Annotated in this window: 51 protein-coding genes (1 of these 51 only partly in view); 32 read left to right on the top strand and 19 right to left on the bottom strand. The window is 68.7% G+C overall.

Annotation, left to right across the window (positions count from 1 at the left end):
* Nucleotides 1–702, top strand: the 3' portion of a protein-coding gene (locus A5694_RS05805) for an alpha/beta hydrolase (protein ID WP_185746561.1). The gene continues 84 nt to the left of window position 1, outside the view; only the last 702 of its 786 coding nucleotides appear in the window; its start codon lies beyond the left edge, outside the window; its stop codon occupies nt 700–702.
* Nucleotides 703–743: 41 nt separating this feature from the next.
* Here the strand turns inward: A5694_RS05805 and A5694_RS05800 are convergent, their stop codons facing one another.
* From A5694_RS05800 to A5694_RS05780, 5 genes are all read right to left on the bottom strand, one after another.
* Nucleotides 744–1,556, bottom strand: a complete 813-nt coding sequence (locus A5694_RS05800) for a phthiotriol/phenolphthiotriol dimycocerosates methyltransferase (RefSeq protein ID WP_064920946.1) — start codon at nt 1,554–1,556, stop codon at nt 744–746.
* A 70-nt stretch (nt 1,557–1,626) separates the two neighbouring features.
* On the bottom strand, nt 1,627–2,433 hold the full coding sequence (locus A5694_RS05795; RefSeq protein WP_234786323.1) for an SDR family NAD(P)-dependent oxidoreductase: 807 nt from the start codon (nt 2,431–2,433) through the stop codon (nt 1,627–1,629).
* Between the two features lie 26 nt (nt 2,434–2,459).
* Nucleotides 2,460–3,827 (bottom strand): cytochrome P450, encoded by a 1,368-nt coding sequence (locus A5694_RS05790; RefSeq protein ID WP_234786322.1) that lies wholly within the window; start codon nt 3,825–3,827, stop codon nt 2,460–2,462.
* A 154-nt stretch (nt 3,828–3,981) separates the two neighbouring features.
* A complete protein-coding gene (locus A5694_RS05785) occupies nt 3,982–4,749 on the bottom strand; it encodes a phthiotriol/phenolphthiotriol dimycocerosates methyltransferase (protein WP_064920945.1) in 768 nt (255 codons plus the stop codon).
* Nucleotides 4,750–4,846: 97 nt separating this feature from the next.
* Complete coding sequence (locus tag A5694_RS05780; protein WP_082952534.1) at nt 4,847–5,932, bottom strand: AurF N-oxygenase family protein; 1,086 nt, start codon at nt 5,930–5,932, stop codon at nt 4,847–4,849.
* A 227-nt stretch (nt 5,933–6,159) separates the two neighbouring features.
* Here A5694_RS05780 and A5694_RS05775 point away from each other — a divergent pair, with 227 nt between their 5' ends.
* From A5694_RS05775 to A5694_RS05760, 4 genes are all read left to right on the top strand, one after another.
* Nucleotides 6,160–7,656: a flavin-containing monooxygenase gene (locus A5694_RS05775; protein ID WP_064920885.1), complete on the top strand. Its 1,497-nt coding sequence runs from the start codon at nt 6,160–6,162 to the stop codon at nt 7,654–7,656.
* 95 nt (nt 7,657–7,751) lie between these two features.
* Complete coding sequence (locus A5694_RS05770; protein WP_419179701.1) at nt 7,752–10,826, top strand: RND family transporter; 3,075 nt, start codon at nt 7,752–7,754, stop codon at nt 10,824–10,826.
* Nucleotides 10,827–10,953: 127 nt separating this feature from the next.
* Nucleotides 10,954–11,436, top strand: coding sequence for a hemerythrin domain-containing protein (locus A5694_RS05765; RefSeq protein ID WP_064920883.1), 483 nt, complete (start codon nt 10,954–10,956; stop codon nt 11,434–11,436).
* A gap of 41 nt (nt 11,437–11,477) precedes the next feature.
* A complete protein-coding gene (locus A5694_RS05760; RefSeq protein WP_064920882.1) occupies nt 11,478–11,936 on the top strand; it encodes a hemerythrin domain-containing protein in 459 nt (152 codons plus the stop codon).
* Nucleotides 11,937–11,944: 8 nt separating this feature from the next.
* Here A5694_RS05760 and A5694_RS05755 read toward each other — a convergent pair whose 3' ends face one another.
* Nucleotides 11,945–13,387: a PE-PPE domain-containing protein gene (locus A5694_RS05755; protein WP_064920881.1), complete on the bottom strand. Its 1,443-nt coding sequence runs from the start codon at nt 13,385–13,387 to the stop codon at nt 11,945–11,947.
* Complete coding sequence (locus tag A5694_RS05750) at nt 13,384–14,154, bottom strand: lipase family protein (RefSeq protein ID WP_064920943.1); 771 nt, start codon at nt 14,152–14,154, stop codon at nt 13,384–13,386. Before A5694_RS05750 ends, A5694_RS05755 begins: the two co-directional genes overlap by 4 nt.
* A gap of 281 nt (nt 14,155–14,435) precedes the next feature.
* On the opposite strand from A5694_RS05750, the gene ileS reads away from it, so the two are divergent.
* From ileS to A5694_RS05725, 5 genes are all read left to right on the top strand, one after another.
* Nucleotides 14,436–17,570 carry an isoleucine--tRNA ligase gene (gene ileS / locus A5694_RS05745; RefSeq protein WP_064920880.1) on the top strand — a complete coding sequence of 1,045 codons (3,135 nt, stop codon included), beginning with the start codon at nt 14,436–14,438 and terminating at the stop codon, nt 17,568–17,570.
* Between the two features lie 339 nt (nt 17,571–17,909).
* Nucleotides 17,910–19,211, top strand: coding sequence for a PPE family protein (locus A5694_RS05740; protein ID WP_064920879.1), 1,302 nt, complete (start codon nt 17,910–17,912; stop codon nt 19,209–19,211).
* 18 nt (nt 19,212–19,229) lie between these two features.
* Entirely contained in the window at nt 19,230–20,609 is a 1,380-nt protein-coding gene (locus A5694_RS05735; protein ID WP_064920878.1) for a PPE family protein, read from the top strand.
* A gap of 34 nt (nt 20,610–20,643) precedes the next feature.
* The gene (locus tag A5694_RS05730; protein ID WP_064920877.1) at nt 20,644–20,985 is read left to right on the top strand and encodes a DUF732 domain-containing protein; all 342 of its coding nucleotides are present in this window, start codon (nt 20,644–20,646) and stop codon (nt 20,983–20,985) included.
* A gap of 84 nt (nt 20,986–21,069) precedes the next feature.
* Nucleotides 21,070–22,428, top strand: coding sequence for a DNA polymerase IV (locus A5694_RS05725; RefSeq protein ID WP_064920876.1), 1,359 nt, complete (start codon nt 21,070–21,072; stop codon nt 22,426–22,428).
* Nucleotides 22,429–22,436: 8 nt separating this feature from the next.
* Here A5694_RS05725 and A5694_RS05720 read toward each other — a convergent pair whose 3' ends face one another.
* Complete coding sequence (locus A5694_RS05720) at nt 22,437–23,375, bottom strand: asparaginase (protein ID WP_082952519.1); 939 nt, start codon at nt 23,373–23,375, stop codon at nt 22,437–22,439.
* Nucleotides 23,376–23,405: 30 nt separating this feature from the next.
* Between A5694_RS05720 and lspA the strand changes: the two genes are divergently transcribed.
* The 3 genes from lspA (at nt 23,406) to A5694_RS05705 (ending at nt 26,526) form a co-directional block, all read left to right on the top strand.
* The gene (lspA, locus tag A5694_RS05715; protein ID WP_064920874.1) at nt 23,406–23,981 is read left to right on the top strand and encodes a signal peptidase II; all 576 of its coding nucleotides are present in this window, start codon (nt 23,406–23,408) and stop codon (nt 23,979–23,981) included.
* 7 nt (nt 23,982–23,988) lie between these two features.
* Complete coding sequence (locus tag A5694_RS05710; RefSeq protein WP_082952532.1) at nt 23,989–24,927, top strand: RluA family pseudouridine synthase; 939 nt, start codon at nt 23,989–23,991, stop codon at nt 24,925–24,927.
* A gap of 108 nt (nt 24,928–25,035) precedes the next feature.
* A complete protein-coding gene (locus A5694_RS05705; protein ID WP_064920873.1) occupies nt 25,036–26,526 on the top strand; it encodes a hypothetical protein in 1,491 nt (496 codons plus the stop codon).
* Nucleotides 26,527–26,551: 25 nt separating this feature from the next.
* On the opposite strand, the gene A5694_RS05700 is transcribed toward A5694_RS05705, so the two are convergent.
* Together A5694_RS05700 and A5694_RS05695 are read right to left on the bottom strand one after the other, a co-directional pair.
* The gene (locus A5694_RS05700) at nt 26,552–27,349 is read right to left on the bottom strand and encodes a hypothetical protein (protein ID WP_064920872.1); all 798 of its coding nucleotides are present in this window, start codon (nt 27,347–27,349) and stop codon (nt 26,552–26,554) included.
* Nucleotides 27,350–27,356: 7 nt separating this feature from the next.
* Nucleotides 27,357–27,584, bottom strand: coding sequence for a dodecin family protein (locus A5694_RS05695; protein ID WP_064920871.1), 228 nt, complete (start codon nt 27,582–27,584; stop codon nt 27,357–27,359).
* A gap of 137 nt (nt 27,585–27,721) precedes the next feature.
* Between A5694_RS05695 and dnaE the strand changes: the two genes are divergently transcribed.
* Nucleotides 27,722–31,261, top strand: coding sequence for a DNA polymerase III subunit alpha (dnaE, locus tag A5694_RS05690; protein ID WP_064920870.1), 3,540 nt, complete (start codon nt 27,722–27,724; stop codon nt 31,259–31,261).
* 146 nt (nt 31,262–31,407) lie between these two features.
* On the opposite strand, the gene A5694_RS05685 is transcribed toward dnaE, so the two are convergent.
* Nucleotides 31,408–31,857 carry a PPOX class F420-dependent oxidoreductase gene (locus A5694_RS05685; protein WP_064920869.1) on the bottom strand — a complete coding sequence of 150 codons (450 nt, stop codon included), beginning with the start codon at nt 31,855–31,857 and terminating at the stop codon, nt 31,408–31,410.
* Between the two features lie 53 nt (nt 31,858–31,910).
* On the opposite strand from A5694_RS05685, the gene A5694_RS05680 reads away from it, so the two are divergent.
* From A5694_RS05680 to A5694_RS05670, 3 genes are all read left to right on the top strand, one after another.
* Nucleotides 31,911–32,321 (top strand): helix-turn-helix domain-containing protein, encoded by a 411-nt coding sequence (locus A5694_RS05680; protein ID WP_064920868.1) that lies wholly within the window; start codon nt 31,911–31,913, stop codon nt 32,319–32,321.
* 202 nt (nt 32,322–32,523) lie between these two features.
* Complete coding sequence (locus tag A5694_RS05675) at nt 32,524–33,144, top strand: hypothetical protein (protein WP_065018868.1); 621 nt, start codon at nt 32,524–32,526, stop codon at nt 33,142–33,144.
* Nucleotides 33,145–33,300: 156 nt separating this feature from the next.
* Nucleotides 33,301–34,044 carry a hypothetical protein gene (locus tag A5694_RS05670; RefSeq protein ID WP_131809519.1) on the top strand — a complete coding sequence of 248 codons (744 nt, stop codon included), beginning with the start codon at nt 33,301–33,303 and terminating at the stop codon, nt 34,042–34,044.
* Nucleotides 34,045–34,052: 8 nt separating this feature from the next.
* Here the strand turns inward: A5694_RS05670 and A5694_RS05665 are convergent, their stop codons facing one another.
* On the bottom strand, nt 34,053–34,886 hold the full coding sequence (locus A5694_RS05665; RefSeq protein WP_064920865.1) for a class I SAM-dependent methyltransferase: 834 nt from the start codon (nt 34,884–34,886) through the stop codon (nt 34,053–34,055).
* A gap of 81 nt (nt 34,887–34,967) precedes the next feature.
* Here A5694_RS05665 and A5694_RS05660 point away from each other — a divergent pair, with 81 nt between their 5' ends.
* Genes A5694_RS05660 through A5694_RS05650 form a run of 3 tightly spaced genes read left to right on the top strand, consistent with a single transcriptional unit; the run spans nt 34,968 to nt 38,165 of the window.
* The gene (locus A5694_RS05660; protein ID WP_064920864.1) at nt 34,968–35,753 is read left to right on the top strand and encodes an enoyl-CoA hydratase/isomerase family protein; all 786 of its coding nucleotides are present in this window, start codon (nt 34,968–34,970) and stop codon (nt 35,751–35,753) included.
* Between the two features lie 23 nt (nt 35,754–35,776).
* A complete protein-coding gene (gene fadD11, locus A5694_RS05655) occupies nt 35,777–37,612 on the top strand; it encodes a fatty acid--CoA ligase FadD11 (protein WP_064920863.1) in 1,836 nt (611 codons plus the stop codon).
* The gene (locus A5694_RS05650) at nt 37,587–38,165 is read left to right on the top strand and encodes a DUF488 family protein (protein ID WP_064920941.1); all 579 of its coding nucleotides are present in this window, start codon (nt 37,587–37,589) and stop codon (nt 38,163–38,165) included. Before fadD11 ends, A5694_RS05650 begins: the two co-directional genes overlap by 26 nt.
* Nucleotides 38,166–38,171: 6 nt before the next feature.
* Here the strand turns inward: A5694_RS05650 and A5694_RS05645 are convergent, their stop codons facing one another.
* Nucleotides 38,172–38,384 (bottom strand): hypothetical protein, encoded by a 213-nt coding sequence (locus A5694_RS05645; protein WP_064920862.1) that lies wholly within the window; start codon nt 38,382–38,384, stop codon nt 38,172–38,174.
* 90 nt (nt 38,385–38,474) lie between these two features.
* Between A5694_RS05645 and A5694_RS05640 the strand changes: the two genes are divergently transcribed.
* The 3 genes from A5694_RS05640 (at nt 38,475) to A5694_RS05630 (ending at nt 41,676) form a co-directional block, all read left to right on the top strand.
* Nucleotides 38,475–38,912: a nitroreductase family deazaflavin-dependent oxidoreductase gene (locus A5694_RS05640; RefSeq protein WP_064920861.1), complete on the top strand. Its 438-nt coding sequence runs from the start codon at nt 38,475–38,477 to the stop codon at nt 38,910–38,912.
* Nucleotides 38,913–38,940: 28 nt separating this feature from the next.
* Nucleotides 38,941–40,242, top strand: coding sequence for a threonine ammonia-lyase IlvA (ilvA, locus tag A5694_RS05635; RefSeq protein WP_064920860.1), 1,302 nt, complete (start codon nt 38,941–38,943; stop codon nt 40,240–40,242).
* An 84-nt stretch (nt 40,243–40,326) separates the two neighbouring features.
* A complete protein-coding gene (locus A5694_RS05630) occupies nt 40,327–41,676 on the top strand; it encodes a threonine/serine ThrE exporter family protein (protein WP_064920859.1) in 1,350 nt (449 codons plus the stop codon).
* A 308-nt stretch (nt 41,677–41,984) separates the two neighbouring features.
* On the opposite strand, the gene glgX is transcribed toward A5694_RS05630, so the two are convergent.
* The 3 genes from glgX to ripD form a co-directional block, all read right to left on the bottom strand.
* Nucleotides 41,985–44,126: a glycogen debranching protein GlgX gene (gene glgX, locus A5694_RS05625; RefSeq protein WP_064920858.1), complete on the bottom strand. Its 2,142-nt coding sequence runs from the start codon at nt 44,124–44,126 to the stop codon at nt 41,985–41,987.
* Entirely contained in the window at nt 44,117–46,327 is a 2,211-nt protein-coding gene (locus tag A5694_RS05620) for an acyltransferase family protein (protein WP_109535605.1), read from the bottom strand. The genes glgX and A5694_RS05620 overlap by 10 nt, the downstream gene beginning before the upstream one ends.
* A gap of 70 nt (nt 46,328–46,397) precedes the next feature.
* The gene (ripD, locus tag A5694_RS05615) at nt 46,398–47,024 is read right to left on the bottom strand and encodes an NlpC/P60 family peptidoglycan-binding protein RipD (RefSeq protein WP_064920856.1); all 627 of its coding nucleotides are present in this window, start codon (nt 47,022–47,024) and stop codon (nt 46,398–46,400) included.
* A 161-nt stretch (nt 47,025–47,185) separates the two neighbouring features.
* Between ripD and A5694_RS05610 the strand changes: the two genes are divergently transcribed.
* From A5694_RS05610 to A5694_RS05595, 4 genes are read left to right on the top strand one after another with little or no spacing between them, the layout of a single operon-like run.
* The gene (locus tag A5694_RS05610; protein WP_109535604.1) at nt 47,186–48,478 is read left to right on the top strand and encodes an adenosylmethionine--8-amino-7-oxononanoate transaminase; all 1,293 of its coding nucleotides are present in this window, start codon (nt 47,186–47,188) and stop codon (nt 48,476–48,478) included.
* Nucleotides 48,479–48,519: 41 nt separating this feature from the next.
* The gene (locus A5694_RS05605) at nt 48,520–49,677 is read left to right on the top strand and encodes an 8-amino-7-oxononanoate synthase (RefSeq protein WP_064920854.1); all 1,158 of its coding nucleotides are present in this window, start codon (nt 48,520–48,522) and stop codon (nt 49,675–49,677) included.
* The gene (bioD, locus tag A5694_RS05600) at nt 49,674–50,354 is read left to right on the top strand and encodes a dethiobiotin synthase (RefSeq protein WP_064920853.1); all 681 of its coding nucleotides are present in this window, start codon (nt 49,674–49,676) and stop codon (nt 50,352–50,354) included. Before A5694_RS05605 ends, bioD begins: the two co-directional genes overlap by 4 nt.
* A 3-nt stretch (nt 50,355–50,357) precedes the next feature.
* Nucleotides 50,358–50,861, top strand: coding sequence for a 2'-5' RNA ligase family protein (locus A5694_RS05595; protein ID WP_064920852.1), 504 nt, complete (start codon nt 50,358–50,360; stop codon nt 50,859–50,861).
* On the opposite strand, the gene A5694_RS05590 is transcribed toward A5694_RS05595, so the two are convergent.
* Entirely contained in the window at nt 50,858–51,442 is a 585-nt protein-coding gene (locus A5694_RS05590) for a TetR/AcrR family transcriptional regulator C-terminal domain-containing protein (RefSeq protein ID WP_064920851.1), read from the bottom strand. The genes A5694_RS05595 and A5694_RS05590 overlap by 4 nt on opposite strands.
* 100 nt (nt 51,443–51,542) lie before the next feature.
* Between A5694_RS05590 and bioB the strand changes: the two genes are divergently transcribed.
* The 3 genes from bioB to A5694_RS05575 are packed head-to-tail and all read left to right on the top strand — an operon-like array spanning nt 51,543 to nt 53,466.
* Nucleotides 51,543–52,541: a biotin synthase BioB gene (gene bioB, locus A5694_RS05585; RefSeq protein ID WP_064920850.1), complete on the top strand. Its 999-nt coding sequence runs from the start codon at nt 51,543–51,545 to the stop codon at nt 52,539–52,541.
* Nucleotides 52,541–52,777 (top strand): hypothetical protein, encoded by a 237-nt coding sequence (locus tag A5694_RS05580; RefSeq protein ID WP_064920849.1) that lies wholly within the window; start codon nt 52,541–52,543, stop codon nt 52,775–52,777. Before bioB ends, A5694_RS05580 begins: the two co-directional genes overlap by 1 nt.
* On the top strand, nt 52,774–53,466 hold the full coding sequence (locus A5694_RS05575; protein WP_082952518.1) for a DUF2567 domain-containing protein: 693 nt from the start codon (nt 52,774–52,776) through the stop codon (nt 53,464–53,466). Before A5694_RS05580 ends, A5694_RS05575 begins: the two co-directional genes overlap by 4 nt.
* On the opposite strand, the gene A5694_RS05570 is transcribed toward A5694_RS05575, so the two are convergent.
* Both A5694_RS05570 and A5694_RS05565 read right to left on the bottom strand, forming a co-directional pair.
* Entirely contained in the window at nt 53,432–54,769 is a 1,338-nt protein-coding gene (locus tag A5694_RS05570) for a lipase family protein (RefSeq protein ID WP_064920848.1), read from the bottom strand. The two genes, A5694_RS05575 and A5694_RS05570, sit on opposite strands and share 35 nt — an antisense overlap.
* 43 nt (nt 54,770–54,812) lie before the next feature.
* A complete protein-coding gene (locus tag A5694_RS05565) occupies nt 54,813–55,505 on the bottom strand; it encodes an NUDIX hydrolase (RefSeq protein ID WP_064920847.1) in 693 nt (230 codons plus the stop codon).
* A 46-nt stretch (nt 55,506–55,551) separates the two neighbouring features.
* Between A5694_RS05565 and nadA the strand changes: the two genes are divergently transcribed.
* The gene (nadA, locus tag A5694_RS05560; protein ID WP_064920846.1) at nt 55,552–56,604 is read left to right on the top strand and encodes a quinolinate synthase NadA; all 1,053 of its coding nucleotides are present in this window, start codon (nt 55,552–55,554) and stop codon (nt 56,602–56,604) included.
* The coding region (locus A5694_RS05555; RefSeq protein WP_131809517.1) for an FAD-dependent oxidoreductase at nt 56,601–57,252 on the top strand (652 nt) is incomplete at its 3' end. The genes nadA and A5694_RS05555, both read left to right, overlap by 4 nt.

The raw sequence follows: 57,252 nt of genomic DNA, 5'->3' as shown, positions 1-57,252 counted from the left end.
TGGTGTTGGAACGAGCATTTCCTCGGGTACTTCGCCGACCACGGTTACCGCGCCCTGGCGGTCAGTTTCCGAGGTCATGGCGCCAGTGGCATCGACAAGCCGCTGCGCGACTGCACCGTCGACGACTACGTCGCCGACATCGCCTCGGTCGCCGACAGCCTGCCGGTCCCGCCGGTGGTGATCGGCCACTCGATGGGCGGGCTGATCGTGCAGAAGTACTTGGAGACCAACACCGCGCCGGCCGGTGTCCTGATGGCGTCTATCCCCCCGCAGGGCAACGTTGGATCCAGCCTGCGCTGGCTGCGGCGCCGGCCGGGACAGGCCGTGAAGATGGCGATCACCGGAAAATCCTTGCGCTACATCAACACCCCGGAGCAGGCGCGGGAGAAGTTCTTCTCCGCGAACACTCCCGAAGACGTCGTCGCCGACTGCGCAGCCCGGCTGCAGGAGGACAGTTCCCGAGTCAGCATTGACTGCCTGGTCCTCAGGCTGCCGCGCCCGGAGCGGGTGACGACGCCGCTGTTGGTGCTGGGCGCAGATCAGGACGGCGCGCACACCCGCAAAGAGGTGGAGGCGACGGCGCGCGCCTACCGCACCGAGGCGGAATTCTTCCCCGACATGGGGCACAACATGATGCTTGAGCCCGGCTGGGAGGCCGTGGCCGAACGCATCCACGGTTGGCTCGGCGACCAAGGTCTGTAAGGGCGGTAGGGGCCCGTGGCGCCGTCGCCGACCGAGGCTGGTCAGTCCTTGGTGAAGCAGTACAGCCGGTAGACGAACTCGCCGTTCTTCAGTGCGCCGTTGAAGGTCCAGTCGGTCGCGGCGCTGGCGAAGCGGGCGAGCCCGCCGTGGTGGGCGATCATGTCCTGCTTGCGGGCCAGGTTCTTCTCGTTGCCGCGCAACACCTCCATGCTGATGTCCTCCTGGGACACCAGCCGCAGTCCGCTGTCGGCCAGCTCGGCGTCCCAGCGGGCCAGCTCGCTGCGGCGGCGGAAGTCGGTGTAGAGGAAGTGCCCGCCCGGCGTCAGCACCCGTGCCGCGCCGGCGAAGAACCGCGCCGGGTGCGGGTAGAGGTGCGATGCCTCGACATGCAGCACCACGTCGAACGACCCGTCCTCGAACGGGAGGTTCTCGGCGTCACCCTGGACGAATTCCATCCCGGGCAGCTGGTGGCGCTCCCGGCAGAACTCGATGGCGGTCTCGTTGAGGTCCAGGCCGGTGTAGGAGGCGGGCTTGAACGTGCGGGCCACATACGACGCGCCGCCGCCGTGACCGCAGCTGACCTCGAGCACCTTCTTGCCGGCCAGATCCGTCTGGGCCGCGGTGCGGTGGTACTGCTGGATGAAGAAGCGGTTGACCTCGTCGGAGGCCTCCAGCGGCACCGCCATCGGCGGGTCTTCCTCGTAGCCGTAGTTCAGGAACAGCCAGTCGTCACCGGAGAGCAGTTTGGTCTGGGTGGCGAATCGCTTGGTCACGAACGAGGTGAACAGCAGGTGGTAGACGAACGGGTTCGTCATAACGCGGTGGGAGACCGGATTGAATATCAGGCGGTTCATCGTGGCCACCGAGGCAGTATGTCACGGACGGTATGTCGCGCCGATGACTGGGTCGGGAGGTCGCCGGGCCTCAGTCGCGTAGTTCGCGCATCAGGATTCGTTCCCACATCCGGTCGGTCACCAGAGTCCGGGCGAGCATGGTGAGCTTGCCGGAGAGCCCGACGACGTAGCGCGGCTTGGGGTTACGCGCCCGAACGACGCGGATCACGGCGCGGGCCACGGCGTCGGCTTCGATCATCACGCCGGGTTTCTCGCTCAGCCGGCGGGTGGTGTCGGCGTAACGACGCTTGAACCCACCGTATGGGTCGTCGGCGGCGTAGGTCGGGTGCGCCTCCTGCTGGGCGGTGACGAACGGTGTCCGCACGCCGGTCGGGTCGAGCAGCACCACGCGTACCCCGAAGCGCGCCACCTCGGCCCGCAGCGCCAGCGACAGCGCCTCCATGCCGTACTTGATCACGTGGTAGCCGCCGGCCCCCGGACTGGCGAAGCGTCCCCCGGTGCTGCCGATATTGACGATGACTCCGGCCCCGCGCTCGCGCATACCGGGCAGTACCGCCTGCGACAAGTGCAGGGCCGCAACGACATTGGTTTCGAAAAGGCTGCGCAGGTCATCCAGCGCCAGTTGCTCGAGCGGACACGTCAGCGGAAACCCGGCGCAGTTGACCAGCACGTCCACCCCACCGTGTTCGGTCACGATCTCCGCGACGAGCCGCTCTACGGCGGCCTCGTCGGTGACATCGAGTCCGCGGGCGGACAGTCCCCGCGAAGCAAGGCGTTGCAGCGCCTCGGGATTGCGGCCCACGGCGTAAACGCGATAGCCGGCCGCCTGCAGTCGGTCGGCGGTCGCCTCGCCGATCCCGCTCGTCGCCCCGGTCACGAGCGCTACCGGGCTGGTCGCGCCAGTCATACGGTGTCGACTACCCCGGATTCGTCGTCGATATCCGTGCCGACCCGCTCGCCGGTGCCGGCGAGTACCAATTCGACGGGCAGGTGCTCGAGGCCGCGCATCGTGGCGTTGACCAAGTAGCGGTGCTGCCCGTCCAGCCGGATGGCCTCGACATGGGGGATCAGCTGCGTCAGCACCCGGCTGACTTCGATGCGGGTCAGGTGCGTGCCGAGGCAGTAGTGGGCGCCGCCGCCGAACGCGACGTGATCGGTCGGATTGCGGTCCAAATCGAAGGTGTCGGGGTCGGGGTAGTGCCGCGGGTCCCGGTTGGCGGCCGCATACAGCACCAGCACCCGAGCACCGGCCGGGATGGTGTGCTCACCGACCCGATAGTCGCGGGTCGCGGTTCGGTAGAACCCCTGCACCGGGGAGACCAACCGCAGCTGTTCTTCGATCGCAGCCGGGATGAGCTCAGGGTGCTCGCGTAGCCGGGTGTAGACGTCCGGACGCTGCGCCAGCGTCAGGAACAGGCCCGAGATCAGGTTGGTCGTGGTCTCGCTGCCGGCCCCGACGAGCATCGACGCGGTCCAGAACACCTCGTCGTCGGAGAGCGTGTCGTCCCCGCTGGGCGCGGCCAGCATCGAGATCAGGTCGTCCCCGGGCGCGGCGCGGCGGGCTTTGATCATCGGGTCAAGGCTGCGGTGCATGGCGATGACCGCCTGGCTGGAGCGCATGTTCAACGCCATCCCGCGCAGGGTCAGCGGTGCGAACGCGGCCTCGTTGATGATGTCCGCCCATTCCAGGAACTGGTGGCGGTCTTCCTGCGGTATCGCCAGCATCATCGTGATCAGCCGGTTGGGCAGCGGTTTGGCCAGGTCGGCCACGATCTCGACGCGTCGACGCTGGAGCATCGCAGCGACGAGTTCGTCGGCGGCGCGGTTGATGTTGATCTCCCACGACTTCATCGCGCGGGGGGTGAAGGCCCGCGACACCGACCGGCGCAGCCGGGTGTGCACCGGCGGGTCGGTGGCGTTCATGGTCTGCAGGCGAACCCGGAAACGGGCCTGGCTCTCGGCGGACGACAACGCGTCGTCGTCGCGCAAGGCCTTCCAGACCTCGTCATAGCCGGGGATGATCCAGATGCCACGTTTGCGGCTGTACCAGACCTTCGGCCCGTCCAGCAGCGTGCGGTAGCCCGGATACGGGTCGCGCATCGTCTCCGGCGCGAACGGGTCGAAATCGGTCAGGGGGGCGGTCTCGCGGCCGGTCAGGGCGTAGCGGTAGGCCGTCGCCCGGTCGCGGGCCACCCCGATCAGGCCGTCGGTGCCGATCTTGAGCAGGCTGGCGCGAAAGCGAAGCCGACGCGTCAATTCCCTTTGGTCCATGGCAAAGCCCCTCGTCACGATCGTCAGGTTTGAGCGCGGATGATCGAAGCCACCCTAACCCGCTGTCAGACGCTGAATTAACGGAGTCGATTCAAAAAAGGCCGGAGCGGGGGAACTGCGCCCCCGCTCCGGCGATCTGACAGTTGGGTGGACCTCAGTCCTTGACGAGGTCGAAGATCCGGTAGGTGATCTCGCCACGGTCCAGGTCGCGGTAGAACAGCGAGCCTTCGACCACCGCGAACTCCCGGCCGAAGCGCCGCAGGAAGAACGGCAGCCGCTCGTTGATCAGCTCGTTGGAGCGCGGCGAGTTCGCCGCGAGCCCGCGGACGACCTCCCGGCTGATGTCACGCTCGTTGAGCAGCCGCAGCGGCGGCGTCGCCAGGGTCTGCTGCCAGGACTCGATGTCCTCCTTGGCGCGGAAGTCGGTGTGCAGGAAGTGTCCACCCGGACGCAGCACCCGGCCCACTTCGCTGACGAACCGGGCGAAGTCGGGGTAGATGTGGGAGGCCTCGACGTTGATCACCGCATCGAAGGACTCGTCCGGGAACGGCAGGTTGAGCGCGTCGCCCTGCACGAACTCCAGGCCCGGCACCTGGTGGCGCTTCTGGCAGAAGGCCACCCCGTCGGCGTTGAAGTCCAGACCGGTGTAGGAGGCCGGCTTGAGGGTCCGGGCAATGAAGGAGGCGCCGCCACCGTGGCCGGAGCTGACCTCCAACACCTTCTTGCCGGTCAGATCGATCTGGCTGGCGGTCTGGTGGTAGAGCTGGATGGAGTAGCGGTTGGGCTCGTCGGCCTCATCCAGCTTCAGGCCCAGCGGCGGGTCCTGCTCGTAACCCCAGTTGAGGAAGACGACGTCGTCGTGCCCCATCCGCCGGGTCATGTACGGGTACCAGTATTTAAAGGCCTTCTTGTACAGCGGCATCGCCGAGATCCGGTAGACCAGATCGGCACCGACTTTTTCCAAGGTCTGAGATGGGGAACGCACCATACCGAAAGTATGGCACAGCTGGGGACGTGCTTTAGACCCCGGTAACGTGCGCCGGCACCGGTACCCGCTGCGGTTCGCCACGGTAGCGCGACGGGGGCCCGTCGATCTTGCAGATACGCCACATCAGCCGGCCGGCGGGCGTCATCAGGCCGATGTCGTTGCACAGCATCCGGATGTCGGCGAACGTGTCCTGCAGTTCCTGCCGGGACTGCGGGGTCCCGTGCACCAGCTGCTTGCGCACCGCACGCGGCACCTGGAACTGCCGGAAGAAGCTGCGCGGCGGCACCACCATCGGCTTGGCGAGCAGACGCATGACGAACGGCACGTACACCGACATCCACAGCCGGTTGATCCGCCACACCTTCGGGACGCGCTTACGCAGGTAGGCGTCGGCGAACGAGATGTGGCGGGCCTCCTCGGCGATGTGGATGGCCATCACCTTCTCCACCACGGGATGCCCGGAGCCGGCCTCGCGCAAGGCGTTGGTCTGCAGCACGTCGACGGGCACCTCGCCGGCCAGCACGCCGAAGAAGAACACGTTGGGGAACGGTCCGGCGTACAACGGCATCAGCGGGGACAGCCAGCGCATCCACCACTGCATCCCGGGAACGTCGAACCCGATGCGGTTCACCAGTTCCTGAAACATCAGGACGTGGTTGCACTCCTCGACCGACTCGTGCATGCAGTAGCGGTGTTCGGGGGAGCCGTTGGGCACCCGGGACGCGTACTGGACCAGCCCGCGGATCAGCATGCTTTCGAACTGCAGGGTGACTTTGGCGATGTTGGCCTGCCGCCACATCCCGATCGCGATCTGCTTGTCCAGCGGCTGGCTGCGGTACCAGTCGGTGCGTGCCAGTGCGTCGTCCTTGAGCACCCAGCGCGGATCGTCGGCCGTGATGGCGTATTCCGGGGCGTCCCAGTCGATATCGGTGAACGGATCGAAGCGGCGCCGTACCGAGCTCTCCGAGAGATTGGCCAGTGTCGCGGTGTACTGAGGGTCGTCGGCGACATCCATATTGCGGCGGTAGCGCGCGACGGCACGAGCGACGGTGGCCAACACCAAGCCGGCGATCCCCAGGCTGCCCAGCAGCCCGAAGACGTCGATCCAGATCGGCATTTCGAACACTCCCGTCGTTGGGCTGCGCGCGAGGGATCCGCGGCTAGGCCGAAGCTTACCGCCGAGATTGGCAGAACACTAAGACCCGTCGCGCCGACGTGGTGTGATTGCGGCCATCTCGCGACCGCGCAGCGCCCGTTACTTTACCTCCGGTTGCGGGTGTCCGCAGTTCGACTGACCTGCGCGCACAGCGCCGAGACCCGGCATTGCGGTAGCGTATTCACCTTATGGGGACCCAGCAGTACCAGCACTACGAGGCCATCATCGTGGGCGCGGGCTTCGGCGGAATCGGCGCGGCGATCCAACTGCGCAGGCTGGGCTATCAGAACATCCTGATCGTCGACCGCGAGGACGGTCTCGGCGGCACCTGGCGGGTCAACCACTACCCGGGCCTGTCGGTGGATCAGCCCTCGACCACCTATTCCTATTGGTTCGAACCCAACCCGTACTGGTCGCGGCTGTTCGCGCCCGGCCATGAGGTGCAGGCCTATGCCGAGCACGTCGCGGACAAGTACGACGTGCGCCGCTTCATGCGCTTCAACACCTGCGTCGACGGCGCCCAGTGGGACGAGGACACCAAGGTGTGGCGGGTGGCCCTGGCCGGCGGCGAGACGCTGACCGCGCAGTTCCTCATCGTCGCCACCGGCTTTTTGTGCCAGCCGAAGACGCCGGACATCCCCGGCATCGAGACCTTCGCCGGGCGCATCATCCACACCGCGGCCTGGGACCACGAGTACTCGCTGGCCGGGCGCCGCGCGGCGATCATCGGGACCGGCTCCACCGGGATCCAGGTCATTCCCGAGCTGGCCAAGCAGGTCGCCGAGCTGACGGTCTACCAGCGCACCCCGATTCTGGTGACACCCAAGTCCGACGTGGTGTTCCCGCCGGTGGTGCAGGCGATGTTCGCCCGGATGCCGTTCACCCAGCGCATCGTGCGGTGGATCACCGACAACCTCACCGACTTCATGATGGTCCTGACCATGTGGCGCTACCGGCGGTTCAAGTTTCTCAACAAGGCGATGGCGGCCCAATCCGCCCTGCACCGGTTGCTGTCGGTGCGGGACCGCGAACTGGCCCGCAAGATGCGGCCTGACTTCGACTTCGGCTGCAAGCGCCCGACGATCTCCAACGATTACTACCCGACGTTCACCAAGCCGCATGTGCACCTGGAAACCGCCGGGATCGAGCGGATCGAACCGGACGGCATCGTCGCGTGCGACGGCACCAAGCGCGAGATCGACACCCTGGTGCTGGCGACCGGCTTCGACGTCTGGGAGGGCAACCTGCCGGCGATCGAGGTGGTCGGTCGCGGCGGCCGCAACCTGGGTAAGTGGTGGCGGGAGACCCGCTTCCAGGCCTACCAGGGCATGACCGCACCCCAGTTCCCGAACTTCATCAACATGGCCAGCCCCTTCGCCTGGGTCGGCCTGTCCTGGTTCAATACCGTGGAGTACCAGATGCGGCACATGAACCGGTTGTTCGGCGAGCTGCAGCGGCGCCAGGCGCGCACCTTCGAGGTCACCGAAGAGGCCAACGCCCGCTTCTACGACCGGATGATGAGCCTGCTGGACAGCTCGGTGTTCCACCTCGGCAACTGCGCGACGTCGAATTCCTATTGGTTCAACCACCACACCGGGGAAGCCCCGCTCTTCCGGCCCACCTCGGTGCGCACCGCGGTCAAGGAGCAGGATCACTTCCCGCTGTCGGACTACTTGATCGGGTAGCTTTCACTGCCCCGGTCGGCGAACCAGGGGTTACAGTGATCGCTTGGGGGAAATCGTCTGGTGAGGGGCCTTGGAAAGTGACGAGAACGCACCACCTGAGCCTTAGCCGGCTGTCTGCAGCGGGAGTGGTCCGTAAGTTTGCGCTACCGATCATTCTCGGTTGGGTGGCGATCACGCTTCTGGTCAGCGTCGCTGTTCCACCGCTGGAGCAGGTCGCCAAGGACCACCCGGTGTCGTTGAGCGCCAAGGACGCGCCGTCGATTCAGGCGATGGCCCGCCTGGGGCACGACTTCCAGGAGTCGAACACCGACAGTGCGGCGATGATCGTCATCGAAGGTGACGAGCCGCTCGGCGACGCCGCCCACCACTACTACAACGAGCTGATCGCCCAGCTCAACGCGGACACCACGCACATCCAGCACATCCAGGACTTCTGGGGAGACCCGCTGACCGCGGGCGGCGCCCAAAGCCCCGACGGCAAGGCGGCCCTGGTCCAGCTGAATCTCGCCGGCAACCAGGGCGAGGCGCTGGCCAACGACTCCGTCGAAGCGGTCCGCGACATCGTGCACCGCACCCCCGCGCCGCCGGGCGTGCGGGCCTACGTCACCGGTCCCGCGCCGATGGTCACCGACATGAACACCAGCGGTGACCGCGCGGTGCTGAAGATCCTGGTGGCCACCGTCTCGGTGATCTCGCTGATGCTGTTGCTGTTGTACCGCTCGGTCAGCACGGTCGCCCTGCTGCTGGCGGTCGTGGGTATCGAGCTGGCGGCGGCGCGCGGCATCGTCGCCTTCCTAGGCCACAACGGCTGGATCGGACTGTCCACCTTCGCGATCAACATCCTGGTCACGTTGGCGATCGCCGCTGGCACCGATTACGGCATCTTCTTCATCGGCCGCTACCACGAGGCCCGGCATGCCGGCGAGGATCCGGAAACGGCCTACTTCACCACCTACCGCGGGGTCGCCCATGTGGTGCTGGCGTCCGGCCTGACCATCGCCGGCGCCACTTTCTGCCTGAGTTTCACCCGGCTGCCGGTCTTCCAGACGATGGGCATCCCGTGCGCGGTCGGCATGCTGGTCGCGGTGGCGATCGCGCTGACGCTGGTCCCGGCGGTGCTGGCGGTTGCCAGCCGCTTCGGCCTCCTGGAACCGCGGCGCAAGATGTCGGATCGCGGCTGGCGCAAGGTGGGCACGGCGATCGTGCGCTGGCCCGGGCCGATCTTCGTGGCCGCCTGCTCGGTTGCGCTCATCGGGCTGCTGGCGCTGCCCGGCTACAAGGTCAGCTACAAGGACCCGTCGTTCATCCCGGCCGACACCCCGGCCAACCTCGGTTGGGCGGCCGCGGCGCGGCACTTCCCGGAATCGCGGCTGCTGCCCGAGGTGTTGCTGATCGAGTCCGATCACGACATGCGCAACTCGGCGGACTTCCTGGTGCTCAACAAGCTGGCCAAGAGCGTCTTCGCGGTCGAGGGGGTCGCCCTGGTGCAAGGGGTGACCCGGCCCGAGGGCACCCCGCTGGGGCACACCTCGATCCCGTTCCTGCTCAGCATGCAAAGCGCCGGGCAGATGCAGAACCTGGACTTCATGAAGAATCGGGTCGCCGACATGCGCAAGCAGGCCGACGATCTCGAGGGCACCATCGCCTCGCTGCAACGGATGTATGCCCTCATGCAGCAGCTGGGCACCAACACCCATGAGGCGACCGGTGTTTCGCGTGAGGCGATGGATCTGGCCAACCAGATGCGCAGCCATATGGCCGATTTCAACGAGTCCTCCAAGTTGCTGCGCGAATCCGTTGACGGGCAACCGGATTGCCGTCAAGATCCGACCTGCATGTCGCTTCGGTCGGCCTATGCCTCGATGGACGGCGCCACCCAACTCACGGAGAAACTCAACGAGTTGGCGCCGGTGATGAACAACGTCGACGTGGTGACGCCGCAGCTGCTGGAGATGATGCCGGCGCAGATCGCCGCGCTGCGCAGCCTGCAGACCATGATGCTGACACTGCACAGCACCATGTCCGGGATCATGGCGCAGGTCGAGGAGGTCGGCGGGGATTCGGCCGCGATGGGCCAGGACTTCGACGCGGCCAAGAGCGACGACTCGTTCTACCTGCCGCGGGAGGCATTCGACAACCCCGACTTCAAACGCGTGATCGGACTGTTCCTCTCGCCGGACGGCCACGCGGCGCGCTTCTTCATCACCCACGACGGCTATCCGGCGACGCCGGAAGGCATGGCGCGGGTGAACGCGATCAAGAAGGCCGCGACCGAATCCCTCAAGGGCACGCCGCTGTCGACGGCCAAGGTCTACGTGGCCGGCACCGCCGCACTCTTCAACGATCTGCAGGGCATCGCTGACTACGACTTGCTGATCGCCGGGATCACTTCGCTGGCAATCATTTTCATCATCATGCTGCTGATCACGCGCAGCTTCATCGCCTCCTTGGTGATCGTCGGGACCGTGCTGGCCTCGCTGGGGGCGTCGGTGGGGCTGTCGGTGTTGGCGTGGCAGTACATCTTCGGCATCCACCTGCACTGGCTGGTGATGGTGATGTCGGTCATCATCCTGCTGGCGGTGGGCTGTGACTACAACCTGCTGCTGGTCGCCCGATTCAAGGAGGAGCTCGGCGCCGGGATCAAGACCGGCATCATCCGGGCGATGGGCGGCACCGGCAAGGTCGTCACCGCCGCCGGATTGGTCTTCGCCTTCACGATGGCGTCCATGCTGGTCAGCGACCTGCGGGTGGTGGGCCAGGTGGGTACCACGATCGGTCTCGGCCTGCTGTTCGACACCCTGATCGTGCGCTCGTTCATGATGCCGTCGGTGGCTGCGCTGCTGGGCCGGTGGTTCTGGTGGCCGCTGAATGTGCGTGAGCATCCGGCGCGGGCATCGCAGGCGGCCCAGCCGGCCACCGCCGCGGCCGGCGACGACGCCGAGGACCACGACGACGCCGTCAACGCCGACGCCGAGGACGACGCCGATAACGCTGCCGACGAGGTGGCTGTGGCGTCGGGTGAGCCGGCCGACGAGCATGACCGGACATTCGAGGACATGGTGGCCACGGCCTTCCCCGAACTGTCCGGACTGCCCCCGACGCCCGCCGAGGATCGCCCCACCGAGGTGCTGGCGGCCATGCAGCCGCCTGAAGAAGAGACCGAACGCTAAGCGGTGCCGATCGGCGCTGGTCGGCACGCCGCCCCGTGGACTAACATTTAGCCAAGTCCTGATTGTAAAAAATATCCTGCGGTTTCCGGCTCGATCTCAGGCGGCGTCCGCACCAAGGAGGCGGCAGATGCCTGACGAAAGCCTTTCGGCCGCACTGGAACGCGAGCATCAGGAGATCGATGCCGGGATCAGAGCGTTTCTGGACAAGCTGGACGCCGGCAGCGTGGACGCCGACGCCCTCCGCGAGACACTGGCGGCGCTGCGGCGCCACATTTACCTGGAGGAAGAGCTCCTGTTCCCGCCGATCAGCACGGGCGCCCAGATGATGTCGGTGTTCGGGATGATCCGCGGCCACGGTGAGATCTGGCGCACCATGGACACACTCGATGAGCTGGCCGGCGGGCCAGGCGGACCGGTCGAGCAGGACGCATTGCGCGAAGCCTGCCAACGCCTTTCGGCACTGCTGATCGACCACAACAAGGTGGAAGAGCCGGTGATCTACCCGGCCGCTGACACCGGCCTGGCGCCGGAGCAGGCCGCCGAACTGGCCGGGTTCATCGCATCGGGCCGGATGCCCGACGGCTGGGTCTGCGCGAAAGCCGGGGCGTGAATCAGGATTGGAGAACGCTTGTGTCCGTTGACAACCCAGACATGTCCCCGTCGGCTGTGTTGGAGCGGGAGCATCAAGAACTCGACGCCCGCCTGGAGGCGTTCCTGAACGGACTCATCGGCGGCCGAGTGGACGCCGACGGGCTGAACGCCGCTCTGGAAGGGCTGCGCCGGCACATCTACCTCGAGGAACGGATCCTGTTCCCGCCGATCCGGCACGCCGGCATGGCGATTCCGGTCGCGGTGATGATGACCGAGCACGGCGAGATCTGGCGCACCATGGATGCGCTGGCCGCACTGGTGGTCAACGGTGACACCGAGCGCATGGGCGCGATCTGCCGTCTGCTGCTCGATCAGCTCGCGGTACACAACTCCAAGGAGGAGCAGGTCATCTACCGGGCAGCCGACACCGGGCTGGAACCCGACCAGGCCGCAGCGCTGACCGACTTCATCGAGACCGGCCTGATGCCCGATTGCTGGGAGTGCCGGGAGGCGCGCTAGAGACCCGGCTAAAGGCCCAAGCCGCCCAGGCCGAGCCCGATCGCGATCGGGATCAGCGCCAGGTCGGCCGCGATCGGAAGGCCGATCGCCTCGAGGAGGTTGCCCGCTTGGAGCTGATCGAGGAAGACCGCGGTGTCGTAGGCCGGCAACGTGATGGTCAACGCGGTGACCACGTCGGCCAGCGGAAGCAGCTGGGCGAACGGGTCCGGCGGCGTCTCCGATGAGCCGAGGTCCAGGGCGTTGAGCACCGCGGTCAAGCTCTGCAGGTTCGGGTCCTCGAGGAAGGTGGCGGGATTGACGGTCAGATCGCCGACCGCATACGCCGCCCGCAGCAGTGGGCCGGTCACCGGATTGTCGGCGATTGTCGCGAACACGTCGTAGTTGGTCGGGTCGAGCAGATCTTTGCCGGCGGCGATGAGCCCTTGCGGGATTCCGCGCAGCAACGCCTGGATGACCTCGGTCCAGTCGAGGCCGGCCGGGAACAACCCGAACGGGGTTTCCACGTCCGCCCGCCCTTGGCTCCAGCCTTCGGTGATGCTGCCGTAGCCGAGATTGACCAGCACCTTCAGGTCCGGTTCCACCAGGTCGGCCAGCGGATTGCCGATGAACGGCACAAAGCGCACCAGATCCAGCAGCGGTAGATGATCCTGCGGAATCAGGTAGTAGTGGGTCAGCGAATCCGCGGCGGTAGGCAGGGGGATGGCGCCGGCGATCTGGTCGGGCTCCAGACCGAGGTAGGTGAAGTGCTCGAGCACCAGACCCGCCAGGGCGTTCAGGTCAGCGAGCGGGTTGAGGGTGAACTGGGGGAAGTCGGCGAAGCCGTCGTATTCGAGGGTGTAGACGTCGGTGGGGTAGAGGTCCGGGGTGGGGTAGCCGAATGTGATGCCCAGGCTCGGGATCGACGGGTTGGAGCCGAGCGGGACGTCGAAGCGTTCCAGCAGCCCCCCGTTAGGGGCGGCGGTGTCGCCGACCAGCACGAAGTGCACGTCCTCGGCCGGCACGTGCCGGTCGGCGAGCTCGCGCATGGCCAGCGAGGACAGCGCGGAGCTCTGTGAATAGCCGAACACCACCACCGGATTCGTGGCGTCCACGCCCCCGCCGGCGACCTGGCGGCTGACCGTTTCGCTGAGCATCTGCGCGCCCTGAGTCTCCGAGACGAACGCCGGCAGGCTCTTGACGCCGGTCGTCGGGTAGAAACCCTCCGGAGTGAACAACGGCTGCGAGGTGCCGGTGAATCCGTGCGGCTGCAGGTAGAGGGCGTCGGCGGCGTCGACGTATCGGGGCCCCGGCAGCGGGTTGCCGCTGCCACCCATGATCAGCGCCAGACCGTCGCCCAGGCCGGCGAGGCGCACCGCGGCTTCCGCGGACCTCGGCGGTGCCGGGCTGACCACGCCCGGCGCGGTGGCCGCGACCAGCGCGAGGACGACCGGCGCCCTCGGTGGCCAGGTCACGGCGGCGCCGCCATCAGTGCCGAGAGCCCGGCGTCATAGGCGGCCAGGCTGTGGCGCCAGCCGACGTCGATCGCCCCGCCGCTGTCCACCGCGATCTCGGCGCCGACGTGGACATACGGCCGCGGCGGCACCAGCGGCACGATGTCGAGGAAGTTCACCACCCGATAGCAGCATTCGATCGCCGCGTCGAACGCGGCGGCGAAATCGGGCAGCCCCACCCGCGGGCCGGCGAACGTCGTCAGTCGCGGCTCGATGGTGCGTGGTGGTGTTCCGGGGAGCCTGATGCCGGCGATGTCCGGTGCCGCCAGCACCGCCAGCGCCGCGCCGAGGCTGTGCCCGGTGATCAGGATGTTCTGGCAGCCGTCGGCGGCGGTGGGCAGGTTGGCGGCGACGCTGTGACGAACGCAGAAGTAGACGTCTTGGAATCCGGCATGGACTTGGCCGAAACCGGTGACCGGCTTGTAGGGCGCGGGCAGGAAATCGAAGTCGGCGATCCAGTCGGCCACATCGGAGCTGCCGCGAAAGGACACGAACGCGGTGCCGGTGGCGAGGTCGTGCCCCATCAGCCCGAAGATGTGGGTGTCCTTGGCCATCGCCTGTGCCGGGTGCTGCTCGGGCAACGTGGCCAGGTGGGCGGGATCGGCTTCGATCAACGCCGTTCGGGTGAAACCGGGCGGCAGGGCCGGCGCAGCACCGGACATCACGGTGTAGGCCGCCTGCGCCAGTGGCAGCACCACATCGCGCGCATATGACGCGCTGAATGCCACGAAGAAAAAGTGTAGAAGTCCGAGCGCGGGTAGAACCCGTGTCCGGCGAATCGGCGGCTCTCCGTACAATCGGGTGATCGGCAATGATCCGGCCATCACCGGGGAGCCTTCGGAAGAACAGGCCCGGCCCAGACACGGACCCCAGTAGAACCGAACGGGTAGGCCCGTCACAGCCTTGTTGAGCGGTCGCGCCGGCAGCGCGGCAAGCGGGGTGGTACCGCGGTGCTCGCGCAACCCGCGCGGCGTCGTCCCCGGGCCGGGCGCTTGGGAGACGACGAGAAGTGAGCGAACGCAGCTATCCGAAACCGGCCGCCGGTGCCCCCGACTTCCCGGCGGCCGAAGCCGAGGTTCTCAAGTACTGGGCAGCCGACGACACCTTCCGGGCCAGCATCGCCCGCCGCGACGGCGCCGAAGAGTATGTGTTCTACGACGGCCCGCCATTCGCCAACGGGCTGCCCCATTACGGGCACCTGCTCACCGGCTACGTCAAGGACATCGTGCCGCGGTATCGCACCATGCGCGGCTACAAGGTGGAGCGCCGGTTCGGCTGGGACACCCACGGGCTTCCCGCCGAGCTCGAGGTCGAGCGCCAGCTCGGCATCACCGACAAGTCGCAGATCGACGCCATGGGAATCGCCGCGTTCAACCAGGCCTGCCGGGAATCGGTGCTGCGCTACACCGCCGAATGGCAGGACTACGTCACCCGGCAGGCCCGCTGGGTCGACTTCGACAACGACTACAAGACCCTCGATCTGCCGTTCATGGAGTCGGTGCTGTGGGCGTTCAAGCAGCTGTGGGACAAGGGTCTGGCCTATGAGGGTTACCGCGTCCTGCCGTACTGCTGGCGCGATGAGACACCGTTGTCCAACCACGAACTGCGGATGGACGACGACATTTACCAGAGCCGCCAGGACCCGGCCCTGACCGTCGGGTTCGCCGTGCGGGACGGTGAGCTGGCCGGTGCGCACCTGGTGGTGTGGACCACCACGCCGTGGACGCTGCCGTCGAACATGGCGGTCGCGGTCCACCCCGAGGTGACCTATGTGCAGGTGGCGGCAGGGGAGCGGCGCTATGTGCTGGCCGAGGCGCGACTGGCGGCCTATGCGCGTGAACTCGGGGAAGAACCACAGGTGCTGGGCCGCTACGGTGGTGCGGAGCTGGTCGGGCTGCGGTATCTGCCGCCGTTCCCGTACTTCATGGACTCCGCCAACGCCTTTCAGGTGCTGGCCGCCGACTTCGTGTCCACCGAGGACGGCACCGGGCTGGTGCATCTGGCGCCGGCCTACGGTGAGGACGACAAGAACACCACCGACCCCGCCGGGATCACCCCGGTCACCCCGGTGGACGCCAAGGGCCGCTTTGATTCCAGCGTGCCCGACTACGCCGGGCAGCACGTGTTCGACGCGAACAAGGCGATCATCGCCGACCTGAAGAACGGCACCGGACCGGCCGTCGCCAACGGGCCGGTGTTGGTACGGCACGAGACCTACGAGCACCCCTATCCGCACTGCTGGCGGTGCCGTAATCCGCTGATCTACAAGGCGGTCTCGTCGTGGTTTGTGCGGGTCACCGAATTCCGGGACCGCATGGTCGAACTCAACGACCAGATCACCTGGTATCCCGAGCACATCAAGGACGGCATCTTCGGGAACTGGCTGCGCGGCGCGCGGGACTGGTCGATCTCGCGAAACCGGTACTGGGGCACCCCGATTCCGGTCTGGAAGTCCGACGATCCGGCATATCCGCGGATCGATGTCTACGGCAGCCTGGATGAGTTGGAGCGCGATTTCGGGGTGCGGCCCGACAATCTGCACCGGCCCTACATCGATGAGTTGACCCGGCCAAACCCCGACGACCCAACCGGCGCCTCGACGATGCGGCGCATTCCCGATGTGCTCGACGTGTGGTTCGACTCCGGGTCGATGCCCTACGCGCAGGTGCACTACCCGTTTGAGAATGCGGCATGGTTCGACGGAGGCGCGGGGGAGGCGGCCCATTACCCGGGCGACTTCATCGTCGAGTACATCGGCCAGACCCGCGGCTGGTTCTACATGATGCACGTGCTGGCCACCGCGCTGTTCGACCGGCCGGCGTTCAAAACCTGTGTGGCGCACGGCATCGTGTTGGGTTCCGACGGGCAGAAGATGAGCAAGTCGCTGCGCAACTACCCCGATGTGAACGAGGTGTTCGACCGCGACGGCTCCGATGCCATGCGTTGGTTCCTGATGGCCTCGCCGATCCTGCGGGGCGGCAATCTGATCGTCACCGAGCCGGGCATCCGCGAGGGCGTGCGCCAGGTGATGCTGCCGCTGACCAACGCCTATAGCTTCCTGGCGCTCTACGCGCCCAAATCCGGGGTGTGGCGCACCGATTCGTCGCATGTGCTCGACCGCTACATTCTGGCGAAGCTGGCCGCGCTGCGCGACACGCTGACCGCCGCGCTGGACAGCTGCGACATCTCGAGCGCGTGTGAGGAGCTGCGGCAGTTCACCGAGGCGCTGACCAACTGGTATGTGCGGCGCTCCCGGCAGCGGTTCTGGGACGAGGATCGCGATGCCATCGACACTCTGCACACCGTGCTCGAGGTGACCTGCCGGCTGGCCGCGCCGCTGCTGCCGCTGACCACCGAGGTGATCTGGCGCGGCGTCACCGGCGAGCGGTCGGTGCACCTGACCGACTGGCCCGAGGACGGCAGCCTGCCCGCGGACGCCGACTTGGTCGCCGCGATGGACCAGGTGCGCGAGGTGTGTTCCGCGGCGTCCTCGCTGCGCAAGTCGCATCAGCTGCGGGTCCGGCTGCCGCTGCCCAAACTCACCGTGGCCGTCGATGAGCCGCAGCGGCTGGCGCCGTTCACCGAACTGATCGCCGACGAGCTCAATGTCAAGGCCGTCGAGCTGAGCGAGGACATCGCCCGCTACGGCCGCTTCGACCTGGCGGTCAACGCCAAAGTGGCCGGTCCGCGGCTGGGCAAGGACGTGCAGACCGCAATCAAGGCCGTCAAGGCGGGCGAGGGCGTCCTCAACCCGGACGGCACCCTGAGCGCCGGACCGGTGGTGCTGCGCGAGGGCGAATACACCTCCAAGCTGGTGGCCGCCGATCCGGAGTTCACCGTGGCGCTGCCGGACGGCGCCGGCCTGGTGGTGCTCGACGGCACCGTCACCGAGGAACTCGAAGCCGAGGGCTGGGCCAAAGACCGTATCCGGGAACTGCAGGAGCTGCGCAAGAACAGCGGCCTGCAGGTCTCCGATCGGATCAGTGTCGTGCTGTCGGTTCCGGGCCCGCGGCTGGGCTGGGCGCAAACCCATCGTGACCTGATCGCCGGCGAGATCCTCGCCACCGCCTTCGACTTCGGCGAGCCCGGTGCCGACGCCACTGAGATCGGCGACGGTGTGCGGGTAGCGATCAGCAAGGCCTGATCAGCGCGGCTGCCCGGCGGCGGTGTGAGTTTCTCGCAGCCAGATTCTTTTGCTCCCCACCGGTCGGCCTGCCCTCGCCAGCAGAGTCGGCCCCGGCGGCCGCTACTGGGCGTTTGCCCAGGCCAGCCTGTGCAGCGGCGTCGGACCGATGGGACTTCACCCGCCGGAGTACGCGCGCGCGAAACACACCGCGCGCGGGCGGGAGCGCCGGTCTCGCCCGGCCGGGGACCGGCCTGCCGCTGGCTAACCTTTGGATCACATCACGCTGAGCGAAATCGACCGCCCACCGTGGCCTATGGATTGCCGGTGACATGCAGGCGGCGTTAGCGAAGGAGGGCTATGGATTTCGGGGCGCTGCCACCGGAAATCAACTCCGCCAGAATCTATTCTGGGCCGGGGTCGGCTCCCATGCTGGCCGCTGCCACCGCCTGGGATGCGCTGGCAGCCGAACTGCACTCCACCGCGGCCGGTTACGGGTCAGTGGTCGCCGATCTGGCGAGCTCAGCCTGGCACGGGCCCTCGTCGGGCGCGATGGCGGCCGCCGCGGCACCCTATGAGCAGTGGATGCGGGCCACCGCGGCGCAGGCAGAGCAGGCGGCGCTGCAGGCCAGGGCGGCGGCCGGTGCCTACGAGCTGGCCTTCAGCGCCACCGTTCCGCCGCCGGTGATCGCGGCCAATCGGGCACTGCTGGCCTCGCTGGTCGCCACCAACTTCCTGGGGCAGAACGCTCCGGCGATCGCGGCCACCGAAGCCCAGTACGGCCAGATGTGGGCTCAGGACGCCGCCGCGATGTACAGCTACGCCGGCTCCTCGGCGGCCGCCACCCAGTTGACGCCGTTCACCGCGCCACCGGAGACCACCGACCCGAGCGGACAGAGCAGCCAGGTGGCAGCGGTGGCCAACGCCACGCAGTCTTCGGCGGGGTCCAACATGCAGTCAGCGCTGTCTCAGCTGATGTCGCAGGTCCCGAGCACCCTGCAAACGCTGACGACGAACCCGGCGTCGCTGTCCGCCGCGGCCTCGCAGGCGACCTCCGGCCTGAAGAACGGCATGGACAGCATCACCAACTTCATCAAGGTCGTCGACGGCCCGTATTCGCCGCTGGGAATCCTGCGGCTGTTCAAGAACTGGTGGCAGGTCAGCTCCAGCTTGGTGAGTATGAACAACGGTGCGCAAAGCCTGGGGTCGTTCTTCAACCCCAAGCCCATTACCGGGGCGTTATCGCCGCTTTTGGCCAGCGAGCTGCTGACCGGCGGGCCGGCGGTCAACCCGGCCAGCGTGCCCGCGGCGACGGCGGCGATCGGCCGCGCGGGCACGGTCGGGTCACTGTCGGTACCGACGAGCTGGGCTACGGCGGCTCCCGGGGCCGCTCCCAGCGTGCAGACCGTTGCGTCGGTATTGCCCAAGGCCGTGCTCGATGCGGCCCCGGCGATGGCGGTCAACGGCGAGAACGCCATGTTCGGGCAGATGGCGGCGTCGAGCCTGGCGGGCCGCGCGCTCAGCGCCCCCGTCAGCCAGGCCGTCGGCGCGGCCTCCCAGCGCACCATCGGCACCGTCACGCAGGTCACCAACGCCGTCGCGGCGGGCCCTGACATCGCGACGACCGCCACCATCATCGTCATCCCGCCGATCCAGAAGTAGCCGAAGGAGTCGCGGCACATGGTTTTTCAGAGCTTCGCGGCGCAGCCGCCGGAGATCATCTCCGGTCTGATCTATTCCGGTCCGGGTGCTGCGCCGCTGCTGAGCGCCGCCTCGGCGTGGTCGGGGCTGGCCACCGAACTGCACGCCACCGCATCCTCCTATGCCGCGGTGCTCTCGGGGCTCAGCGGCGGGTGGCAGGGCCCGGCGGCGGCAGCCATGGCAGCCGCCGCCGCCCCGTACGTGTCCTGGCTATCGATGACGGCCGCCCAGGCTGAGCAGACCGCCGGCCAGGCCAGGGCCGCCGCTAGCGCCTACGAATCCGCCTTCGCCGGCATTGTTCCGCCGCCGGTGATCGCGGCCAACCGCAGCCAGCTCGCAGCGCTGGTGGCCGGCAACATCCTCGGGCAGAACAGCGCCGCCATCGCCACCACCGAAGCCCAGTACGCCCAGATGTGGGCGCAAGACGTCGCGGCGATGGTCGGCTACGCGACGGCGTCACAGGCCGCCACCCAGCTGACCGCGTTCACACCACCACCGCCGACCACCAACGACAACGCCGGTCAGGCCGCCGCGGCCGCCGAAGCGACGCAGGCTTCGGCGGGGTCCACCGCGCAGTCGACGCTGGCCAAGCTGGCGCAGGCCATCGCCACCGGCCCTTCGCAATACACCGACGGGGTGGAGAACGCGCTGAACACCGCCACCGGGGATCCGGACCTGGCGGGGCTGTACGAGTCGTTCTGGAACTTCCAGTCCTCGATCGGCTCGGAGGCCACCTGGACCAACGCGGTGGGCGGCACCACCAACCTGGGCATGACCCAGGTCAGGCTGTTCCACAAGCTCCCGACGCCACCACCGATCCCCAAGTCGGCGCTGGGCGGCGGTCTGATGAGCACCGGGCTGGCCGGCGGCCCGGCTCCCGGTCTGGCCCGCGGACTGGCCACCGCTGCCTCGGCGAGCGCCGGCAGCGCGTCGACGGTGGGAGCCTTGTCGGTGCCGCCGAGCTGGGCCACCGCCGCTCCGGCGATCAAGCTGGCCTCGGTTGGGTTACCGCACACCGCCGCGGCGGCGGCTCCGGCAGCCCAGCTCGGGGGACTGCTCAGTCCGGCGGCGCTGGGAAGCTTGACCGGCGGTGCGCTGGGCGGCCCCGCTGCCCGGGTGGCCACGCCGGGCGTGCGGGTGGTGGCGGCCAACGCCAAGAACCGCGACGCTCCGGTCAAACTCGATCAGGTCATTGCCCAGCTGCAGCAGACGCCGGACGTCGTGCAGCATTGGAACGTCGACGAAGCCGGGCTCGACGACCTAGTGGCCAAGCTGTCGCTGAAGCCGGGAATCCACGCCGTGCACGTCTGCGCCGAAGGTGAGGAAATGCCCGCGTCTCCGCAGACCGCCCTCGGGTAGCGTTTCCCGATCCCTTGCCCCCCAGGAGGTCTGCATGCGAACAGTTCTCGCCCCGCTCGCGGCGATCGCCGCGATTGCACTCGCCGCGCCCGGCCACGCCGACCCCGGCGTCGTCGAAGCGAGCGCGGTCGACCCGAGCGAGTTCATCACAGCGCTGCACCAGGTGGGGATCACGTTCGCTGATCCGGCGCAGGCCGTGGCGGCCGGCCAAGCGGTCTGCGGCCTGGTGGCCAACGGCGAAACCGGCCTGGAACTGCTCACCGACCTGCGTGAGGCCAATCCCGCCCTGACCATCAACGGCGCCGCCCAGTTCGCGGCGATCGCCGCGAAAACCTACTGCCCGCAGCAGCTCACACCGGCCAAGTCGGCCAAATAGGCTCGGCGTCACGGCGTGAGCGCCCGCCAGCGTTCACACCAGACGCGACGTCACCGTACTTGCGGCCCAATAGGATCGAGGGCTGTGGACGCCCGGTGGGTCCTGCACCTGGACATGGACGCATTCTTCGCCTCCGTCGAGCAACTGACCCGCCCGACGCTGCGCGGACGGCCGGTATTGGTCGGCGGGGTGGGAGGCCGCGGTGTGGTGGCCGGTGCCAGCTATGAGGCTCGGGTCTTCGGGGCGCGTTCGGCGATGCCGATGCACCAGGCGCGCCGGCTGGTAGGTGCGGCGGCGGTCGTGTTACCGCCGCGCGGCGCGGTGTACGGGGTGGCCAGCCGGCGGGTCTTCCAGACCGTGCGTGCGGTGATCCCGGTCGTCGAGCAGTTGTCCTTCGACGAAGCCTTCGGCGAGCCGGCGGAGCTGGCGGGCGCCAGCGGCGATGACGTGCACCGGTTCTGCGAGCAGTTGCGCCGCCGGGTGCGCGAGGAGACCGGCCTGGTGGCCTCGGTGGGGGCCGGTTCGGGCAAGCAGATCGCCAAGATCGCCTCCGATCTGGCCAAACCCGACGGCGTGCGGGTGGTCAGCCGCGCCGAGGAGCGGCTGCTGCTCGCTGGACTGCCGGTGCGCCGGTTGTGGGGGATCGGGCCGGTCGCCGAGGAGAAGCTGCACCGGCTGGGTATCGACACCATCGGGCAGTTCGCCGCGTTGACCGACGCCGAGGTCGCCGACATTCTGGGCGCCACGATCGGGCCCGCCCTGCACCGCTTGGCCTGCGGCATCGACGACCGTCCGGTCGCCGAACGCGCCGAGGCCAAACAGATCAGTGCCGAATCCACCTTCGCTACCGACCTGACCACCCTGGAGCAGCTGCGCGCCGAGGTCGGCCCGATCGGCGAACACGCCTATCGCCGGCTGCTGCGCGACGGCCGGGGCGCGCGCACGGTGACGGTGAAGCTCAAGAAGGCCGACATGAATGTGCTGACCCGTTCGGCGACCCTGCCGTATGCGACCACCGATGCCGCCACGCTGACCTCGGCAGCTGCCCGACTGCTGCTCGACCCGCAGGAGATCGGCCCGATCCGGCTGTTGGGAGTGGGATTCTCCGGGCTGACCGATGTCCGCCAGGAGTCGTTGTTCCCGGAGCTGGCTTTCCCGGAGCCCGCCGCCCCGAATCCGCCCGAAACGCCTGCCGCAGAGCCGCTTTCACCGCCGGCCACGGCGCTGTGGCGGATCGGTGACGACGTCACCCACGCCGAGCTCGGACACGGCTGGGTACAGGGCGCCGGGCACGGGGTGATGACGGTGCGCTTCGAGACGCGCAGCACGGGCCCCGGCCTGGTGCGGACGTTTCCGGTCGATGAACCCGCGATCGCGCGCGCCGATCCGGTGGCGAGCCTGGACTGGCCGGACGTCGTCGCGCGTCCGGACGACCCGGCGTAGCGAACCGGTCAGCCCCACCGCTCGATGACGTCACCGACCGGCAGCCCCGCGGCCAGCGCCGCCATCAGCAGCACCCGGGCCTGCGGGGGCCGCAACCGGGGCACCATCACCGCACCGGCGTCGACCAGGGCCCGGCCCGGCCCGTAGTCCGCACCCACCCGGGCGCCCGGCACCCGGCTGGACACCGCGACCGCCACCCCGTCGCGGCAGTGCCGGCGCACCCCTTCGATCACCGCCGGTCCGGCGTTGCCGCTGCCCAACGCCTCCAGCACCACCCCGCGTGCCCCGGCGGCCACGCAGGCATCCAGCGCCACCGCATCCGCACCGGCGTACACCGCCACCACATCCACTCGGGGCGGCGCGGTGGCATCCAGGTAGGGCCGGACCTTGTCACCGCTCAACCGCGCCTGCCCGTCCGCCACCGTGCCCACCCGCGGCCCGGCGAACCCGGTCAAGTCGGTGGTGGTCGTCTTGTGCAGGCCCAGCGGGGCAAGCACCTGCCCGGCGAAGCACACCAGCACCCCCAGTCCCGACGCGGCCGGGTCGGCGGCCAGCGTCAGCGCGTCACGCAGATTGCCCGGGCCATCGGCGTCGGGAGCATCCGCGCTGCGCTGCGCCCCGGTCAACACCACCGGGGCGTCGCCGGTGTAGCCCAACTCCAGCCACAGTGCGGTCTCTTCGCAGGTGTCGGTGCCGTGGGTCACCACCACTCCGTCGGCGCCGTCGTCCACCGCACCCCGTACCGCGGTCAGGATCCGGTCCCAGTCGGCCGCCGTCAGCTCCGAGCTGTCCCGCGCCATCAGGTCCACCACCGAGACGTCGGCGCCGACGTCGAGCCCGGCGATCAGGCCGGCCCCCGGCACCGTGGGCCGGCGCACCCCACCGTCGTCGGTGCTGGCGGCGATCGTTCCGCCGGTGGTGACGACCGTGAGGCGCTTGGACACCATGCCGCGATCATGCCGCACGCGGGTTAAGGGATGATGGGGGACGTGACTGAGGAGACAACCGACTCGACCGAGCCGGCCGCCGATCCGGCGCCGGAGCCGGCCGCGCCGCGCCGGCGGCTGGGCCTGCTGCTGTCGGTGGCCGCGGTTGTGCTGACCGTCGACGTCGTCACCAAGGTGCTCGCGGTGAAGATGTTGACCCCCGGCCAGCCGGTGTCGATCATCGGCGACACCGTCACCTGGACGCTGGTGCGCAACTCCGGTGCCGCCTTCTCGATGGCCACCAGCTACACCTGGGTGCTGACGCTGATCGCCAGCTCGGTGGTGCTCGGCATCATCTGGATGTCGCGCCGCCTGGTGTCACCCTGGTGGGCGGTGGGGCTGGGCATGATCCTCGGCGGGGCGCTGGGCAACCTGGTCGACCGATTCTTCCGGGCGCCCGGGCATCTGCAGGGCCACGTCGTCGACTTCCTGTCGATTGGGTGGTGGCCGGTGTTCAACGTCGCCGACCCGGCGGTGGTCGGCGGTGCGATCCTGCTGGTGGGGCTGTCGGTGTTCGGCTTCGACTTCGACACGGTGGGCCGCCGTCGCGCAGGTGACCAGGCCTGATGCGGTCGTGACCGAACGGTCCATGCCGGTGCCGGAGGGGCTGGCCGGCATGCGCGTGGACGCCGGGCTGGCCCGCCTGCTGGGCCTGTCCCGCAACGTCGCGGCCACCCTGGCCGAGAACGGCGACGTCGAACTGGACGGGGCACCCGCCGGCAAGTCCGACCGGCTGGCCGCCGGCGCCTGGTTGCACGTGCGGCTGCCCGAGGCGCCGGCCCCACTGGAGAACACCCCGACCGAGGTCGAGGGCATGACGATCCTGTACTCCGACGACGACATCGTCGCCGTCGACAAACCCGCGGGGGTGGCCGCCCACGCGTCGGTGGGCTGGACCGGACCCACAGTGCTGGGCGGGCTGGCCGCGGCGGGCTACCGGATCACCACCTCCGGGGTGCCCGAACGGCAGGGGATCGTGCACCGGCTCGACGTCGGCACCTCGGGGGTAATGGTGGTGGCGATCTCCGAGCGCGCCTACACCGTCCTCAAACGCGCCTTCAAAGCCCGCACCGTCGACAAGCGCTACCACGCGCTGGTGCAGGGCCATCCCGACCCCTCCAGCGGCACCATCGACGCGCCGATCGGCCGGCACCACGGTCACGACTGGAAGTTCGCGGTCACCGCCGGCGGCCGGCACAGCATCACCCACTACGACACCGTGGAGGCGTTCGTCGCCGCCAGCCTGCTCGACGTTCACCTGGAAACCGGTCGCACCCACCAGATCCGGGTGCACTTCGCCGCCCTGCGGCACCCGTGCTGCGGCGACCTCACCTATGGCGCCGACCCGACGCTGGCGAAAAAGCTCGGCCTGGAACGCCAGTGGCTGCACGCCCGCTCGCTGGCCTTCGCCCATCCCGGCGACGGGCGGCGCATCGAGATCACCAGCGAGTACCCGGGTGATCTCCAACACGCCATCGACGTGCTGCGGCACCGCGACCAGCTCACCTTCTAAGCAGCGCCGCGCAATTCGCACCCGGGTACGGCGCGCCGATTTTGGTGGCAGCGCAGCATCCCCTATCCTTTGCCGGTTGTAGTGCGGGTTTTCAGGCGAGGTCGGGATATGAGACAACGCCGGTGCAGGCGAGGTATTCGGTGGGCCGGCGCGTTGCTGACCGCCGGATTGGTCAGCGCCGGCGCGGCGCTGGCGCCGACGGGCTACAGCAGCACCGTCGACGGCCACCCGGTTTCGATGCTCTACGACCCGTGGCGGGTCAGTGGCCTGCCGGTGACCGACGGCCCCAGCGGGCCGCGTCCGGATGCACCCGCGCCGACCGGGTCGGTGCGCAACGGCAACGGTGGTGACATCGATGCGCTGGCGCTGCTGTCGGTCAATGACATCGTCGATTTCTGGCAGCGCAACTACGGCGGTCTCGACGTATCCGGGGGCCGCTTCGCTCCGGTCGGCACGCTGATCTCCTATGACTCCGGCGCCGCCGGCGCAACGCTGTGCGGTGTGAACACCCGCGGGTTCGTCAATGCGTTCTACTGCTACGGCCAGGACAAGATGGCGTGGGACCGGGGTGTGCTGCTGCCCGGCGCCCGGCGCTACTTCGGCGACATGGCGATCACCGGAGTGCTGGCGCACGAATACGGTCACGCGGTGCAGGACATGGCCCGGCTGGTCGACAGCTCGACGCCGGTCCTGGTGGCCGAACAACAGGCCGACTGCTTCGCCGGGGCCTACCTGCGCTGGGTCGCCGAAGGCGGCTCACCCCGGCTGACCCTGAGCACCACCGACGGGCTCAACGGACTGCTGGCCGGGCTGATCACGCTGCGCGATCCAGTACCCGGCTCGGACGGCGAACTGGTCGTCGGGGCCGGCCACGGCACCGCGCTGGACCGGATCGGTGCCCTGCAGCTCGGCTTCGACACCGGCGTGCAGCGCTGCGCCGAAATCGACACCGGCGACATCGAACACCGCCGGGCCGGCACGCCGGTGACGTTGCGGGTCGGGCCCACCGGTCACGCGCAGCCCGCCGTGCCCCGCATCAGCGAACGCCTGGTCACCCGGATGGTCGAGGCGCTCAACGCCCGCTTCCGCCCGGCGCGGCCACCCGTGCTGGCCTTCGCGGCGGCGTGCCCCGACGGGCAGGCAAGCCCGCCGGCCTCCTACTGCCCGGCGACCAACACCATCGCGGTCGATCTGCCCGGGTTGCGGCGCCTGGCCGGCGACCTCGACGACGACGGCGGCACCCGGCTGATGCTGCACGGTGCCAACACCGCTTTGTCGGCGGTGACCTCGCGCTACATGCTGGCGTTGCAACACCAGCGCGGCCTTGAACTGACCTCGGCGATGGCGGGGCTGCGCACGGCGTGCCTGACCGGGCTGGGGCAGCGGCGGCTGTCGGAACCGTCGCAGGACGGCACCCGCGGCACGCTGAGCGCCGACGATCTCGACGAGGCGGTCACCGGCCTGCTCACCAACGGTCTGGCCGCCAGCGGCGTCGACGGCGCGGCGGTGCCGGCCGGATTCACCCGCATTCAGGCGTTCCGGTCCGGCCTGCAGGGCGACGCCGAGCTGTGCTTTCAGCGCTACGCCTCGCCGGACTGAGCGGCCTGTCGCGGCGGTCCCAGCTTCAGCTCTCCTTCGTCGAGCTTCGCTGAACCGCCGGGCTTTTGACGGCCTCGATGAGCACCCGGGTGGCGTGGGCGACGAACGGGCCTTGCGCCTCGATGAGCTCATGCAGTTCGCGCAACCGGTCAAGGTGTCGCTCGACGGTGAAACCGGGCACGATCCAGATCACCTTGCGCAGAAAGTAGATCACCGCGCCGATGTCGAAGAACTCGGCGCGCAACCGCTCCATGCGCAGGTCGAGCACCTGCAGGCCGACGGCGCGCGCCTGGGCCTCCTGCACGTGCGGGTCGTATCCGGAGCCCTTGTCCGGGACCGGGCCAAGGAAGTACTCGGCCAGCTCGGCCATCGAGGCGGGGCCGATCTGCTGGGCCAGATACCTGCCAGCGGGCCGGAGCACCCGGGCGATCTCGGGCCACCACACCTCATTGGGATGCCGGCTGGAGATCAGCTCAAAGGCGTTATCGCAGAAGGGCAGCGGCGGACGCTCCGATACCGACACCACCACGACACCCAGCGGATGCAGCAGTCGGGTGGCCTTCGCGGCGTTCGGCGGCCAGGCCTCGGTGGCGGCCATCGTCGGTGGGAAGCGTCCGAATTGCGCGGCCCCGGCCAGCACCTCGCCGCCGCCCGTCTGCAGGTCGAGCGCGGAGGTCACCGTCGCCAGCCGCGCGCTGAGCATCCGCTGATAGCCCCACGACGGGCGCTGTTCGGTGGCCCGGCCCTCAAGCCAGGAGAAGTCCCACCCGTCCACCGGCGCCGCAGCGGCCTCGGCGACCAGCTCGTCGAAGCTTCGCGGCATCGGGCCGTCAGCTGGACTCGGTGGAGGATTTCGGCGGCCGGATCTTGAAGGAGATCCGCAGCTTGGTGCGGTAGATGATCCCGCCCTTGTCATCGAGGGTGAGGTCCTGCTCGACGACCTGGGCGACGCGGATGTCGTCGATGGTCTGCTTGGCCCGGTGCACCGCCTCGGCCGCGGCGTTCTCCCACGACGACGGGCTGGTGCCGATGATGTCGATCACCCGGTACACGCTCATGTATGTGTCTCCTCCGCTTCAGACGCACCTCAACGTAGTGCACGGCGGCGGCTGCTGTCCCGGGAAATGCCCGCCCGGAAGACACACCCGACGACACGCCGGGCTCGGTCGGTGCCCGGCCATAGACTGGCGGTCCTATGGGATCTTCGTTCGTACACCTGCATAACCACACCGAGTACTCGATGCTGGACGGTGCGGCGAAGATCGCCCCCATGCTGGCCGAGGCGCAGCGGCTTGAGATGCCCGCGATCGGGATGACCGACCACGGAAACATGTTCGGCGCCAGTGAGTTCTACAACGCCGCGACCAAAGCCGGCATCAAGCCGATCATCGGGGTGGAGGCCTACATCGCCCCCGGTTCCCGGTTCGACACCCGCCGGGTCCACTGGGGTGATCCCGGCCAGAAGAGCGACGACGTCTCCGGCGGCGGCTCCTACACCCACCTGACCATGGTCGCCGAGAACGCCACCGGGTTGCGCAACCTGTTCAAGCTGTCCTCACTGGCCTCCTTCGAGGGCCAGCTGGGCAAGTGGTCGCGGATGGACGCCGAGCTGATCGCCGAGCACGCCGAGGGCATCATCGCCACCACCGGGTGCCCGTCGGGGGAGGTGCAGACCCGGCTGCGGCTCGGCCAGGACCGCGAGGCACTGGAGTCGGCGGCGAAATGGCGGGAGATCTTCGGCGCCGAGAACTACTTCCTGGAGCTGATGGATCACGGGCTGTCCATCGAGCGCCGGGTACGCGACGGGCTGCTGGACGTCGGCCGCAAGCTGGGCATCCCGGCGCTGGCCACCAACGACTGCCACTACGTCACCCGCGATGCGTCGGCGAACCACGAGGCGCTGCTGTGTGTGCAGACCGGCAAGACGCTGTCGGATCCGACCCGGTTCAAGTTCGACGGCGACGGCTACTACCTGAAATCGGCCGCCGAGATGCGCGCGCTGTGGGACGACACCATCCCCGGCGCCTGCGATTCCACCCTGCTGATCGCCGAGCGGGTGCAGTCCTACGCCGACATCTGGACCCCGCGCGACCGGATGCCGGTATTCCCGGTTCCCGAGGGCCACGACCAGGGGTCCTGGCTGCGTCACGAAGTGGCGGCCGGGCTGGAAAGGCGCTTTCCGGCCGGTGTGCCCCAGGAATACACCGATCGCGCCGGCTATGAGATCGATGTCATCTGCGGCAAGGGATTTCCGTCCTACTTCCTGATCGTCGCGGACCTGATCAACTATGCGCGCTCGATCAACATCCGGGTGGGCCCGGGCCGCGGTTCGGCGGCCGGGTCGCTGGTGGCCTACGCCCTGGGCATCACCAACATCGATCCCATTCCGCATGGGCTGCTGTTCGAACGCTTCCTCAACCCGGAGCGGCCGTCGGCCCCCGACATCGACATCGACTTCGACGACCGTCGCCGCGGCGAGATGGTGCGCTATGCCGCCGAGCGGTGGGGCAGCGACCGGGTCGCACAGGTGATCACCTTCGGCACCATTAAAACCAAAGCCGCGCTGAAAGATTCGGCCCGCGTGCACTATGGACAGCCCGGTTATGCGATCGCCGACCGGATCACCAAGGCGCTGCCGCCGCCGATCATGGCCAAAGACATCCCGCTGTCGGGCATCACCGACCCGACCCATGAGCGGTATAAGGAGGCCGCCGAGGTCCGCACGCTGATCGACACCGATCCCGACGTGCGCACCATCTACGAGACCGCGCGTGGCCTGGAAGGACTGGTCCGCAACGCCGGCGTGCACGCCTGCGCGGTGATCATGAGTTCCGAGCCGCTGATCGACGCCATCCCGCTGTGGAAACGCCCCCAGGACGGCGCCATCATCACCGGCTGGGACTACCCGTCGTGCGAAGAAATCGGCCTACTGAAGATGGACTTCCTGGGCCTGCGCAACCTGACGATCATCGGTGACTGCCTGGAGAACATCAAGGCCAATCGGGGGATCGACCTGGATCTGGATTCGTTGCCCATGGACGATCCGGCCACCTATGAATTGCTGGGCCGCGGTGACACCCTCGGGGTGTTCCAGCTCGACGGTGGCCCGATGCGTGACCTGCTGCGCCGCATGCAGCCGACCGAGTTCAACGACATCGTCGCGGTGCTGGCGCTGTACCGGCCGGGGCCGATGGGCATGAACGCCCACAACGACTACGCCGACCGCAAGAACAGCCGCCAGGCGATCAAGCCCATCCATCCCGAACTCGAAGAGCCGCTGCGCGACATCCTCTCCGAGACCTACGGTTTGATCGTCTACCAAGAGCAGATCATGTTCATCGCGCAGAAGGTCGCCTCCTACACGATGGGCAAGGCCGATGCGCTGCGTAAAGCCATGGGCAAGAAGAAACTCGAGGTCCTAGAGGCCGAGTACAAGGGCTTCTACGAAGGCATGACCGCCAACGGGTTCTCCGAGAAGGCCGTCAAAGCGTTGTGGGACACCATCCTTCCGTTCGCCGGGTATGCGTTCAACAAGTCGCACGCGGCCGGGTACGGGCTGGTGTCCTACTGGACGGCGTACCTCAAGGCCAACTACCCGGCCGAATACATGGCCGGGTTGTTGACCTCGGTCGGTGACGACAAGGACAAGGCAGCGGTGTACCTGGCGGACTGCCGGCGGCTGGGTATCACGGTGCTGCCGCCGGACGTCAACGAATCCGAACTGAACTTCGCCTCGGTCGGGGAGGACATCCGCTACGGGCTGGGCGCGGTGCGCAACGTCGGCGCCAACGTGGTCGGGTCGCTGATCAGCACCCGCACCCACAAGGGCCGGTTCACCGATTTCTCCGACTATCTCAACAAGATCGATATCGCCGCCTGCAACAAGAAGGTCACCGAATCGCTGATCAAGGCCGGCGCCTTCGACTCGTTGGGCCACCCGCGCAAGGGCCTGTTCCTGGTGCACACCGACGCGGTCGACTCGGTGCTGGGCACCAAGAAAGCCCAGGCGATGGGGCAGTTCGACCTGTTCGGTGGCGGGGATGGCGAAACCGCTGGGACCGACGCCGTTTTCGGGATCCGGGTGCCTGACGAGGAGTGGGCCGACAAGCACAAACTGGCCCTGGAGCGGGAGATGCTCGGACTCTACGTCTCCGGACATCCACTCAACGGCATCGCGCATCTGCTGGCCACCCAGGTCGACACCCAGATCCCGGCGATCCTGGAGGGTGAGATCGCCAACGACACCCAGGTGCGGGTGGGCGGCATCCTGGCATCGGTGAACCGCCGGGTGAACAAGAACGGAATGCCCTGGGCCTCAGCGCAATTGGAGGACCTCACCGGAGGTATCGAGGTGATGTTCTTCCCGCACACCTATTCGGCCTACGGCGCCGAGGTCGTCGACGACGCCGTGGTGCTGGTCAACGCCAAAGTCGCCATCCGCGACGACCGGATCTCGCTGATCGCCAACGAGCTGGTGGTGCCCGACTTCTCCGGCAACGCTGCGGATCGACCGCTGGCGGTCAGCCTGCCGACCCGGCAATGCACCATGGACAAGGTCACCGCCCTCAAGCAGGTGCTGACCCGCCATCCCGGCACGGCGCAGGTGCAGCTGCGGCTGATCAGCGGGGAGCGGATCACCGTGCTGGAACTGGACCCGTCGCTACGGGTGACGCCGTCCTCAGCGCTGATGGGTGACCTCAAGGCGCTGCTGGGACCGGGGTGCCTGGGCGGGTAGCGGCTACCCCCGACACCGCTGCTTGGCCTCACCACCGGTTCATCGGCCGCCCGGCCACTGCCACTCCGCCAGGGCGTGCGCCCCGGATGCGATCTCTGCGGCCGGGCTGTCCGCTGGCTGCGCGCCCGAGTGAGGCCGACGGCCGGTCAGACGGCCACGGCCACGGCCACGATGACGCTGTCCGGCCACAGCGTGCGGCTGAGCGCGCGCCGCAGTTTCTCGCGCAGGGGCAGATCCCGGTGCACATTGGTCACGCCCGGAACCGTGATCATCGGCATCACGTTCCACTGCCAGCCGTAGCGCCGGTGCAGGGTGCGGTTGGCGGCCTCGGCCTCGGCGCCGGAGAGAATGGTGGCCCGGCCAGCAACGGCTGGCGCCTCGTCACGGCACCGGCCGCGGTAATCGCAGGCGGTCAGCTCGACGTCCGGGCGCAGCGCAAGTCGCCGGGTCTTGGGGCCGATCTTGGTGCGGAACAGCACCGTGTCGTCGTCGAGCGCGAACCACACCGGAGTGGCCACCGGCGAGCCGTCGCGGCGGAAGGACCGCAACAGCGCGTAGCGGGCTGTGCGCAGTTCGTCGAGTCGTTGTATGGGCATGACGCCAGTGAACAACCTAGAGTTGACTCTAAGTCAAGCACCAGGGGGCGCTGTTGTCCGGCCGATTGACGATTGGCGAGGTGGCCCGCCGTAGCGGAGTCGCCGCGACCACGTTGCGCTATTACGAGCAGATCGGCCTGGTGGCGCCGCCGGCGCGAGCGGGCGGGCAGCGCCGGTACGACGAGGCGGTGCTGGCCCGTCTCGAGATCATCGGCCTGTGCAAATCGGCGGGGTTTGCCCTCGACGAGATCCAGCTGTTGTTCGCCGACGACGTGCCCGGTCGCCCGGCGAGCCGAGCGCTGGCGCAGGTCAAGCTCGCCGAGATCGACGCCCAGCTCGAGTCGTTGTCGCGCGCCCGCGCGGTGATCGAGTGGGGTATGCAGTGCACCTGCCCGTCGATCGACGCGTGCACCTGCGGTATCCACCCGCCGGCCCTGCACTCCAGCCCCAATGGAGCCCGTTGACGTGCCGGACCGGGAAAGCTCAATCTCAAGGTAACGTTTAGATCCGTTTCTCGTAACAACACAGCATCACCGGTGTAACGTCTGAAACTTCCCACACAACTGGTGTGGTCCCGGGGGAAAAGGACCATCTGTGATGTCTGTGCGAAACCGCGTCTTAGCGTTGCTCGGGGGAGCAGCAGCCGCCCTGTTCGCCGGGTGCGTCATGCCGGCAGCACTTGCGCACGCCGGTGTTGCCGGCCCCTATCAGACCTGTGACGGGGCGACGTGTCTGGTGATGGGCATCGACAACCCGGACACCTGGACCTACAGCGGCTTCCGGCCGTACTTCACCGACTGGAAGGGGGACCAGGTCTACAACGTCGAGGTGGCCGCGGCCGACGGTTCCCTGGTCAACGCGGGCAGCTACGACATCAAGGTGGAGGACTACTGGTCGGCGTTGATGTCCAGCTCCACTTACACCTATGGCGCTTACACTCCGGCCGCGGACGGCGCCGACCCCGGCGCGTTCGCCGGCCTGACCGGTACGACGGTGTATAGCACCACCTTTGGCGACTTCAACCAGGTGACGATCAACGACGCCGCCAACGGGGCGACCTACTGGATCGTCACCACCCCGAACTACGTCAACACCGAGGTGACGATGGACGGGGCGAGCCAGGACTACATCCAGTACGCCGGAGATGCGGCGCCGACGCTGTTGTGGAATAGTCTCGATAATTCCAGTTATGTCTCGGTGCCTGACTACCTGATCCCGGCCGACCCGTGGGCCGGCTTGGACTTCGACCCCAGCGAGTACCTCGACGGCCAAGTGGCGGGACTGTAGGAGCAACGCATATGGTGTCGAGGCGAAACGAACCGGGGGCTCAGCGTTAACAAAAAATCTCATCAGATTCTGATATGAATCAGATAACACACGTGTAACGTTTGGTCACCTGAGGCGTCACAAAGCGCACGAGCAACAAGCTTAACGGAGGCAGTCATGTGGAAATCGCGTCGTCTTCTCACCCTGCTCGGGGTAGGCGCCGCTGCTGGGTTCGCCGCAGTAATACTGCCGATGTCGTCAGCTCACGCCGCCGGCGAGTCCGGCGGAACCTCTCCGGTGCCCGGATGGGACGGGCCGTACGAGACCTGCGACGGCGTGGTCTGCTTGGTGATGGAGCCACTGACGCGCGAAAGCGTCGGCCGGGACTGGTCCTACGAGGGCATCCGACCGTGGATCACCGACTGGAAGGGTGACCAGCTCTACAACGTCACCCTCAACGGCGATGAGGTCGGCGGCTACAACATCAAGATCGAGGACTTCTGGAACTCGTTCTACTCCACCTCGGCCTACCAATTCGGGGACTTCATACCGAACGCCGACACCCCCGAAGACCTGAGCGTGCTGGGCAACTTCGGCTATCTGGCCGGGGCCTCGATGTACACGATCAACCTGTTCGATGGCGCCTTCACCAACGTGACCCTCAACGGTGTGGGTCCGCACGATCTGAACTACTGGATCATGTCCGCCGCCGGCACCACCTACTCGGTGGTGACCGACCCGCTCAACGGTGTCTCGGCGGGTCTGATCCAGTTCGGCGAGGAGGCCCCACAGCAGCTGTGGAACAGCTTGTTCCACTCGTGGACCCCGGAGATCCCGGATTACGTGATTCCGAACGACCCGTTCGCCGTTCTGGACTTCAATCCGTGTGACTTCCTCGGCGGCTGTGACGTCCCGCTGTAGCGGGCATCTCAGAACTTGTAACGCAGCACCCGGGCTTTGCCGGCCACTGACTTGAACCGGCCGGCAAGCCGGGTCAGCCGCCGAGCCGCCGGGGGGAATGCGTCGACTTCAGCGGCGTGCGCCAGGCAGGCCTGCTCGACCAGGCGCAGCCGCGGCTCCCACCGCTCGGGGGTGTGCGGGTCGGTGAAGCCGGGGTTGGCCCAGACGTGGCGAAGCACGCTGAACATGCCTCGCGGCGCGAGCTTCATCCCCAGCGAGCTCAGCGCGCCGACCCGGCCGTAATCGTTGAACGCCAACTCGCCGGTCCCGAAGTAGTCGATAACCCGCCCCAGCAGGGCGATGACCTGTGGTTCGGTGAGAAAGGCGAACAGGCCGTCGGCGATCACCATGGTCGGTCGGCCGACCGGGATGCCGGCCGTCCAGTCCGGGGACGTCAGATCGGCCGCGATGACGTGCTCCGCGCGCTGAGCCGGCAGCAGCTTGTCGCGCAGGGCGACCACATGCGGGAGATCGATGCTGTACCAGTCGACGCTCGCCGGCGGCTGCACCCGCGCCAGTGGCTCGTTGAGCCCGGCGCCGAGATCCACCACGACGGCGTCGGGATTCGCGGCGGTGAACCTACGAACCCGGTCATCGAGCAGCTTGGCCCGCAGTGCCGTCTGGCGCACCACGCTGGCCGGGATCCGGAAACCGTCGAAGTCGTAGTCGATCAGGCCGACGACCCGGTCCGAGAACTCGTCGCCGAGAATCGGAGTCGGGGAGCGGTTGTCGAGGGCGCGGGCGTAGGCGGTGAGAAACGCGGTCTGCTCGAGGAGGCTGAACTCGGTGACGGCAATCGGCATGGGGTTCACCGTAGGCGACGATCGGACATACGCGGGGAAACCGGAACCAATGCCGCTACCGCGCCGCTAACGTCAACGCTCATGGAAACGCAGCAGGCGACCACCCTCACGGTGGCGGCCGAGGGGGCGCGTGGATCGATCACCTTGAATCGCCCGGACAAGCTCAACCCACTGAGCACCGTGACCCTGCAGGAGCTGATCTCGGCGGCCCGCTGGTTCGACGCCCGGCCCGCGGTCAAGGTCGTCGTCTTCGCCGGCAGTGGCCGGGCCTTCTCGGCCGGCGCGGATCTGGCTGCGTTCGCCGCCGCTGCCGACGGCGCGGCAGCCGTGCGGGAGGCCGCGGACGCCGGCCGGCGGATGGCCGAGGCGATCGAGGCCATGCGGGCGGTGACGGTGGTGCGCCTGCACGGCCACTGCGTGGGCGGCGGCGTGGTGCTGGCCGCGGCCTGCGATCTGCGGGTGGCCGCCGCGAACACCCGGTTTTCCATCCCGGAAGTCGACCTGGGTATCCCGCTGGCGTGGGGCGGCATCCCGCGGCTGGTCCGGGAGATCGGCCCATCGCTGACCAAAGAGCTGGTGATGACCTGCCGGCCGTTCGACGCCGCCGAGGCGAAGGCGGCCGGATTCCTCAACCGGGTGGTGCCCGAGGCCGATCTGGACGATGAAGTCGATGAGCTGGTCGAGAAGCTGGTCGGGAAATCCGCGCTGACGTTGTGCGGCACCAAGCGTCAGGTCAATGCGGTGACCGAGGGGATGGTGGTCACCGCGCGCAGCTGGAACGATGCCGATGCACTCGTGACGGCCGTGCACGATCCCGAGTCACAGGCCTCGGCGATGGCGTATCTGCAAAAGGTGAGTCGGCGCTAGTCAGCGGCGAGCAGGGGGGCGACATGACAAACAGCAAGCCGGTGGGCACCTTGTGTGAGGCGTTTCAGCGCACGGCCGCCATCGATCCCGACGCGGTGGCACTGCGAACCGTCGGCGGCACGCAGACGCTGACCTGGTGCGAGTATGCGACACAGGTGCAGCAGGTGGCGGCCGGACTGGCCGGCCTCGGGGTGCGACGCGGCGACACGGTGTCGCTGATGATGGCCAACCGGATCGAGTTCTACCCGCTGGAGGTCGGGGCTCAACACGCGGGGGCCACGTCGTTCTCGGTGTACAACACGCTGCCCGCCGAGCAGCTCGGTTACCTGTTCGGTAACGCCGGCACCAAGGTGGTGGTCTGCGAGCAGGCCTACGTCGCGGCGATTCGGGCCGCCGGCGCGTCCATCGACCACATCGTGTGCGTCGACGGGCACCCGCCCGGAACCCTGTCTCTCGACGATTTGCTGGCGGCGGGGCACGCCGACTTCGACTTCGAATCCTCCTGGCGCGCAGTACAACCCGACGACGTCGTCACCCTGATCTACACCTCGGGCACCACCGGCGCCCCCAAAGGGGTGGAGATGACGCACACCAACCTGTTGTTCGAGGCCCGGGCCCTCGACGCCGTGCTGGGCGTCCGCTACGGCGACCGCGTCACCTCCTACCTGCCGTCGGCGCACATCGCCGACCGGGCGATGGCGCTATACAACCAGGAGATCTTCGGCGTTCAGGTCACCGTCGTTCCCGATGTGAAGACCATCGCCGGGGCACTGCCCGACGTACGGCCCACCATCTGGGCGGCTGTCCCGCGGGTGTGGGAGAAGCTCAAGGCGGCAATCGAATTCGCTGTCGACGGTGAACCCGACCCCGACCGCCGCGCCGCGCTGCAGTGGGCGCTCGCGGTCGGGGCGAAGCGATCTGCGGCACTGCTGGCCGGCGAGCCGGTGCCCGGCGATGTCGCCGCGGAGTGGGCCCGGGCCGACGACCTGGTGCTGTCGAAACTACGGGCCAGGATAGGGTTGGACGAACTGCGGTGGGCGGTCTCGGGTGCGGCCCCGATTCCCAAGGAGACGCTGGGCTTCTTCGCCGGGATCGGGATACCGATCTGCGAAGTCTGGGGCATGTCGGAGCTCAGCTGTGTCGCATCGACGGCGCATCCGCGCGAAGCCCGGCTGGGAACCGTCGGAAAGTTGCTGCCGGGGCTGGAAAGTCGCGTCGCCGATGATGGCGAGTTCCTGGTCCGCGGGCCCCTGGTGATGCGCGGCTACCGCAAAGAGCCGGCCAGGACCGCCGAGGCGATCGACTCCGACGGCTGGTTGCACACCGGTGACATCCTCGAAGAAGACGCTGACGGCTACCTGCGGGTGATCGACCGCAAGAAGGAGCTGATCATCAACGCCGCGGGCAAGAACATGTCGCCGGCCAACATCGAGAACGCCATCCTGGCGTCGTGCCCGATGATCGGGGCGATGGTCACCGTCGGTGACGCGCGGCCCTACAACACCGCGCTGTTGGTGTTCGACGCCGACTCGGTCGGGCCCTACGCCGCCGCGCACGGGGTGGCCGAGGCGACACCGGCCGCGCTGGCCGCCGATCCGGGCGTGATCGCGCAGATCGCTGCCGGGGTCGCCGCCGGCAACGCCAAGCTCTCGCGCGTCGAGCAGATCAAGCGCTTCCGGGTGCTGCCCACGCTGTGGGAGCCCGGCGGCGACGAGGTCACGCTCACCATGAAGCTGAAACGCCGGCCGATTGCCGCCAAGTACGCCGACGAGATCGAGGAGCTCTACGCCGCCGAGCCCGGTCCGCACGTCCACCAGCCGCAGGCCGCCGAGGCTGACCGGACCACGACAGCCGTCTGAGGAGGGCAGCACCACGACACCAACGGTTTTCACCTTCGGCCACGGCACCGCGGACGCGGCGGGGATCACGGCGCTGCTGTCCGGGGCGGGCGTGGGCCGCCTGGTCGACGTGCGTACCGCACCGGGCAGCCGACGCAATCCCGACACCGCCCGCGAGGCGATGCAGCACTGGCTGCCCGACGCCGGAATCGGCTATCGCTGGGAGCCACGGTTGGGCGGCTGGCGCCGGGTCAAAGGCGAGAGCCCGGATGTCGGGCTGCGCAACGACTCCTTCCGCTCTTATGCCGGTTACATGCGCTCGGAGGATTTCCGGGCCGGTATCGACGAGCTGCTGACCGATGCCGCCGAACACCAGGTCGCGGTGATGTGCGCCGAGACCGTGTGGTGGCGTTGCCACCGCAAGTTGATCGCCGACTACCTCACCCTGGTCCGCGGAATCGAGGTGCGGCATCTGATGCACGACGGAAAGCTGCCCGAGCACCGGCCCACCGCAGAAGCGCGGCGTGATGGCGATGTGCTGGTCTACGACGGCCCGCCGCCGGATCCCCGATAGCGGCGTTCAGTGCCCTGACAGACGCCGTGACCCGAGGACGAGCCAGACCGCGGTGCACACCCCGGCACCGGCCAGCACCGCGGCCGAAGCACTGGCCGTGGCCGCGCCGACGCCCAGCAGGGTGATGACGCCGGCGGCCAGCGCGACCAGCTTGTAAACCGGCCAGGGCACACCCGCGATCGGCACCTGTTGCTGCCGGTAACGGTCGGCGGTGGTCATAGCGTTAACGGTACGCGATAACTAATTGTTAGGCCAGCCGAAATCTCGTGGTCGGGGTGTCGCGTCCGGTCGTCGGGCTACGCTGACGGCATGCCTCTGAGCGGAGAGTACGCACCCAGCCCGTGGGAGTGGTCGCGGGAGAACGCCGAGAAGTACATGGCCTCGGGCGGCACCGAGGGCACCGAAATGAAGGGCAAGCCGGTCATCTTGCTGACCAGCGTGGGAGCCAAGACCGGCAAGCTGCGCAAGACCCCGCTGATGCGGGTGGAGCACGACGGTGAGTACGCCATCGTCGCCTCACTCGGCGGCGCCCCCAAGCACCCCGTCTGGTACCACAACGTCAAGAAGAACCCGCGGGTCGAGTTGCAGGACGGCACGGTCTCCGGGGACTACGACGCCCGGGAGGTGTTCGGCGAGGAGAAGGCGATCTGGTGGGAGCGCGCGGTTGCCGCCTGGCCGGACTACGCCGACTATCAGGCCAAGACCGACCGCCAGATCCCGGTGTTCGTGCTGACCCCGGTGGGCTGAACCTGCTGCTGGGTGGCACCATATTGCGGTGTCCGCCGAACTGCGCCAGAACAGAAGTGGCCCCGACGCGGGCCCAGCGAAAGGTCCGCTGACAGCGGCCGACGTCGACGCGGCAGCCAAGCGGATTGCCGGCGTGGTGGCGCCCACCCCGCTGCAGCACAGCGACCGGCTCTCCGAGCTCACCGGCGCCCGGGTGTACCTCAAGCGCGAGGATCTGCAGTCGGTGCGGTCCTACAAGCTGCGCGGCGCCTACAACCTGCTGGTCCAGCTGACCGAGGACGAGATGGCCGCCGGTGTGGTGTGCTCCTCGGCCGGCAACCACGCGCAGGGGTTCGCCTACGCCTGCCGCTCGCTGGGTGTCCACGGCCGGGTCTACGTGCCGGCCAAGACACCGAAGCAGAAGCGTGACCGCATCCGCTATCACGGCGGAGAGTTCATCGAGCTGATCGTCGGCGGGGCGACCTATGACCTGGCCGCCGAGGCAGCACTGGCCGACGTGGCCCGCACCGGCGCCACCCTGGTGCCGCCCTACGACGATCTGCGGACTATGGCGGGCCAGGGCACGATCGCGGTGGAGATACTCGACCAGCTCGGGACCGAACCGGACCTCGTCGTGGTTCCGGTCGGCGGCGGTGGGTGCATCGCCGGCATCACCACCTACCTGGCGGAGCGGACCACCACCAGCGCGGTGCTGGGCATCGAGCCGGCCGGAGCGGCCTCGATGATGGCGGCGCTGGCCGCCGGGGAACTGGTGACCCTCGACCACGTCGATCAGTTCGTCGACGGCGCCGCGGTCAGGCGGGCCGGGGCGCTGCCCTACGCCGCGCTGGCCGCCGCCGGCGACATGGTCTCGGTCACCACCGTCGACGAGGGCGCGGTCTGCACCGCGATGCTCGACCTCTATCAGAACGAGGGGATCATCGCCGAGCCGGCCGGCGCGCTGTCGGTGGCCGGCCTGCTGGAGGCCGATATCGCGCCGGGTTCGACGGTGGTGTGCCTGATCTCCGGCGGCAACAACGACGTCTCGCGGTACGGCGAGATCCTCGAACGTTCCCTGGTGCACCTGGGCCTCAAGCACTACTTCCTGGTCGACTTCCCCCAGGAGCCGGGCGCGCTGCGGCGGTTCCTCGACGAGGTGCTCGGGCCCGGGGACGACGTCACCCTGTTCGAGTACGTCAAGCGCAACAACCGCGAGACCGGGGAGGCCCTGGTCGGCATCCAACTCGGGTCGGCGGCTGATCTCGATGGGCTGCTGGCCCGGATGCGCTCCTCCCAGGTGCACGTCGAGCCGCTGGAGCCGGGGTCACCGGCGTATCGCTACCTGCTGTAGCAGCGCACCGATCCGCCGCCGCAGGTGGCCTCGCGGCGCCGAACGGGTAGCCGAGGCGGCATGGTGTCATCGGAAACGAAGCGCATGGATGAAACCGACGTCCGGCGGGTTCTCGATATCGCCCTGCGATTCGGCCAACTGCTGTTGGGCTCGCAGGCCGGAACCGCTGATGTCGCCTCGAGCATGCTCGCCATCGCCACCGCCTACGGGCTGCCGCAGACCCAGGTGGACATCATGGCGAATTCCATCCGGGTGTCGGTGCCCCGCGGGGTTCCGGGTGCTCCGGTCACCGCGATGTACCTGGTGCAGTCGCGCTCCCTGGACTACACCCGCCTGCAGCTGGCCACCGATCTTGCCGAGCATGTCGTGAACACGACGCCCGACCCCGAGTGGGTGCAAGAGCAGTTGGACAGCGTGAACCGCGCCGCCCATCCCTATCCGCGGTGGGTGGCCACGGCCGGCTGGGCGGTCATGGCCGGTGGCTTCGCCGTGTTGATCGGCGCCGGGCCGCTGGTCGCGCTGATTTCGGCGGTCACCACGGCCCTGATCGACCGGGTCGGTCGCGTGCTCAACGGCTGGCAGCTGCCCATGCTGTTCCAGCAGGTGGTTGCCGCCGCCATCGCCACCGGTGTCGCCATCGGCCTGCACGCCGTCGGCTGGCTGCCCGCCGGAACCCCGGTCTCACCGGTGGTGGCCGCCAACATCGTGGTGCTGCTGTCCGGGCTGGCTACCGTCGGCTCGGTGCAGGACGCCATCACCGGCTACCAACTCACGGCCGTGTCGCGGGGAATGGACATCCTGCTCTTGTCGGTCGGCATCCTGGTCGGCGTCTCCATCGCGGTGCGGATCGGCACGGCGTTCGGTGTGCAAGTCCGGGTGAGCCCCGAGGTGCCGGTCGCGGTGCTCAGCGTGCCGGTGTACATGCTGGCCGGCGCGATCGGCGCGGCCGCCGCGGCGCTCGCCGGCTATGCGCAGCTCAAGGCGGCCTTGGCGGCCGGTCTTGCCGGGGCGACCGCAACGTTGCTGTTCTTCGGGCTGCAACTGGTGCAGACCAACCCGATCGTGAGCTCGTTTGCCGCCGCCGCGGCGACCGGGCTGGTCGGCACCCTGCTCGCGCCACGGCTGCGCGTCACCCCGCTGGTGATCATCATGGCCGGGATCATCCCGTTGGTTCCCGGACTGACGCTGTTCCGCGGCTTCGTGCAACTGGTCAACGGGCAGCCCAACGCCGGCGGCACCCTCGGGATGGCGGCCGGGCTGGCCCTGGCGCTCGGCGCCGGGGCGGTGTTGGGGCCGCTGGTGGCGCCCTCGGTGCGGCGTGAACTCAGCCGCTACCACCTGCGCAGCCGCGGACACGCAACCCGTCGCCTCCGCAGCCCGTACCGGATTCCGCAACTGGCCGGTATCCGCTACTTTGGGCGCCGGGCGGCGTAGCACGCGTTCGCGGCGACGGGCGCGGAGGTGCCGATCCGGCGGATGTCAGCGAGGCGGTGATTGTCGCAGAACATCTGCGCAGTGCGGGTCTCACCTGGCAGTCATTGAACCGTGGCCGCGCGCAGATATCGCCGCTCAGGTGCAGCAGCGAAGGTGGCGCGGCAGCCGATGTTGACGGCGCGGCCTTAGCTCATGGCTTCCGTCCTACGAGTGCACGGTCAGCGAGCACTCAGATTGTCGCTGAAAGCCGGGCAAACATCCTGCCGTCCCGGTGGAGCGACCACCGGCAAGATGGCGACACCCTCGGTTCAACGGCTCTTCTGCAGAATGATCAGCGAGCGGGCCGTCACTGTCACGGTTTGGCCGGCCGCGACCGTGAGATCGCTGGTCCCGGTGGGGTCGGCGGTGTCGATCACCGCCTGCCAGCCTTGGGCGTATTCGGTGTTCGGGGTGACGAAGTCCACTGGTGTCTCACCGGCGTTGAAGCACAGCAGAAATGAGTCGTCGATGATCCGCTGGCCGCGGACATCGGGCTCGGGCAGCGCCTCGCCGTTGAGGAAAACCATGATGCACCTGCCGAATTCGCTGCCCCAGTCCTGCTGGGTCATCTCCTGGCCGGCCGGGGTGAGCCAGGCGATGTCACGGACCTCGTCGCCGCCGCGGATCGGCCGGCCCTCGAAGAACCGGCGGCGGCGGAACACCGGATGGCCGGATCGCAGCGCGGTCACGGTGCGGGTGAACGCCAGTAGGTCGGCGTTCTTGTCGACCAGCGACCAGTCCATCCAGGACAGCTCGGAGTCCTGGCAGTAGACGTTGTTGTTGCCGCGCTGGGTGCGGCCCATCTCGTCGCCGTGCAAGATCATCGGGGTGCCCTGGCTGACCAGCAGGGTGGCCATGATGTTGCGGACTTGGTGCGCGCGTAACGCCAGAATCGCGGGGTCGTCGGTCGGCCCCTCCACACCGCAGTTCCACGACCGGTTGTAACTCTCGCCGTCCCGGTTGTCCTCGCCGTTGGCTTCGTTGTGTTTGTCGTTGTAGGACACCAGATCTGCCAGCGTGAACCCGTCATGGCAGGTGACGAAGTTGATGCTGGCACTGGGACGCCGGCCGGTCGCCTCGTACAGATCCGACGACCCGGTCAGCCGGGAGGCGAACTCGCCCAAGGTCTCCGGTACGCCCCGCCAATAGTCGCGGACGGTGTCGCGGTACTTGCCGTTCCACTCCGTCCACAATCCCGGGAAGTTGCCCACCTGGTAGCCGCCTTCGCCGACGTCCCACGGCTCGGCGATCAGCTTGACCTGGCTGACCACCGGATCCTGTTGCACCAGATCAAAGAACGCCGACAGGCGATCGACGTCGTGCAGTTCACGAGCCAGCGTCGACGCGAGGTCGAAACGGAAGCCGTCGACGTGCATTTCGGTCACCCAGTAGCGCAGCGAGTCCATGATCAGCTGCAGGGTGTGCGGGTGCCGGGCGTTGAGACTGTTGCCGGTGCCAGTGTAGTCGGTGTAGAACCGTGGGTCGTCGTCGGAGAGCCGATAGTAGGCGGCGTTGTCGATCCCGCGAAAGTTGATCGTCGGCCCCAGATGGTTGCCTTCGGCGGTGTGGTTGTAGACCACGTCCAGAATGACCTCGATGCCCGCCTGGTGGAAGGTGCGCACCATCGCCTTGAACTCCGCCACTGCGCCGCCGGCCTGGCGACTGGCCGCATACGAGTTGTGCGGCGCGAAGAACCCGAATGTGTTGTAGCCCCAGTAGTTCCGCAATCCCAGCTGCACCAGCCGATGATCGTGCAGGAACTGGTGCACCGGCATGAGCTCGATCGCCGTCACGTTCAGCGACTTGAGGTGCTCGATGATCACCGGGTGCGCCAGGCCGGCATAGGTGCCGCGCAGCTCCTCCGGTATTCCCGGGTGGGTTTGGGTCATGCCCTTGACGTGCGCTTCGTAGATGATCGTCTCGTGGTAGGGGGTGCGCGGTGCGCGGTCGGCGGCCCAGTCGAAGAAGGGGTTGATCACCACGCTGGTCATGGTGTGCCCCAACGAATCGAGCGCCGGGGGAGGCCCATCGCGGTCGGCATCGTTCAGGTCGTAGGAGAACAGCTGCGGACCGAATTCGAAGTCGCCGTGGAATGCCTTGCCGTATGGGTCCAGCAGCAGCTTGCTGGGGTCACAACGGTGCCCGGCGGCGGGGTCGAACGGTCCGTGCACCCGAAAGCCGTAATGCTGGCCGGGTCCGACACCGGGCAGGTAAGCGTGCCAGACATAGCCGTCCACCTCGTCGAGACCGATCCGGGACTCGGTGTTGTCGGCCTCGTCGATCAGGCACAGTTCAACGCGCTCGGCGACCTCGGAGAACACCGCGAAATTGGTGCCGGCCCCGTCATAGACGGCGCCGAGCGGGTAACTGTGGCCGGGCCAGACCGTGGGCACGCCCGGGCTCACCACCATCCGGTGGCCGCACCCATCTGCCGCCCGAGCTCCCCGGCCATGGTGCGCATATAGGTCGCCGACAGGTGATGGGAATCGTGGTAGATCAGCACGTTGCCTTCCACGGCGCGGCAGATGTCGACGTCGCACACGGCGTCGGACAGATCCAGCGGCTTGAGCAGCGGGAACCGTTCGACGAAGTCCAGGGTGGGGTTGCGGTCGACGAGGACTTCCGAGCGTTTGATGCCGCAGGACACCGCGTCGCCCCCGGAGGCCAGACAGTCGGCCGGCTGGAAGGGTTCGCCGTCGCGCACCAACCACGGCGTGTCCCGCACTCCGAGGATGGGAATGTTGTTCTCCGACAGCCGTTTCCAGATACCGATGTAGGTGCCCGGCATCACGTCGCCGGGTTTGATGTTCCACGGCCGGGTGGCGGTGGTGAACACGAAGTCCGGTCGGTCGGCGATCAACTTGTCCATGGTTTTGCCCACCCACTGGTAGCACTGCGGGTAGGGCGCGTTGTTGCCCATGATCAGCGGCACCTTCTCGGTGGACAGCGGGCAGCCCATCTTGAGATAGGTCACCACTTTGAAGTGGTGCTTCTGGCCGAGGATGTCCAACGCGGGCAGCCAGTGTTCGGCATGTGACCCACCGGCCAGCGCGACGGTGCGGGTGGCCTCCGGGTCGCCGTAGGTGCAGTTGATCAGGGCCGGATTGGTGAAGGTGCTGATGCACCCGTCCCGGGTGGAGCGCGGCAGGTCCTTCTTGGCCTCCAGGATGGTGGGCCGCATCCGCAGCTTGGGCACCCGCTGATGCTTGATCAACGCACGGGCTCCCGGGTAGTCGTCCTTGCTGAGCTTGGCCAATTCCTTGCCGCTGGCGCGCTGGACGGTGACGTGCTCGCGCCAGGTGAACGATGTCGCGGTCAGCGCCACACCCAGCAGCACCACCGTCGAACCCAACGCCAGCGTCGGGCGTTTCCACCAGCCCGCCGAGAGTCTCCGCCCGGGAATGCTCGTCACCGGGGTGGGCCCGGCGCCGGCCGGCGCGCGGTAGCGCAGGGGGTCCTCGACGAGCCGGGTGGTCAAGTAGGCGAGCACACCGGAGACCAGCAGGATCGCCGCCCCCTCCAGCACCGAAGCGTGCTTGTGGCCGGTGTAGGACAACCAGAAGATCAGCAGCGGCCAGTGCCACAGGTACAGCGAGTAGGCCATCGCCCCGAGCGTCACCAGCGGCCCGCATGCCAGCCACCGGTTAGGCCAGGGCGGTTTCTCGCTGGTGCTCGGCTGCGCGTGCCGGTTGGCCCCGGCCAGTATGAACGCCACCGTGGCGCCGACCGGTACCAGCGCCCACGGGCCGGGAAATTCCCGCACGCCTTCGATCAGGGCGCCGCAGCTCAGGATCGCCGCCAACGCCAGGGTGGCCACGGTGTTGCGCAGCCACATCGGCCAGCGGATGTAGGGGATGAGCGCCCCGGCCAGCGCGCCGAGCAGCAGTTCCCAGGCGCGGGCGAAGCTGTTGTAGTAGGCCAGGGCCTGGTTGGCCTGGTGGGCGACGATCGCATACCAGAACGACGCCACGGTCAACCCGGTGAGCAGCACCACGAAGGCCGAGCGCAGGTGGGTGCGCAGCAGCCGCCGGAAGGCGAACGCGAACCCGAAGATCAGCAGCAGGAAGCTGAGATAGAACTGGCCCTGCACCGACATCGACCAGATGTGCTGCAGCGGGCTGACCGCCTCACCGGCGCGCAGGTAGTCCGAGGCGGTGCGGGCCAACTCCCAGTTCTGGTAGTAGCCGAGGCTGGCCAGGCTCTGGTCGGCGAAGGTCTCCCAGCGGGTCTGCGGCTGGATCCAGATGGTGAGCCCGGCGCATGCCGCCAGCACCACCACCAGGGCCGGCAGCAGCCGACGAACCAGCCGGATCAGGTCCGGGATCGGGGACAGCGACGAGGCCGGGTTCAGCGCGACGCGCAGCAGCTTGCCGCCGAAGAAGAAGCCCGACAGCGCCAGGAAGACATCCACCCCACCGGAGACCCGCCCGAACCAGACATGGAACACCGCAACCAACGCGATCGCGATGCCGCGCAGCCCGTCGAGGTCGTGGCGGTAGAAACCGGCCTTGCGGGTTCCCATCACGGCGGCCGGCGCAGGGGCCGGATCGGGTGCGGAAGCGGGTACGGCAACCGGCGTTGCCGCCGGTCGCGGCGGGGACAGGGCAATCATGATCGCCCGATAATCTACCTAACCGGGCTGTAGAAACCGCATTCCAAACGCTGTGACGTCAGCCGGTGTGTCAGGGAATCACCCGGGTCAGATAGGGAACCATGTTGGAGGTGCGGGCCGGGGAGACCGTGACCGCCGGGTCGGTGCCCTCGATCATCTGGTTGTTGCCGAGGTACAGCGCGACGCTCTGCGTTCCGCCCGGGCCGTAGCAGAGCAGGTCGCCGGGGCGGGCCTGCGCGGGCGGCACCTTCTGGCCGACGCTGCACTGGTCGCCGGAGGTGCGCGGCATCTTGATACCGGCACCGGCGAACGCGTACTGGATGAGGCCCGACGCGTCGAAACCGACGGTGCCGGCCGAGGGCAGGCCCGCGCCGGGCGGGACCGCCAGGCCGGGGGTGGCGCTGCCGGCGACCACCGGACCCCCGGGAAGACCGCCGATCCCGGTGCCCGGCAGGCCGGTGACCGCGCCCGAGGTGGTGGCGGCCCTGGCACGAGCGCCGTTGGTGGGTCCGGAGACGTCGCCGCCGCCGTAGACGTAGGGCACCCCGCGCTGGGACAGGGCGCGCTGGATCACCCGGTCGATGAGCGGGCTGTGACCGGACTGCGAGATCGGCTCGGCGCCGGCGGGGCCGGCGGCGCTCAGCACCGGGGCCACTGCCGCCGCCAGTGCGAGTGCGGTGGCGCAGACGCGTTTCATCGGTCTTCCCCCTTCTCGGGTCGTTCACAACAGCAGCATCATTGGCCACTTCTGTCACAGAGCGTACCGGCGTTTACGCCCGGTGCGCCGCCGCTGCAGAGAAATTCGGCAACCTGTGACCGAACGGTTACGCCCGCCGACCTGCACTACTGTCGTCAGTCATGTCCGCGTTGACTCCCGAGCAGATCAGCGCCATCGACACCGCACATCTGTGGCACCCGTACAGCACGATCGGCGCCGAGACGCCCGCCCCGACGGTGGCGGTGGCCGCTCGGGGCGCCTACCTGACGGTGATCGTCGATGGCGCGCCGGTTGAGGTGCTCGATGCGATGAGCTCCTGGTGGACCGCGATCCACGGCCACGGGCATCCGCGTCTGGACGCCGCCTTGACCGCGCAACTGGCCACCATGAACCACGTCATGTTCGGCGGGCTCACCCACGAACCCGCCGCGCGGCTGGCCCAGCTCCTGGTGGACATCACCCCGCCGGGGCTGGACACGGTGTTCTTCTCCGACTCCGGTTCGGTGTCGGTGGAGGTGGCGGTCAAGATGGCGCTGCAGTACTGGCGCGCCCGCGGACGCCCCGGCAAGCACCGGTTGATGACCTGGCGCGGCGGCTACCACGGCGACACCTTCACCCCGATGAGCGTCTGCGACCCCGACGGCGGCATGCACTCCCTGTGGCGCGACGTGCTGACCGCCCAGGTGTTCGCCCCACAGGTGCCCCGCGACTACGACCCGGCCTACAGCGCCGCGTTCGAGGCGCAGCTGCAACGCCACCGCGACGAACTCGCGGCCGTGGTGATCGAACCGGTGGTGCAGGGCGCCGGCGGCATGCGCTTCCACGACCCGCGCTACCTCAGCGACCTGCGCCAGGCCTGCACCCGCCACGGCGTACTGCTGATCTTCGACGAGATCGCCACCGGATTCGGCCGCACCGGTGAACTGTTCGCCGCTGAGCATGCCGGCGTCAGCCCCGACATCATGTGTGTCGGCAAGGCGCTCACCGGCGGCTACCTAAGCCTGGCGGCCACCTTGTGCAGCACCGAGATCGCCCACACCATCAGCGGCGGTGAGGCCGGCGCGCTGATGCACGGCCCCACCTTCATGGCCAACCCGCTGGCCTGTGCGGTGTCGGTGGCCAGCACCGAGCTGCTGCTGGGCCAGGACTGGCGCTCGTGCGTCGGCGGGATCGGTGCCGCGCTCACCGCCGCCCTGGAACCGGCCCGCGAGCTGCCCGGCGTCGCCGATGTGCGGGTCTGCGGCGCCATCGGGGTGATCGAATGCGACCGGCCGGTGGACCTGGCGGTGGCCACCCCTGCCGCGCTGGCCCAAGGGGTGTGGCTGCGCCCGTTCCGCAACCTGGTGTACGCGATGCCGCCGTATGTCTGCACGCCCGAGGAGGTCGCTCGCATCGGTGCCGCGATGGTGGGCGTGGCCGGTGCCTTAACCTGAACGGTGTTCAAGTCGTCTCGAAGGAGCGTAGGGAGCACAGCGTGACCCGCACCGATCTGTCGCCACTGGCCTGGCTGGCCGAGGTGGAGCGACAGCGTCGCCAGGACGGGCTGCGGCGTTCCCTGCGGGTGCGGCCCGCCGTCGCCACCGAGCTGGACCTGGCATCCAACGATTACCTCGGGCTGTCGGCGCACCCGGCCGTCATCGCCGGCGGGGTGGAGGCGCTACGCACCTGGGGTGCTGGTGCCGGCGGATCCCGGTTGGTGACCGGCAACACCGCACTGCACCAGCAATTCGAGCAGCAGTTGGCCGACTTCGTCGGTGCGCCAGCGGGTTTGGTGTTCTCCTCCGGCTACACCGCCAATATCGGCGCCGTTGTCAGCCTGTCCGGGCCGGGCTCGCTGGTGGTCTCCGACGCCTACTGCCACGCATCCCTGGTGGATGCCTGCCGGTTGTCGAAGGCGCGGGTGGTCATCACCGGGCACCGCGATGTCGATGCGGTCGCCGCGGCACTGGCCGGCCGCGCCGAGGAGCGCGCCGTGGTGCTCACCGAATCGGTCTTCAGCGCCGACGGCGCCCTGGCCCCGCTGCGTGACCTGCACGAGGTGTGCCGCCGCTACGGTGCGCTGTTGATCGTCGACGAGGCACACGCGTTGGGCGTGCGAGGCGACGGCGGCCGCGGGCTGGTGCAGGAGGCCGGGCTGGCGGGGGCGCCGGATGTGGTGGTGACCACCACGCTGTCCAAGGCGCTGGGCAGCCAGGGCGGCGCGGTGCTGGGCCCGGTGGCGGTGCGCGACCATCTCATCGATACCGCCCGGACCTTCATCTTCGACACCGGGTTGGCTCCGGCGGCCCTCGGCGCCGCGTCCGCTGCCCTGAGCGTGCTGGCCGCCGAGCCCTCGCGCGCCACCGACGTGCTGCGCCACGCCCGCGCGCTGGCGCAGGTCTGCGGGGTGGCCGACCAGCCCGAATCCGCGGTGGTCTCGGTGATCCTCGGCGACGCCGAGGTGGCGGTGGCGGCCGCGGCCGCGTGTCTGGACGCCGGGGTCCGGGTGGGTTGTTTCCGGCCGCCCACGGTCCCGGCCGGGACGTCGCGGCTGCGGTTGACCGCGCGCGCCTCGCTCAACGCCGACGACCTCGAACTGGCCGGCCGGGTGCTCACCGAGGTGTTGCGCGAGCACCGCGCCGAGGCGCGATGACCGTCCTGGTCATCACCGGCACCGGCACCGGTGTCGGCAAGACCATCGCCACCGCAGCGTTGGCCTGCTGCGCGCGTCAGGCCGGCCTGGAGGTGGCGGTGTGCAAGCCGGTGCAGACCGGCACCGCCGACGGCGACGACGACCTGGCCGAGGTCGGCCGGCTGTCCGGGGTGACCGAGTTGTGCGGCAGCGCGCGATACCCGGCGCCGCTGGCTCCGGTCGCCGCCGCGGAGCAGGCCGGGATGGCGTTGCCGACCCGCGCCGATCTGCTGGCGACGATCCGTGCCGTCGACCGCCCCGGCCGGTTGACCCTGGTCGAGGGCGCTGGCGGGTTGCTGGTCGAGCTGGCCGCCGACGGCGTCACCCTGCGTGATCTGGCCGTCGACCTCGCCGCCGCCGTGCTGGTAGTGGTCAACGCCGAACTGGGCACCCTCAACCACACCGCCCTGACCTTGGAATCGCTTGCCGGGCAAGGGTTGTCGTGCGCCGGTCTCGTGATCGGCAGCTGGCCGGCCCAGCCCGGTCCGGCCGCCGCCAGCAATCGGGGAGCGCTGGCCCGGTTGGCGCCGGTGCGCGCGGCGCTGCCGGCCGGTGCGGCGAGTCTGGGCGGTGCGGAGTTCACGGCGATGAGCCGCGCCGCCTTCGAACCCGACTGGGTGCGCACCCTGGCGGGCTGAGCAGTGGTGCACTCGATCGAGCTGGTATTCGACGCCGAGACCGAGACGGCGATCCGGGGGATCTGGGCGCAGCTGGCCGCGGCGGGGGTGCCCAGCCAGGCCCCGGCCGCCCGCCCGCATGTGACCCTTGCGGTCGCTCAGCGCATCGATCCCCGCGTCGACGCCGAGCTGGCCACGGTCCTCGATCGGCTGCCGATCGACTGCACCCTCGGAGCGACGCTGATCTTCGGCCGCTCACACGGCGTGCTGGCGCGGCTGGTGGTGCCGACTTCGGCGCTGCTCGAGCTGCACGAGCAGGTCTACCGGCTGGCGGAGCCACACCTGGTTCCCGGGCCGCTGCCCAACGTGGCGCCCGGGCAGTGGACCGCGCACACCACGCTGGCCCGCCGGGTCGGCCCGGCCCAGCTGGGCCGGGCTCAGCGCATCGCGGGCCGGGCCGATATCCCCGGCCGGTTTGTCGGGCTGCGACGCTGGGATGGCAACGCCCGCACCGAATATCCGATCTAGACCGCGAGTCCGGCCCGCACCGCGAGGCCGTCGATGAGCAGTCCCAGCCCGAAGGCGAACGCGCTGCCCGGGTCGGCGTCGGGGGCGATGTCGGCGGCCCCGGCGGCGTCCCACTGCAACCGCGACTGCTCATCGGCGGTGAACCCCAAGACGTAGTAGACGACGGTGCGCGCCACCTGCCCCGCCTGGTCCGGGTGCACCCCGGCCGCGGTGGCGGCCTGCGCCAGCAGCGCCACGATATCGGCGGCGGCCTGCGACTGGCCGGCGGCCAGGCTCGCCGAGACCAGCTCGGCGCCGTCGGTATGCGACAGCAGCGCGTCGCGCAGTCGCGCGCACACCGTCTGGATGCGCCACTGCCAGCTGCCCGGCCCCGGGTCGGTGCAGGCCGGGCCCAGCACCCGGTCGGCAACCGCGCCGAGCAGTTGCTGCTTGTTGGCGAAATGCCAGTACAGGGCACTGGGGCTGACGTTGAGCTCGCGCGCCAGGCGGCGCATCGACAGATCGGCGATGCCGTAGTTGTCCAGGATGCCGGCCGCCGCGGCGACGATCTCCTGTTTGGGGTCAGGTTTGTGCAGCTGCACCCCGCTACCCTAACCTGAACACCGTTCAAGTCTTGAGGGGAGCACGTGTGACCCGCGGCGGCGACGATGCAGAGCGAAGCGATGAGGAGGAGCGGCGCGCATGACTGACGACATCCTGGCGCTGGCCCGTGAACAGGTTCTGGAGCGCGGCGAGGCGTTGCGGCGGGATCAGGTCCTGGAGGTGTTGCAGCTGCCCGACGAGCGGCTCGAGGAGCTGCTGGCGCTGGCCCATGACGTGCGGATGCGTTGGTGCGGCCCCGAGATCGAGGTCGAGGGCATCATCAGCCTGAAAACCGGTGGCTGCCCGGAGGATTGCCACTTCTGCTCGCAGTCCGGGCTGTTCCAATCGCCGGTGCGCAGCGCCTGGCTGGACATCCCCAGCCTGGTCGAGGCGGCCAAGCAGACCGCCAAGACCGGCGCCACCGAATTCTGCATCGTCGCGGCGGTGCGCGGGCCCGACGAGCGGTTGCTCGCTCAGGTCGCCGCCGGTATCGAGGCGATCCGCAACGAGGTCGACATTCAGATCGCCTGCTCGCTGGGCATGCTGACCCAGGAGCAGGTGGATCAGCTGGCCGCGATGGGCGTGCACCGCTACAACCACAACCTGGAGACCGCGCGCTCGCACTTCCCCAACGTCGTCACCACCCACAGCTGGGAGGAGCGTTGGGAGACCCTGCGGATGGTGGGCGAAGCCGGCATGGAGGTGTGCTGCGGCGGCATCCTGGGCATGGGGGAGACACTGGAGCAGCGCGCGGAGTTCGCCGCCGACCTGGCCGAGCTGGACCCCGACGAGGTCCCGCTGAACTTCCTCAACCCACGCCCGGGCACACCGTTCGGTGACCTGGAGGTGCTGCCGGCCGCCGACGCGCTGCGCGCGGTGGCCGCGTTCCGGCTGGCGCTGCCGCGCACCATGCTGCGGTTCGCCGGGGGCCGGGAGATCACCCTCGGCGACCTGGGCGCCAAGCAGGGCATCCTGGGCGGCATCAACGCCATCATCGTCGGCAACTACCTGACTACGCTGGGCCGTCCCGCCGAGACGGACCTGGAGCTGCTCGACGATCTGCAGATGCCGATCAAGGCCCTCAACGCCACCCTGTAATGGTTCGCGACCTGCCGGTCGTCGCGGCCGGCGTCTACAACGTCTACACCGGCGTGCAGATCGCCGATCCCGCCGGCGGGTCGGTCCCGACGGCCGCCCAGCTGGGTCTGGAACCGCCGCGGTTCTGCGCGTCGTGCGGGCGCCGGATGACGGTGCAGGTCCGCCCGGACGGCTGGTGGGCCAAGTGTTCTCGGCACGGGCAGGTGGACTCGGCCGATTTGGACACCCAGCGATGACAGCCCCTGGCGCGCCCCGGCTGACGCGGCGGCGGGCCTGCCTGATCCTGGCCGTCGGGCTGGCCGCCGCCGGGCTGCCGATGGGTGCGCTGTGGGCGTGGATCGCCCCGCCGATCCACGGCGTGGTGGCGCTGACCCGCGGCGGAGAGCGGGTGCAGGCCTACCTGGGCAACGAAGCCGACCATTTCTTCGTCGCGCCGTTTCTGCTGCTGGGCATGCTGGGCGTGGTGGCGGTGGTGTCGGCCACGCTGGCCTGGCAGTGGCGCGCGCATCGGGGGCCGGGCATGGTCGCCGGCCTGTCGCTGGGCCTGACCGCCGGCGCGGCGCTGGCGGCGCTGGCCGGTGCTGCGTTGGTGCATCGCCGCTACGGCACCGTGGATGTGGACGGCGCACCGGTCTCTCCCGAGCACCGGGTGCACTACATCGCCGAGGCGCCGCCGGTCTTCTTCGGGCACACGCCGTTACAGGTCGCGGCCACGTTACTGCTGCCGGCGGCGACGGCGGCGCTGGTCTACGGTCTCTGCGCCACCTGGAGCACCCACGATGACCTGGGCGGCTATCCGCCCGAGCCCGCCGGGCGACCGCCGCTGCCGGCGGTTCAGCGTGGCTCGACGGAGGAGGGGCGAAGCCGCGACCGTCGAATAAATCCGGCCGTCACAGCGGAAGGCGGCGCAGCGCCCCACCGGTGATGACCCGCGCCGCCACCACGCCCAGCCGGGCCAGGCCCAGATAGGTCTTGGGGTTCAGCAGCGCCGGCCACTGGCTTTGCACCGCACCGTCGGGCAGCGGCCGGCCCGCGAACCGGTCACGCAACCAGTCCAGCACCATCGGAGCGGACAGCGGGTGCAGCAGGATGTGCTCGCTGAGCAGGTCGCGGTGATAGGTCAGCCGGGCCCCACCGGCGGCATAGGTCTCGGCGAGCGTGTCGATGTCCTCGACGGAGATCACCTGGTCGTGGATGGCCTGCACCATCAGCACCGGGGGTGCCGGCACCGCGGTGCCCAACCGAGTGTCGTCGAAGACGTGCTGTACCGCGGGGTGCTCGATCAACTCGTCCAGCGGTTTGTCGATGTAGGTGTCCAGCGCACGGTGGTGCAGGCGCAGCACCGCCGCGGCAGTGGACGCCGACTCCAGCGAATGCAGCAGCGCACGGCCGTTGACCGTGGCGTGTTCCTCGATGACCTTGTCGAGTTCGGGATAGACCCGCGCCAGCGCGGCGATCATGATGGCCGGCAGCCCTGACCAGAACGACCCGTTCAGCCGTTGCAGGGTATTGCCGAGGTCGCCCACCGGTGAGCCGAGCGCGACGCCGACGACGTTGAGTTCGGGCGCGTAGCCGCTGCTGACCTCGGCCGCCCAGGCCGTGGCCAGGCCGCCGCCGGAGTAACCCCACAGCCCGACCGGGTCGTCGGGGGACAGGCCCAGCTGCTCGGCGCCCTGCGCGGCACGCACCCCGTCGAGCACGAAGTAGCCCGGTTCGTACGGGGCACCCCAGTGCCCGCCGCAGCCCTCGTGGTCGGGGATCGACACCGCCCAGCCCTGCGCCAGGATGGCGGCGATCAGGACGAACTCCAGTTGGGTGAACGAGCCGTGCGCCCAGGCGCGTCGGCGCAGTGCGTAGGAGGGGAAGCAGCGGCTGTCCACCGCGTCGATCGCGCACTGATACGACACGATCGGACACGGCCGGGTGCGATCCCGGTCGCGGGGGACCAGCACCGTCGTGACCGTCGCCTGCGGCACGTTGTTGCGGTCGACGGTCCGGTAGAGCAGCTGGGTGGCGACCAGCTGCTGGGGGATCAGACCCATAAAGGCCAGTTCGACCTCGCGGGAGCGCAGCACCGTGCCGGCCACGGCGTGCTGGAAGCCGACCGGCGGCTCATAGAACGGGTCCTCGGCCGGCCGCAGCGGACGGTCGCCGGATCGCAGCGGCTGGTGGGGTGCTTGCCCGATCCACTCGACGGAGGTTTCGCGGGCCAAGCTGTCCGAGTCCATCCCGGCATTGTTGCTTAAGAGGGCGTTAAGAATCCAGTCCGACTCACCCTGGCGGCCGCAATGCCGCGAATTCGTCGGTAACCCGCAGCTCGGAGTCGGTGAACCGGTACCGGGCGGCAGGGCGGCCCCCGCTGCGCCCGGAGCGGGCCGTGGTGCCGGTGCGGGTGATTACCCCGCGCCGGACCAGCACCCGCTGCAAGTTGGTGGCATCGACGGTGTAGCCGAGCACCACGCTGTAGATGTCGCGCAGCGTCGAGAGGACGAATTCCGTTGGCGCCAAAGCAAACCCGATGTTCGTGTACGACATCTTGGCGACCAGCCGACTGTGGGCGTGCGCCACCATGGTCGCGTGGTCGAACGCCATCGGGGGCAGATCGTCGACCGGATGCCAGTGGGTGTCGCCCGGCAGTTCGGGATCGGCCGGGGAGGGCACCAGGCCCAGAAACGTCGACGCGATGGTGCGCACCCCCGGAACCCGGCCGGGGTCGGAGAACACAGCCAACTGTTCAAGGTGGGCAATCTCACGCAGGTCGACCTTCTCGGCCAGTTGGCGGCGCGCCGAGCCGGTCACATCCTCGTCGTTCCGCAACAGTCCACCCGGGAGCGACCAACGTCCGAGCTGGGGTTCCCGGGCCCGCTGCCACAGCAGCACGTTGAGGCGGGGGCGGCGACGATCGAGGCCGCCAACCTGGAAGACCGCGGTGAGCACCTCGTGCGCGGTGCTAGTATGAACCATGTTTTCGATTGTAAGTCGAAAACCTAATTCGCGAGAGGAGTCGCGCATGACCACCCTCACCGACCCCGGTGTGCAGGCAGGCAGCCTGGCCGACCGCATCGTCAACTCGCCGGCCGGCTACAGCGGTGTCGAGCCCGACGAGGAGTGGGTGGCCGAGATCCTCCGGCTCAAAAAGGAACGCAACGCGACGATCCTGGCGCACAACTACCAGCTGCCGCCGATCCAGGACATCGCCGACCACGTCGGGGACTCGCTGGGCCTGGCCCGCATCGCCGCCAATGCCCCCGAGGACACCATCGTGTTCTGCGGGGTGCACTTCATGGCCGAGACCGCCAAGATCCTGTCCCCGGACAAGACCGTGCTGCTCCCGGACGCCCGGGCGGGCTGCTCGCTGGCCGATTCCATCACCGCCGAGGACCTGCAGGCGTGGCGTGATGACCACCCCGACGCGGTGGTGGTGTCGTATGTCAACACCACGGCGGCGGTCAAGGCGCTCACCGACTACTGCTGCACCTCGTCGAACGCCGTGGATGTCGTCAACGCCATCGACCCGGACCGCGAGGTGCTGTTCCTGCCCGACCAGTTCCTGGGCCAGCACGTCCAGCGCGTCACCGGGCGCAAGAACATGCACATCTGGGCGGGCGAGTGCCACGTGCACGCGGCGATCAACGGTGACGAACTCGAGGACAAGGCCCGGGCGAACCCGGACGCCGAGCTGTTCGTGCACCCGGAGTGCGGCTGCGCGACCTCAGCGCTGTACCTGGTCGGCGAGGGCCACGTCCCCGAGGAACGGGTCAAGATCTTGTCCACCGGCGGGATGCTCGACGAGGCCCGGCGCACCCGGGCGCACAAGGTGCTGGTGGCCACCGAGATCGGCATGATCTACCAGCTGCGCAAGGCCGCGCCGCAGGTCGACTTCGAGGCGGTCAACTCCAAGGCGGCCTGCAAGTACATGAAGATGATCACCCCGGCGGCCCTGCTGCGCAGCCTGACCGAAGGCGCCGACGAGATCCACGTCGACCCGGAGACCGCACGCTTGGCGGCACGCAGCGTGCAGCGCATGGTCTCGATCGGACACTCCGCCCCGGTCAGCAAGTGACCGGTGCTCCCGGCTGGCAGCAGCGGGCCGACGTCGTCGTCATCGGCACCGGCGTCGGTGGGCTGGCCGCGGCCCGCGCCGCACGCCGCGCCGGCCGGGACGTGGTGGTGCTCAGCAAGGCCGACACCGGCTACGGGGTGACCGCGACGCACTACGCCCAGGGCGGGATCGCCGTGGTGCTGCCAGGCACCGACGACTCGGTGCAAGCCCATGTCGCCGACACGCTGGCCGCCGGCGGCGGATTGTGCGACCCCGACGCGGTGACCTCCATCGTGGCCGACGGCTACCGTGCGGTCGCCGAGTTAGCTGGTGCCGGTGCGCAATTCGACTGCGATCCGGACGGCAGCTGGGCGCTCACTCGAGAGGGCGGGCACTCGCGGCGCCGCATCATTCATGCCGGCGGTGACGCAACCGGAGCCGAGGTGCAGCGTGCGCTGGACCACGCCGCCGCCGGCCTGGACATCCGCCGCGGCCAGGTGGTGTGGGAGATCCTGCGCGACGCCGACACCGTCACCGGTGTGCTGGTCGCCAACGCCGACGGGATCGGGGTGATCCACGCCCCGTCGGTGGTCCTGGCCACCGGCGGCCTGGGCCAGCTGTACCGGGCGACCACGAATCCGGGCGGGGCCACCGGCGACGGGCTGGCGC

This window comes from Mycolicibacter sinensis (genome assembly GCF_001667945.1).
In the GTDB taxonomy this organism is placed as follows: Bacteria; Actinomycetota; Actinomycetes; order Mycobacteriales; family Mycobacteriaceae; genus Mycobacterium; species Mycobacterium sinense_B.
This window is presented reverse-complemented; position numbering and strand designations above follow the sequence as displayed.

What these genes read in the sequence shown, in the direction of transcription:
- A5694_RS05685 (WP_064920869.1), bottom strand. Translation starts at nt 31,857, where the DNA reads ATGCCCATACAACGACTCGACGAACTGCGCACAGCCCGCTACGCGCTG.
- bioB (WP_064920850.1), top strand. Translation starts at nt 51,543, where the DNA reads ATGACTGACGACATCCTGGCGCTGGCCCGTGAACAGGTTCTGGAGCGC.
- fadD11 (WP_064920863.1), top strand. Translation starts at nt 35,777, where the DNA reads ATGACAAACAGCAAGCCGGTGGGCACCTTGTGTGAGGCGTTTCAGCGC.
- A5694_RS05785 (WP_064920945.1), bottom strand. Translation starts at nt 4,749, where the DNA reads ATGCCGCTGTACAAGAAGGCCTTTAAATACTGGTACCCGTACATGACC.
- A5694_RS05765 (WP_064920883.1), top strand. Translation starts at nt 10,954, where the DNA reads ATGCCTGACGAAAGCCTTTCGGCCGCACTGGAACGCGAGCATCAGGAG.
- A5694_RS05610 (WP_109535604.1), top strand. Translation starts at nt 47,186, where the DNA reads ATGTCCGCGTTGACTCCCGAGCAGATCAGCGCCATCGACACCGCACAT.
- A5694_RS05780 (WP_082952534.1), bottom strand. Translation starts at nt 5,932, where the DNA reads ATGCCGATCTGGATCGACGTCTTCGGGCTGCTGGGCAGCCTGGGGATC.
- A5694_RS05705 (WP_064920873.1), top strand. Translation starts at nt 25,036, where the DNA reads ATGAGACAACGCCGGTGCAGGCGAGGTATTCGGTGGGCCGGCGCGTTG.
- A5694_RS05720 (WP_082952519.1), bottom strand. Translation starts at nt 23,375, where the DNA reads ATGGTGTCCAAGCGCCTCACGGTCGTCACCACCGGCGGAACGATCGCC.
- A5694_RS05645 (WP_064920862.1), bottom strand. Translation starts at nt 38,384, where the DNA reads ATGACCACCGCCGACCGTTACCGGCAGCAACAGGTGCCGATCGCGGGT.
- A5694_RS05740 (WP_064920879.1), top strand. Translation starts at nt 17,910, where the DNA reads ATGGATTTCGGGGCGCTGCCACCGGAAATCAACTCCGCCAGAATCTAT.
- glgX (WP_064920858.1), bottom strand. Translation starts at nt 44,126, where the DNA reads ATGGTGGTGAGCCCGGGCGTGCCCACGGTCTGGCCCGGCCACAGTTAC.
- A5694_RS05565 (WP_064920847.1), bottom strand. Translation starts at nt 55,505, where the DNA reads ATGGTTCATACTAGCACCGCGCACGAGGTGCTCACCGCGGTCTTCCAG.
- A5694_RS05620 (WP_109535605.1), bottom strand. Translation starts at nt 46,327, where the DNA reads ATGATTGCCCTGTCCCCGCCGCGACCGGCGGCAACGCCGGTTGCCGTA.
- ripD (WP_064920856.1), bottom strand. Translation starts at nt 47,024, where the DNA reads ATGAAACGCGTCTGCGCCACCGCACTCGCACTGGCGGCGGCAGTGGCC.
- dnaE (WP_064920870.1), top strand. Translation starts at nt 27,722, where the DNA reads ATGGGATCTTCGTTCGTACACCTGCATAACCACACCGAGTACTCGATG.
- A5694_RS05790 (WP_234786322.1), bottom strand. Translation starts at nt 3,827, where the DNA reads ATGGACCAAAGGGAATTGACGCGTCGGCTTCGCTTTCGCGCCAGCCTG.
- A5694_RS05700 (WP_064920872.1), bottom strand. Translation starts at nt 27,349, where the DNA reads ATGCCGCGAAGCTTCGACGAGCTGGTCGCCGAGGCCGCTGCGGCGCCG.
- A5694_RS05575 (WP_082952518.1), top strand. Translation starts at nt 52,774, where the DNA reads ATGACAGCCCCTGGCGCGCCCCGGCTGACGCGGCGGCGGGCCTGCCTG.
- A5694_RS05730 (WP_064920877.1), top strand. Translation starts at nt 20,644, where the DNA reads ATGCGAACAGTTCTCGCCCCGCTCGCGGCGATCGCCGCGATTGCACTC.
- A5694_RS05660 (WP_064920864.1), top strand. Translation starts at nt 34,968, where the DNA reads ATGGAAACGCAGCAGGCGACCACCCTCACGGTGGCGGCCGAGGGGGCG.
- bioD (WP_064920853.1), top strand. Translation starts at nt 49,674, where the DNA reads ATGACCGTCCTGGTCATCACCGGCACCGGCACCGGTGTCGGCAAGACC.
- A5694_RS05695 (WP_064920871.1), bottom strand. Translation starts at nt 27,584, where the DNA reads ATGAGCGTGTACCGGGTGATCGACATCATCGGCACCAGCCCGTCGTCG.
- A5694_RS05630 (WP_064920859.1), top strand. Translation starts at nt 40,327, where the DNA reads ATGGATGAAACCGACGTCCGGCGGGTTCTCGATATCGCCCTGCGATTC.
- A5694_RS05775 (WP_064920885.1), top strand. Translation starts at nt 6,160, where the DNA reads ATGGGGACCCAGCAGTACCAGCACTACGAGGCCATCATCGTGGGCGCG.
- nadA (WP_064920846.1), top strand. Translation starts at nt 55,552, where the DNA reads ATGACCACCCTCACCGACCCCGGTGTGCAGGCAGGCAGCCTGGCCGAC.
- A5694_RS05675 (WP_065018868.1), top strand. Translation starts at nt 32,524, where the DNA reads ATGCCGGCAGCACTTGCGCACGCCGGTGTTGCCGGCCCCTATCAGACC.
- A5694_RS05800 (WP_064920946.1), bottom strand. Translation starts at nt 1,556, where the DNA reads ATGAACCGCCTGATATTCAATCCGGTCTCCCACCGCGTTATGACGAAC.
- A5694_RS05580 (WP_064920849.1), top strand. Translation starts at nt 52,541, where the DNA reads ATGGTTCGCGACCTGCCGGTCGTCGCGGCCGGCGTCTACAACGTCTAC.
- A5694_RS05570 (WP_064920848.1), bottom strand. Translation starts at nt 54,769, where the DNA reads ATGGACTCGGACAGCTTGGCCCGCGAAACCTCCGTCGAGTGGATCGGG.
- A5694_RS05665 (WP_064920865.1), bottom strand. Translation starts at nt 34,886, where the DNA reads ATGCCGATTGCCGTCACCGAGTTCAGCCTCCTCGAGCAGACCGCGTTT.
- lspA (WP_064920874.1), top strand. Translation starts at nt 23,406, where the DNA reads ATGATGGGGGACGTGACTGAGGAGACAACCGACTCGACCGAGCCGGCC.
- A5694_RS05640 (WP_064920861.1), top strand. Translation starts at nt 38,475, where the DNA reads ATGCCTCTGAGCGGAGAGTACGCACCCAGCCCGTGGGAGTGGTCGCGG.
- A5694_RS05760 (WP_064920882.1), top strand. Translation starts at nt 11,478, where the DNA reads ATGTCCCCGTCGGCTGTGTTGGAGCGGGAGCATCAAGAACTCGACGCC.
- A5694_RS05670 (WP_131809519.1), top strand. Translation starts at nt 33,301, where the DNA reads ATGTGGAAATCGCGTCGTCTTCTCACCCTGCTCGGGGTAGGCGCCGCT.
- A5694_RS05735 (WP_064920878.1), top strand. Translation starts at nt 19,230, where the DNA reads ATGGTTTTTCAGAGCTTCGCGGCGCAGCCGCCGGAGATCATCTCCGGT.